Genomic DNA, 57671 nt, shown 5'->3' on the forward strand with positions numbered 1-57671 from the left:
AAAAGTTGATGCCATCAAAGCGGTTGCCGGTGAACATACCTATCCGGATAAAGGTTCTTTGTATGTGGCAACCACTCATACCCAGGCACGCTATGCGTTACCTAGTGTAATCAAAGGTTTTATCGAGCGTTACCCGCGCGTGTCGTTGCATATGCATCAGGGGTCGCCGACACAAATTGCCGAGGCGGTTTCCAAGGGCAGTGCAGATTTTGCCATTGCCACTGAAGCACTACATTTATATGACGACCTGATTATGTTGCCATGCTATCACTGGAACCGTGCGGTGGTGGTGAAACCCGATCATCCTTTAGCCGGTAAGACCCATGTTAGTATTGAAGAGCTGGCCGCCTATCCTATTGTGACTTACACCTTTGGCTTTACTGGCCGCTCAGAGTTGGATACCGCTTTCAACCGTGCCGGTCTGACGCCACGAATTGTCTTTACTGCGACCGATGCCGATGTGATTAAAACTTACGTGCGTTTAGGCTTGGGTGTTGGGGTGATTGCTAGCATGGCGGTTGATCCGATTCAAGACCCTGATCTGGTCACGGTAGATGCCCGTGATATCTTTACCTACAGCACCACCAAGATTGGTTTTCGCCGTAGCACCTTCCTGCGCAGTTACATGTACGATTTTATTCTGCGTTTCGCACCGCACCTGACTCGCGATGTGGTGGACAAGGCGGTCGCTTTGCGCTCCAATGAAGATATCGAGGAAATGTTTAAAGACATTAAACTGCCGACCAAGTAATTTATATATAGGAGCCATCTCTTTTTAGCGATGGCTTTCCCGTAACAGAACTAATAAGTATAAATTCAAAAGCTAACTGAAGGATAGCCTGATATTTTATTGATATATAGTCTTGGTCTTTTTAGATAAATACTGTCAAGAGGAATACATGAATACTATATCTTATCCTGTATCAAATATACATTTAGGTAATACAGTTAATGTTCTAAATAATCCAACGGTTAAGTCAGCTAGCACTGATATTATTGTTGGCACTGAGCCAGTGGATAAAAATGAAAAACACAGTGAAATTTACAATAGACTGGTTCTGGAAGGTTGGTTAGATTCGCCAGATAATATTGAGGAAAATACATTATACAATTTATTGGCATCGCTACGTGAACGTTCAATGGCTGAAATTGTACTCAACCCCAAAGGCGTGATATATCCAGGCTTGCCCTTTGATTATGATGATACATTACTATTTGAATCTAATGGGGATTCTGGCGTTAAAATGCATTATTCGGTCATCCACAAAGATGAAGATTGCAATTTTTTTAAATTGAATTGCCAGTTATTTTTAGATAAAAATTGTCAGTTGGATGAGGACGCATCACGAATTTATTTTGAGTTTTATGATCAATGCCCTCAAATTATAAAGCAAGAATTGGATCAGCGTAGTGTAATGCAATATATTTTTGATTGGTTGGCAGATTTATTTAACTGTAATCCTCACTCTATTGATAATAAAATGCAAGCCGTTGAGAATGACCATACACAGATAGAGTATAATATAAAAAATCACACCTATTTAACGCGCGGAAGTGAGCTTTTTCATTTTGATGATTTTTATATTGAAGACGATAATCCTGAAGAATATGAAGAAGCTAACCTCGATAAAATATATAAAAAAGGCGAAAGTGATGAGTATTTTGATGGTTTTATTGACGGAATGACGACTGTATACCCGCGAGATTAAGGCTCTCTAGCACAGTAAGCGCCATTGTTGCCAAAATGTTAATGTTTCTTTGTGTTATATTTAATTCAGACCACATTATCTCAAGGGAATAGCTTCCTTGGGGCAGATGCTGATTTAGCACACTTATAAGAAACAATGGAGGCGCTATGTCGTTGGATTTGCGAAAAACGAGTATGGCCAAATTGGTCGCCCTTAATCATGAATATCACTATTACAGCCTGCCGCAACTGGCGGCAGAGCTGGGGGATATCGACCGATTACCTAAATCGCTGAAAGTATTACTGGAAAACCTGCTGCGCCATTTCGATGGTGAACAGATCCAGGAGGATGATCTTAAAGCCATTGTTGCCTGGCAACAAACGGGTCACGCCGATAGAGAAATTGCTTATCGACCCGCCCGCGTACTGATGCAGGACTTTACCGGTGTACCGGCGGTTGTAGACCTCGCGGCCATGCGTGAAGCCGTCAAGCGATTGGGCGGCGATGTAGCACAAGTGAATCCATTGTCACCGGTAGATTTAGTGATTGACCACTCGGTCACGGTTGATGAGTTTGGCGATAAAACTGCGTTTGGCGAAAACGTCCGTTTAGAAATGGAACGTAACCACGAGCGCTACATCTTCCTACGCTGGGGGCAAAAAGCATTTAGCCGTTTCCGCGTGGTACCGCCGGGCACCGGTATTTGCCATCAGGTTAACCTGGAGTATCTGGGCCAAACGGTTTGGCACGAACAGCAGGGCGATAAACGTATCGCCTATCCGGATACACTGGTGGGTACCGATTCTCATACCACCATGATCAATGGCTTGGGGATCCTCGGCTGGGGGGTCGGCGGGATTGAGGCAGAGGCCGCGATGCTGGGTCAGCCTGTCTCGATGCTTATCCCCGATGTTGTCGGTTTCAAAATGACCGGCAAAATGCGCGAAGGGATCACTGCCACTGATTTGGTCCTTACCGTAACGCAAATGCTGCGAAAACACGGCGTGGTCGGTAAGTTTGTCGAGTTTTACGGTGATGGTCTGGCTGATTTACCTCTCGCAGATCGTGCCACTATTGCCAATATGTCGCCGGAGTTTGGTGCTACTTGTGGTTTCTTCCCGGTCGATGACGTGACGCTGGGTTATATGTGTTTAAGTGGCCGCAGTGATGAACAAATAGCCCTGGTTGAGACTTACAGCAAAGCGCAAGGGTTATGGCGCAACCCTGGTGATGAACCCATCTTTACCAGCCAGCTCTCACTGGATCTGAGCACGGTAGAGTCCAGTCTGGCGGGGCCGAAACGCCCCCAGGACAGAGTCGCATTACCTAAAGTGCCCTTAGCGTTTAAGGCTTTTGAAGCGCTGGAATTCAATCGCAAAAAAGATAAAGTTGACCACGTTTCTTTCACGCTTGAAGGTAAAACTCATGAATTGGAACCTGGCGCAGTGGTGATTGCGGCTATTACCTCATGTACCAATACCTCCAATCCCAGCGTTCTGATGGCCGCTGGCTTGTTAGCCAAGAAAGCGACAGAAAAGGGGCTGCAAACCAAGCCTTGGGTGAAAACCTCACTGGCTCCCGGTTCTAAAGTGGTGACGGAGTATCTCAATGCCGCTGGGTTAACCTCCTATCTGGATCATTTGGGTTTCAACCTGGTGGGCTACGGCTGCACTACGTGTATTGGTAACTCCGGCCCATTGCCCGACCCAATAGAAAAAGCCATAAAGGCAGGCGATTTGACTGTCGGTGCGGTGCTCTCCGGTAACCGTAACTTTGAAGGGCGCATTCATCCATTGGTGAAAACTAACTGGCTGGCATCGCCGCCATTGGTGGTCGCCTATGCGTTGGCAGGGAACATGAATGTCAATTTGGCGCAAGATGCGCTGGGTAACGATCCTGATGGTAACCCAGTCTATCTGAAGGATATTTGGCCTAGTGGGCTTGAAATCGCCAAAGCCGTTGAAGAAGTTAAAACGGATATGTTCCGCAAGGAATACGCCGCAGTCTTTGACGGAGATGAAGATTGGCAGGCTATTCAGGTTGATAGTACGCCGACCTACGATTGGCAGAATGATTCCACTTATATCCGTTTACCTCCTTTCTTTAGTGATATGAAGGCGTTACCTGACCCTGTTCACGATATCCACCATGCACGTATTCTGGCAATTTTAGCCGATTCGGTCACCACTGATCATATTTCACCCGCCGGTAATATCAAGCTGGATAGCCCGGCAGGCCGTTATTTGCGCGATCGTGGGGTAGAGATTAAAGAGTTCAACTCTTATGGTTCCCGTCGTGGTAACCATGAAGTGATGATGCGTGGGACATTTGCCAATATCCGTATCCGCAATGAAATGGTGCCCGGCATTGAAGGGGGTGTCACCCGCCATATTCCGTCACAGAATGAAATGGCTATCTATGATGCAGCCATGCGCTATCAACAGGAAAATGTGCCACTGGCGGTCATTGCCGGTAAGGAGTATGGCTCAGGTTCCAGCCGTGACTGGGCAGCGAAAGGGCCGCGATTACTGGGGGTTAGGGTGGTTATCGCTGAGTCATTTGAACGCATTCATCGCTCTAATTTAATCGGAATGGGTATTTTGCCACTTGAGTTCCCATCAGGGGTGGATCGTAAAACCTTGGGGCTGACAGGTGATGAAACCATTAACGTCAGTGGGTTACAAAGCCTGGCTCCAGGGCAGATAGTTGCGGTATCGATAACTTATGCTGACGGGCGGCAACAAACAGTAAAGACTCATTGCCGCATTGATACGGGTAATGAATTAGTTTATTTCGAAAATGGCGGCATTTTGCATTACGTGATCCGCAAAATGCTGTAGTTATTAGTGACGCTGTCACTATGATACTGGTGCGATAAAAGGGGGATTGAGACCCCCCCCTTTTACTGTTCTTGAACGCCGCCAGTTACTTAGTCAACAAATGGCCCATTTTGGTGGCTTTGGTGGCCATATATTGCGCATTTTTTGGATTCTGTCCGACAATTAATGGCACCCGTTCGACGATATTGATCCCCGCCTCGGAGAGGATCTTTACCTTCTCCGGGTTATTGGTCAGCAAGCGCACGGCTTTAACGCCCAATAATTTATAGATATCTGAGCACAGCGTGAAATCACGCTCATCGGCCGCAAAACCGAGTTGGTGGTTGGCTTCAACCGTGTCAGCGCCGAGATCCTGCAAAGCATAAGCACGAATCTTATTCAGTAAACCAATATTACGGCCTTCCTGACGGTGATAAATCAATACACCACGGCCTTCTTCAGCAATCTGCGCCAACGCGGCTTCTAACTGGAAACCACAGTCGCAACGCAGGCTAAATAATGCATCGCCTGTCAGGCACTCAGAATGAACACGGGAAAGTACGGGCTTATCTCCGCTGATGTCGCCAAATATTAACGCCAGATGGTCATGACCGGAGGCTAATTCTTCGAAACCGACCATCAAAAAATCACCCCAAGGAGTAGGTAATTTGGCTTCTGCTACACGTTTTAGCTGCATGTTACTGTTCATATTATAACGTCAGACCCTTAGGGATGTTGTCGCGTATACCCGCTCTAACCCGTTATATATCTTTCGGGTTAGGTAAAGGGCTAAATAAAAAGTTTCTCTGCGATCATTATTAGCTATATTGCCATAACTTTTGACTCACTGCTGTTCAACAAAACAGCGATAAGGAAAGAGAAAGTGTCTGGACTGAGTTGAGTAAGAGAATATAAAAAATTTGGCTATGTTATCAATGAGTAGCAGGGCTTATATTATATGGTTATAGCCTCTATGTCATTGGTACTATCACCAGAGAGCTATCTATGAGTCAATACGGCTGCGGAAATGATGAGCACGAAAGGACTCCAGATGTGGAATATAGCAAAACGAATTAGCGTCGGAACACTTATCTTACTATTGCCAACCATTATTATCTGGCTATCCGGCTGGTTGTGGCAACCCGGCGGCAGTGATCACCTGTTAAAAGGTCTGTTCTGGGTAACAGAAACGGTGACCGCCCCATGGGGGATACTGACCAGTGTGTTGCTCAGTGGCTGGTTTTTGTGGTGTTTACGCTTTCGAATCAAACCCGCTATTGGGTTGCTGGTGATACTAGGGGGGGTGATCATTGTGGGCCAGGGGGTGAAATCACTGATTAAAGGACAGGTGCAAGAGCCTCGGCCATTCGTGGTGTGGCTTGAAGCTGAGCATCACATCGATAATCGCTTTTTCTATTCGTTGCCGCGTGCTGAACGCAGCGAGTTAGTTAAACAGCAGTTACAGAGCCAATCTATTATTCCTCCCTGGTTGAGCAACCACTGGCAGTTTGAAACTGGCTTTGCTTTCCCTTCCGGTCATACGGTTTTTGCTGCCAGTTGGGCATTGCTGGGGGTGGGGTTGTTATGGCCGCGGCGGCATTACAACACGGTCATTTTACTGATGTTATGGGCGCAGGGTGTCATGATGAGCCGCTTGGTCTTAGGCATGCACTGGCCACGGGATCTGATTGCAGCCGCACTTATTAGTGGGTTATTAGTCGCAATTGTATGTGGTTTAGTGCAACGTTGGTTCGGTTCGTTAGCTATTCCGCTACAAGAACAGCGAGAGATCGAGAAGCGCGAGCATAAGGGAAATTAAACGGCTAGCAGTTATTCAGCGCCTGAGCGCTTAAAATAATATCGATTAGCTGCTGAATAGGTGCTTTATCTTGGTACAGGGTTTCTTTGCTGGGTAAGGAAGTGCTAATTTATCAAGTAAGGGTGCCATATTTTTGGCATAATTCATCAGGTTGATTTGGCCTTTAGGAAATAACGTGAAATATTTGCTGATTTTTTTGTTAGTGCTGGTGATTTTCGTGATTTCAGTCACATTAGGGGCAAATAACGATCAGGTTGTTACCTTTAACTATTTATTGGCTCAGGGCGAATATCGAGTATCTACGCTATTGGCAATGCTTTTTGCGGCAGGTCTAGTGCTCGGATGGGTTATTTGTGGGCTTTTTTATCTGCGGGTCCGAATATTACTGGGCCGTGCCGAGCGGAAAGTTAAACGCCTTGAATCACAGCAAGAACAGCCTGTTGAACCCGGTGCGACTGTGTCCACACCCGCTGTTGGCAAGGAATAATTTTCTATGTTAGAAATGCTGTTTCTGCTGTTGCCCGTTGCTGCCGCCTATGGCTGGTATATGGGGCGTAGAAGCGCTCAGCAGGATAAGCAACAGGATGCTAACCGCCTTTCTCGTGAGTATGTGGCAGGGGTTAACTTCCTCCTTTCTAATCAGCAGGACAAAGCGGTTGATCTGTTTCTTGAAATGTTGAAAGAAGACAGCTCAACAGTAGAAGCTCATCTGACGTTAGGTAATCTGTTCCGCTCCCGTGGTGAAGTTGACCGCGCTATCCGTATCCATCAGGCTTTGATGGAAAGTGCCTCTCTCACATTTGAACAACGGCTACTGGCAATTCAGCAACTCGGTCGTGATTACATGGCGGCTGGTTTATATGACAGAGCAGAAGATATGTTCAACCAATTGGTTGAGGAGCAAGATTTCCGGCTTGGCGCATTGCAGCAGCTATTAGTTATCCATCAGGCCACCAGCGACTGGAATAACGCCATTGAAGTGGCGGAAAAACTGGTCAAAATGGGCAAAGACAATCAGCGGTTGGAAATCGCCCATTTTTATTGTGAACTGGCCCTGCAAGCGATGGGCAGCGATGACCTCGATAAGGCGATGGGGCTACTGAAGAAAGCGGCCTCTGCCGACAAACACTGCGCCCGGGTATCCATAATGCAAGGTCGGGTGCATCTCGCCAGAGGTGAGTACGCGAAAGGGGTTGAGGCTCTGGAGCGCGTGTTAGAGCAAGATAAAGAAGTGGTCAGTGAAGCGCTTCCGATGCTGAGTGATTGCTATCAACATCTACAACAACCAGAGGGTTGGACCCGCTTCCTTAAACGCTGCGTTGAAGATAATACCGGTGCAACGGCTGAATTAATGCTGGCGGAAATTCTTGAACAGCAAGAAGGCCGTGACGTGGCACAAACCTATATCAACCGCCAGTTACAACGCCACCCTACCATGCGTGTTTTCTATCGATTGATGGATTATCACCTGGCAGATGCCGAAGAAGGGCGAGCGAAAGAGAGCTTGCTGTTGCTACGGGACATGGTTGGGGAACAGATTCGGACCAAACCCCGTTATCGCTGCCATAAGTGCGGTTTTACTGCCCACTCACTTTACTGGCACTGTCCATCTTGCCGTGCCTGGGCATCGGTGAAGCCTATCCGAGGGCTGGATGGGCAATAGGCGAGAATATTATGATGCAGTTTCAATAAGGCCATCGAGTGACGTGGATCACCCGATGGGCAGAAACTGTATGGGGGTATTGTGCTGAAGCCTATGGGTGATTTATTTTTTCTTCTGTGGCGTTTTCAAACCGTCTTTTAATAGTTGGCGCAGTTTCTTCAACTCTTTTTGGCTTAACGGCTGCTCTGAAATCTCTTCTACGCCTTGGTTATCAATCTCACCGTGATGCAATTTAGCGTCTTTACGGTTGTTTTTACTGTTTTTAACCTCAATCTCAAAACTCTTTTCTAATCTTTCGCAGACCTCGGTACTGAGAGAAAACTGTTTCTCTAAGGCGGCTGCTTTGATTTTCTCTTTTAATTCCAGAGGGATTTTAATGGTTAAGGTAGATATTTCGCTCATCAGATAACCTTCAATTTAGGGGAAAATACCAAGCTAAGCGAGGGAGGGGGAACTGTCTAGGGGATAACCGAATTGTCACAAAAAATTCACATTGCAACAAGCTAAAAAAGCGCCAACGCACTCTTCAGACTGCTGATAACCCCCGATGACGCGATGTCAGGCGGTGAGGGTAGGCCGAAGAGTAAAGCGTCCGCGTCTGGGATGGCGCGGCTCGAGCCCCAAGTATGGGGTTACGGCGTCTTTACTGTCTGCCTGTTCTCTCCGTGGTGAGCACTTTGTCAATAACCACAAGAGCGCCGAAGCGCTCTTTCAGTGGTACGACACAGACTTAACCCGAGGGAGGGAAAGACTTAACGATAAATAACCGCAGTGCCGTGTATTTTGTTATTGCCGGTTGCAGAGGTGATCAGGAAGGACTTAGCACCGGCAGCTTCAGCTTTTTGCGCCAGTACATTTTCTAAATCGGCCAGTGTACCGGCATTGTTGGCGGAAATTACACCAATTTCATTCAATCCTACTGATTCATTTTGTTGGATTTGTGTGGCTGCCATGCTAGCGAAAGAATTAATGCCGGTGCGATGTATTTGATGTTTTTCATGTGAAACTCCAATTTATAGTTTATTATTTGAATATTAAAATATTTTTATTATTCAGTAGACAATTAATGTCTTGCGATGGAGTGAATGATATACCATTGGCATTGAATTAAAATCACAAACAACTGACAGTATCAATCAAATTTTTTGATTGATAATTTACATTTCTTGAAACTGCTTTACTTAATGGCGGTTATGAGGAATGTCGCTACTTGACGCAAATTGACGTCTCCACCCCAAAACATCCGCGAGTATAACCATCGATGTGGCCCGATAGCTGTAATTTCAGTGATGCACCCTGTAGAATATGGGCGTTATCATTATTTATTAACTGAAAAATAATTACTGACTGAAAAAGGCTTAAAAATGACGTCTGCAACGAAAACTAATAGCAGTGGCCCAATATCTTCCCCGATTGTTGTCGCCCTCGATTATGACAATAAAGACGCTGCGTTAGCCTTTGCCGATCGTGTTAATCCGTGTGATTGCCGGTTAAAAGTGGGCAAAGAGATGTTTACTTTATATGGTCCACAGTTGGTTCATGACTTACATCAGCGCGGTTTTGACGTCTTTCTCGATCTGAAGTTTCACGATATTCCTAATACCACCGCCCATGCGGTCGCGGCGGCGGCAGAGCTTGGCGTGTGGATGGTCAATGTCCATGCCAGTGGTGGCGCGCGCATGATGACTGCGGCCAAAGAAGCCTTATTACCCTATGGTCCGCAAGCACCACTGCTGATTGCTGTTACTGTGTTAACCAGCATGGATGGTGAAGATTTACGCGATATTGGCATTAATATCAGTCCGGCCGAACAAGCGGAACGGTTAGCCAAATTGAGCTGGGATTGTGGTTTGGACGGCGTGGTGTGTTCTGCCCATGAAGCGGTACGCCTGAAGCAGGTTTGTGGTGCTGATTTTAAACTGGTTACTCCCGGTATTCGCCCACAAGGCAGCGATGCTGGTGATCAGCGCCGTATTATGACACCGGAACTGGCGGTCGCGGCGGGGGTGGATTATATGGTGATTGGGCGACCGATCACCCAATCGCCGGACCCTGAAAAGACATTGCGTGAAATTCTGGTATCACTGAGTAAGGTGGCATAATGAGTAATGATAATAGCCGCCTGGTTTATTCAACTGATACTGGCCGGATCAGTGAGCCAGAGATAAAACCTGAGCGCCCTAAAGGTGATGGTATTGTTCGCATCCAGCGCCAAACCAGTGGCCGAAAAGGCAAGGGTGTAAGCCTGATTAGCGGAATTGATGGCAGCGATGAAGTGTTAGAGAAGCTGTCTGCTGAGTTAAAGAAAAAATGCGGTTGCGGTGGCTCGGTAAAAGATGGCGTCATTGAGATCCAAGGGGATAAACGCGATCTGTTGAAGCAGCTTTTAGAAGCCAAAGGAATGAAAGTTAAATTGGCGGGGGGCTGAGGATAATCTTCAGTTTCAAGAAGAAAAGACATTATCCGACGTTATTGGCGCTGTAGCCAGGCGGCAAACGAATAAATCCCGATGAGCTGACTCATGTCAGTGATTCGGGTGCATGAGAGCCGCCAACAACGCTACAGTTTCAAGAACGAAGGATAAAAGTTACTTGCCAACTTGGTGCCCAATAACCCCACCTACCGCCGCACCACCTAATGTTCCTAGCGTGCTGCCGGTTAATACCGCGCCGCCTACAGCACCGGCACCGGCACCAATTGCGGTGTTACGGTCACGTTTGGACATATTGGAACAAGCGGACAGGGATAAGGCCAGAGTTAGTGCTAAGACAGCAGTGGCAAATCGTTTATTGATTATCATCATAATTATCTCCTGACGTTGGCTTAGTACGGATAGGTCAGGCGATGTATCTTTGCATTTATATCACCAGATCTTTCGGTACAAAATTAAACTTACACCACTAAGTATAGGCTTTTTATTAATTTTAGCCGCAGTCTCATTTGGTTAGGGTTTAGCATAAAGAATGTCGTTAGGCTTTAAATTCGGGATTAATACTAAAAACTCGGTTTGTCACCAATAGTAACCAGTATAAATATCCGAGAATCATTTAATAGGTAAATAGTCTTAATTTGGCTACGGGGGGCGTGAATTAGGGTTTATCTGAGGCTAAAGACACAATTAACCCCTTGTCTGTACTTAATAAAGTCTTACTTTCTGACCGGTGTCGCTCTCAGACTGCATTTTCTAGCTGATCCACACGCAGTTTATAGCTATTTATCCCATACCGGTTCTGACCTGTGGCGCTGAAAATGAAAGAAACTCAGTCATTCAGGATACGACGATGCTCAACGAACTGAAGCAGCAAGTTCTGGCCGCTAACTTGGCTCTGCCACGCCACAATCTGGTCACTTTTACCTGGGGTAATGTTAGTGCCGTTGACCGAGCGAGTGGTTTGCTGGTCATTAAGCCTTCCGGTGTGGAATATGACGTCATGACACTGGATGACATGGTGGTGGTGGAACTGGACACTGGCAACGTGGTGGAGGGCAGTAAGAAACCCTCGTCGGACACTGATACTCACCGGGTGCTTTACCTTAACTTCCCACAGGTTGGCGGCATAGTTCATACCCATTCACGTCATGCAACCATTTGGGCGCAGGCCGGGCAGGATTTACCGGCCTGGGGTACCACTCATGCTGATTATTTTTATGGCACTATTCCCTGTACCCGTCTGATGACACCGGAAGAGATTGCGGGCCGTTATGAATGGGATACGGGCAATGTTATCGTCGAAACGTTTCAGGAACGGGGGATTAAACCAGAGGATGTACCGGCTGTTTTAGTCAATTCGCACGGGCCATTTGCCTGGGGAACCCATGCCGATAATGCGGTTCACCATGCCGTAGTGTTGGAGGAGTTAGCTTATATGGGCATTTTTTCACGTCAGTTGAATCCGCAATTAGGCGATATGCAACCTCAATTGCTGGATAAACACTATTTACGCAAACATGGCAAAAATGCCTATTACGGGCAGTAATCTCTGTTTTGCTCAAAAGCACTGAAAAATCCGGAAGCCAACCTGTGCTCAGCCTTGTACGGATTTTTGCTGCCAAGCACCGAATCAGCAGTGATATGGCGCATTTTCACGCGCTTACTCGTTGAGGATATCGACCTGAATGCCTTGTGCCGTTAATTGCTGTTGATAGCTTGCGGATAGGCGGTTATCCGTAATAACCCGGCTGATGGCAGAGAGGGGGGTCAGTGAATTCTGATGCACCTGACCAAATTTTGATGCATCGACCAGAATGATATTTTCAGCGCCTTTGGCCAAAACACTGTTGATGACATCTGCTCGTAGCATATCGCGCCCGGTAAAACCGGTATTTTCCTGATAGCCGTCTACCCCGATGAATGCTTTACTGAAATGCACATGGCGCAGACAAAGTTGCGTCAATGGGCCAACCATACTGTCGCTTTTCTTCTGATAAATTCCCCCCAACAGAATGACTTCACAGACCGAATCCTTCAATTGCCGGGCAATATAGCCGCTCACTGTCACCAGTGTAATTCCAGGACGCTGTGCTAAATGCTGCGCCAGCAGGGCATTGCTACTACCACTTTCGATAAACACCGTCTCATCTTCATTAACCAGCGCCGCAGCGTGACGGGCCAGTTTTTGTTTCATGGCAAAGTGAGTCATCATACGGACATCGACATCATCGCTCTCCAAGGCAACGGCTGAACCGTGCACCCGCTTGAGCAAGCCGCGTTTCTCCAGTTGATTGAGATCGTGACGAATTGTCACCTCAGAGACACGGGTTGCCTGCGACAATTCACTGACGCTGACTCGTTGCCGGTCATTGACCAACTGTATAATTGTTTGCTGCCTAGGGTTCATAGCGCTCCAGAAAAGTGGGGGACTGAAAATTGGATCGGCTAATATAAAACAAAATAATTCTTTGTTTGAATATTATATTACTTTCGAATGAAAGATGATTGAGAAGGATCACGTTATTGATTGATGATTAGTTTATGATTACGACTAATGATTCCTCGCTAATCCATTCGCTTAACTGGCCTATTTGTTTAACCAGTCTGGCTGCTTAAATAATCCAAACCGGAGGTTGTTATGGAGCTTTATCTCGACACAGCAGATGTTGCCGCAGTAAAACGCTTGGCGCGAGTGCTGCCATTACAGGGCGTAACCACTAATCCCAGCATTCTGGCAAAAGCCGGTAAATCCATTTGGGAGGTTTTACCGGCGCTGCGTGATGCATTGGGAGGCACCGGTAAGCTTTTTGCACAAGTACTGGCCAGTGATAGCGAGCTAATGGTGTCTGAGGCGGTATTGTTATCGCAACGCGTCCCCGGCTTAGTGATCAAAATCCCGGCAACCGCTGAAGGATTGGCGGCTATCAAAAAATTAAAAGCCATGTCAATCCCAACATTAGGTACCGCAGTATATGGTGCCGGGCAAGGCTTGCTGTCTGCATTGGCCGGGGCAGAATATGTTGCACCCTACGTTAACCGGTTGGATGCACAAGGTAGCGATGGCATTGCGATGGTGCGTGAATTACAGCAGTTGCTGAGCTTACATGCTCCCGGCGCTAAAGTGTTGGCAGCCAGTTTCCGCACACCACGGCAGGTATTAGATTGCCTGTTGGCCGGTTGTCAATCGGTGACTATCCCGGTGGATGTGGCAGAACAGTTTATCAGTACGCCAGCGGTAAAAGCGGCAGTAGAACAGTTTGAACAAGATTGGCAGGGCGCATTTGGCTCAGTAATTCTGAGCTAGCGTGACGTGATGTTTTTTTTCTAATAATAGAAAAACGCCCTGTAAGTGATTAACAGGGCGTTACAGTGTCACTTGGTGCTGTATGTTGTTATCTTAGCAAGGGCATTTTCCCAACTTGCCCGCTTTGCTGGGGAAGCGGGCATCCAAACAGTAACGGTGAAAATCCCGTTCGCTCATCGGCGGTGTGTCAGGATGATGGCAGCGCATATGATTAACATAATTACCGTAATCCTGTACCCCTACCATCAGGCGGAAACTTTGCGCGACACGATGTGCAATCAGACGTACCCATGCCCGAAGGTTGGCCGGGCGAGTTGTCACCTGAACTAAAGGTATGCAACGTGTAATCTGACGCGGCGCACTTTGTCGCGGTCGGTTGGGTGAGCGGGTTGTTTTCCGCTTGCGTAATGGTATGCCTGCATTAGCCACGAACAATCTCCTGACGGAATACAATTTCAGTCTCATGCGTGGTCGGCTTACTGGATTTCAGTGCGCGCCGCACCACAAAGAAGGATGAAACCAGCATGGTCACTGCCACCAGCATAAAGAATGCACATAAGGCTGCGTTGATCTGGTTGTTGAACACAATAGTTTCCATGTCCTTAATGCTCTTGGCGGGTGTGATGAGCACACCTTGCTCACCCCCGGCGGCGAATTTCTTCGCCTGAGCGAGGAAGCCAATACTGGGCTTTTCATGGAAAATCTTCTGCCAGCCTGCAGTCATTGAGGTAATAAATAACAAAATGGTTGGTAGGATGGTTACCCAAGCATAGCGTTGCTTCTTCATTTTAAACAGGACCACTGTCCCTAAAATCAGTGCCATTGATGCCAGCATTTGGTTGCCGATACCGAACAGTGGCCACAAGGTATTGATCCCGCCTAATGGGTCAACCACGCCTTGATAAACAAAGAAACCCCAACAGGCGACTGCTACCGTGGTGCCGGACAAATTACCAAACCATGAGCGGTTATTGGCCAGACTCGGTACCACCACCCCGACCAAATCTTGCACCATAAAGCGGCAGGCACGGGTCCCGGCATCCACCGCTGTCAGAATAAACATCGCTTCAAATAGAATGGCGAAGTGGTACCAGAAAGCCATCATGTTACGGCTGTTAAATACGTCACTGATAATATGTGCCATTCCGACGGCAAAGGTCGGTGCACCACCGGCTCGAGACAAAATAGAGTTCTCGCCAACGTCTTTGGCGATCATCGTCAGGGTTTCCGGGGTCACCACAAATCCCCAACTGTTGATCGCCAGAGCGGCACTTTCGACGGTGGTGCCAATTAATGCCGCCGGTGAGTTCATAGCAAAATAAACCCCCGGATCGATAACGGAGGCGCAGATCAGCGCCATAATGGCGACGAATGACTCCATCAACATCGCACCGTAACCAATAACGCGGGTGTGACTTTCACGTTCAATCAGTTTTGGGGTCGTGCCACTGGCAACCAAGGCATGGAAGCCAGAAATGGCACCACAAGCAATGGTGATAAACAGGAATGGAAACAGGCTGCCGGAGAATACCGGGCCACTGCCATCAATAAAGCGTGAAACGGCGGGCATTTTCATTTCAGGCATGGCGAATACAATACCCACCGCCAAACCGATAATGACTCCGATCTTCAAGAAGGTGGACAAATAATCCCGTGGAGCCAGTAACAGCCACACCGGCAGTACCGAGGCAACAAAGCCATAGATGATCAACACCCAGGTCAGGGTAGTGCCCTTTAAGGTGAAGAATGGCCCCCAGTAAGGGTGAGCGGCGATATTCCCGCCGTAAATGATTGCGGCCATCATCAGTACGAAACCAATTAATGATACTTCTGCAATTTTACCTGGGCGGATAAAGCGCATATACACGCCCATGAACAGCGCTATCGGGATAGTTGCCGCAATGGTAAACAGGCCCCATGGGCTGTCGGCCAAGGCTTTAACAACCACTAACGCCAGTGCAGACAAGATGATAATCATCACCCCCAATGCGCCCAACATGGTGATTACGCCGGCAAAAGCACCTAATTCTTGTTTTGCCATTTCCCCCAGAGAGCGGCCATCACGGCGGGTTGAGATAAACAGGATCAAAAAGTCCTGCACCGCACCGGCCATCATAACCCCAACCAAAATCCAGATAGTCCCTGGCAAGAAACCCATTTGTGCTGCCAGAATTGGTCCGACTAATGGCCCGGCACCGGCGATGGCCGCGAAGTGGTGGCCAAACAGTACCCATTTATTGGTGGGGACATAATCCAGTCCATCATTGCGCCGCTCAGCCGGTGTTAGACGCCGATCGTCCAACTCAAACACCTTCTCAGCAATAAAGCGGCTGTAAAAGCGGTAAGCGATGCTGTAACAAGCTACCGATGCAATCACCAACCAGATGGCATTGACATGCTCACCCCGGCTGAGTGCCAACATGGCAAAAGCGAATGCACCAATTAACGTCACGGTCAGCCAAATGACGACGGTCTTGGCGTTCTTCATGGGTAACGACTCCTTCGTTGTACAGAGGATATTCCGGTTATCGACCGCCATTGGGTGAAGAAGGCGCGTAACGGTTCTTTAACATAAGGGCTTTAATGTGAAAGAAAAGTAGCGAAAGTGAAAACTGTGATGAGTAAAATGCTTTTCAAGTAACAACTGGCATGACTTGCTTACACATTGTGACGCTGAAGTGTGTCGACGGGTGGCCAGTAGATGAGAGCATTTAACGGAATGGCATCTTATTAATGATAGGGTCATGAGTTAATTATTTATAAAATTCATGATTTATAAACGGATAGAAAAAGCCGTGGGATGTTTTGCATCGCCACGGCGAGTCATACAATTAATGCTGTTCAGACTGCTGACAAACCCCGATGACTCGATGTTAGGCGGTGAGGATAGGCAGAAGAGTTAAGCTGTTAACCGGCTTAAACGACAGGGCGGGCGACCACATTACGGGTTTCCATGCGAACTTCAGCAATGCGCACCTCGATTTTGTCACTCTGACTGTAAACCGTTTCACCTTTGATCTGCACGGTACCGGTTTCCTGGCTGCAGACCATTTCATCACGTACCGCATGAATAAACGGCGCTGGGATAAAGGCCACTGCGCCGTTATCCAGTAAGCGCACCCGCAGACCACCACGGGTGACATCAATAATTTCTGCCGCGAAGCGGGTATCAGTGCCAGCCTGAGGCTGTAGATAACGGGCGTACAGCCAGTCACCGACACCGCGTTCAGCCATCCTATTTAGACGGCGGCGTTCAGCCAATTGCACGGTGATCTCATCTTGTGGTTTTTCCGCTGGCTGGCCGGTAATAATGGCTTTGAGCAGGCGGTGATTGACCATATCGCCGTATTTACGAATAGGCGAGGTCCAGGTGGCGTAAGCCTCAAGCCCCAAACCGAAGTGCGGGCCAGGGACGGTGCTGATTTCCGCAAATGTTTGGAAACGGCGGATACGGCTGTCAAGGAACTGGGTTGGTAACGCATCGAGATGGCGGCGCAACTCACAAAAGCCTGGTAAGGTCAGCAGGGCTTGTGGGTCAGCCTTGACACCATTGGCTTGCAACACCGTCGCGGCCTGTTCAACCAGCGCGGGGTCAAAACCGGTATGCACGTTATATATACCAAAGCCCAGATTATCACGCAGCGCAATGGCGGCGCAGACGTTGGCGGCAATCATGCACTCTTCAACAATACGATTAGCAATGCGGCGGTGCTCGACGATGATATCCAGCACTTCGCCTTTATCACCCAGCAGGAAGCGATAGTCTGGCCGGTCTTTAAACACCAGAGCATGCTCTTGACGCCAGTTGCTACGGGCTTCACAAACGCGTTTGAGTAAGGTGATTTGCTGCGCGATATTGGCGTTTTGTGGCTGCCAGTCACCGTTACCTTCCAGCCAGTCAGAAACCTCGTCATAAACCAGTTTGGCTTTCGACTCAACCCAGGCAGCAGAGAAGCGAATATCGTCACCCAATGCACCATCAGCGGCGATAGTGACACGGCATATCAGCACCGGACGGCGTTCATTGGGCCGTAATGAGCAGAGATTATCGGACAAATCCCTCGGTAGCATCGGAATGTTAAAGCCCGGCAGATAGTTGGTAAAAGCGCGCTTGCGGGCGATTAAATCCAATTCACTGTTTTCATCGACATAAGCCGTGGGATCGGCAATGGCAATGGTCAGCAACAGGGAACCGTCACCTTTGTCTGCCACATACAGCGCATCATCCATATCTTCGGTGCTATTGCTGTCGATAGTGACAAAATTGAGCGCGGTCAGATCTTCACGCTGAAGGTCGGTATCATGCAAGGAAGATTCGACCATAACCGGGGCTTCACGCTCCAGATTATGGCGCGCCAATGTGACCCACCAAGGCACGAAATGATCTTCGCCATTGGTAATAAATGCAGTCAGATCAGCATTAAAAGTACGGTCGCCTTTTAATGGGTGGTGGCGCATCTCAGCCACTGCCCAGTCACCGCTCTGGAAGTTGTGCTCAAGTTCCCGAACTGGACGACATTGAATCGCATCACGGAGCAACGGGTGGTCAGGTACGATAGACAAACGATCGTCTTTTCTCTGCACGCGGCCCACAAAGCGGGATAAAAACGGTTCAACCAGTGTTTCTGGCTCCACAATTTCACGATCTTTATCCGTGTGTAAGGTGGCAATAATCCGGTCGCCATGCATGACTTTCTTCATCTGTGGCGGCGGAATAAAGTAACTTTTCTGCCCATCTACCTCAAGAAAGCCAAAGCCTTTCTCAGTACCTTTAACCACGCCTTCGACGCGCGGAGTCTGAGTGTGAAGTTGCTGTTTTAGCTGCGCCAGCAGCGGGTTATCTTGAAACATATCGTCCAGTGAATGGTGTAGTTAATGGGGGGTATCCGGCTGACAGTTTTACGCGAATCAGCCCCATCGGGCAAGCGGCATATCATCTTGAAGGGCAATTCCCTGTCAAAATTATAGGCTTATTCATTGCCCATGATTTTAGCGTTATCAACTAAATAGCGGCGACGGAAAGCCCACCCAGGCCCACAATTAATGCTCTGGATAGACCTTCTCTTTATATTCACACAAATCTTCAATAATGCATGAACCACAGCGCGGCTTACGGGCAATACAGGTATAGCGGCCATGAAGAATCAACCAGTGGTGGCAATCGAGCTTAAATTCAGCCGGTACCACCTTGAGCAACGTAGCCTCAACTTGAGAGACATTGCTGCCGGGGGCAAAACCGGTACGATTACACACACGGAATATATGTGTATCTACCGCGATAGTTGGCCAACCAAAGGCAGTATTCAGCACCACATTGGCCGTTTTACGGCCTACACCGGGCAATGCCTCTAGTGCCGCGCGATCCTCTGGAACTTCGCCATTATGCTTTTCCAGCAAAATACGGCAGGTTTTAATCACATTTTCGGCTTTGGTATTAAACAGACCAATAGTTTTGATGTATGACTTCAGTTCATCAACCCCCAAGTCCAGTATGGCTTGCGGAGTATTCGCCACCGGGTAAAGTTTAGCGGTGGCTTTGTTGACACTGACATCGGTTGCCTGTGCCGAAAGCAGTACTGAAATCAGCAATTCAAAAGGCGTGGTATATACCAATTCGGTGGTTGGGTGTGGGTCGTTATCCCGCAGTCGGGTTAAAATTGCGACGCGTTTTTCTTTATTCATCAGGCTTTATCTGCCGCGATATTTTGAGATTGTGGTGCCGTAACCAGTGCACTGGCTTTACGCGCTTTCATTTTTTCGTCAATGACATATTTACCGGCCAGCAACAAGCCTAAACCAATAAAGGCACCCGGTGGCAGCATCGCTAACAGGAAGGGGCTGTCCAGATGCAATACATCGATACGCAGCACCTTGGCCCAGTTACCCAGCAACATATCTGCGCCATCGAATAAGGTCCCGTTACCGAGAATTTCACGCAGTGAACCCAGCACAAATAAGGCGCAGGTTGCCCCCAACCCCATGGCTAAGCCATCCAGTGCCGATAATCCCACCGGATTTTTTGCGGCATAAGCTTCCGCCCGGCCAATCACAATGCAGTTGGTCACAATCAATGGGATGAATATCCCTAGAGACTGATATAAACCAAAGGCATAAGCGTTAATCAGCATTTGCACGGTACTGACCACTGAAGCAATGATCATGACGTAAATAGGGATGCGAATTTCATTCGGCACCCAGCGACGTAGCGCTGATACGGCGGTGTTGGTACAAACCAACACTAATGTCGTGGCTAGACCCAAGCCTAACGCATTGGTTGCGGTCGACGAAACCGCCAGCAGCGGGCAGAGGCCCAGCAGTTGCACCAGCGCCGAGTTATTCTTCCATAACCCCTGTGCTAACAGATTTTTTGCTTCACTCATTGATTCTCTCCACAAACCGGCAAGCTAGCGAGCTTCTCTGGCAGGGTTTCTAAATACAGTGTCGTATTTTTCACCGCCCGCACCACCGCTCTTGGTGTAATGGTTGCACCGGTAAACTGATCAAAGTTCCCGCCGTCTTTTTTCACCGCCCAGCGTTTATCTTGCTCGCCATCGACATGTTGACCACTGAAATGGCTTATCCAATCAGAAATACGGATATCAATTTTATCACCGAGACCGGGGGTTTCGTGGTGTTCAATCACCCGACTGCCAAGGACGTTACCGTGGAAGTCGGCACCAACTAACAGTTGGATGGCACCAGAGTAACCATCGGGCGCGGTGGCTTCAATCGCGACAGCAACAGGTTTATTCCCCAAACGCGCTAAATACAAACGGTGAGGGGCCATATTGCCTAATGCAGCATCCGTGACAACGTAACATTCGCCTTGCATATCGTTGTCATAGCTTTCAGCCGGAACGACCTGATCCAGTAATGCTTTTTGTTGCAAGGCGGCCTGATGGGCAATGGTTGTCTCGGTCAGTGAGTTAACCACCGCCGTCAACCCGGTAGCACCTGCGGCAAATAATGCCAAAGTGATGCCGTGACGCTTCATGGTTTTTAGCATAACGGCTCCTTAGTGATTCATCGGGTCGTGTTTACCGGACTGATGGTGACCATAAACCCGTGGCTGGGTATAGTGATCAATCAGAGGAACAGTAATATTGGCTAACAGCACGGCAAAGGCCACACCATCAGGATAACCGCCGTAAACCCGGATTAACCACACTAGAATACCAATCAATGCGCCGAAAATTAGGCGGCCACGGGGGGTCGTCGAGGCACTCACCGGATCGGTGGCAATAAAGAAAGCACCCAGCATTGTGGCACCGGAAAACAGATGCAACATCGGCGAAGCAAAGCTTTGTGGAGCAATCATCCAACTGATAGCTGCACAACCGGCCAAAGCCAGCAGGAAACTGACCGGAATATGCCAGTGAATAGCCTTACGCCACAGCAGTACTAAACCGCCAGCCAGGAAACCGATATTTATCCATTGCCATCCCACTCCTGCCAGGGTTCCACCAAAGAGAGGTTGTTGCAGAATTTGCTCGGCGGGTTGTGAACGGAGAGCCGTTTTGAAGGTATCAAGTGGGGTGGCCTGGCTGACCCCATCATAACCCATTTGAAGCTGATGAATATCGGCACCGCTGTGGGTATAGCCGGTGAAAATGGCTAAAAGGCTGTCATAAAACCCGACCGGCGTACCTTGTAACGGCAGCGGTGGCAACCAACTGGTCATTTGCACCGGGAATGAAATCAGCAAGACGACATAGCCCACCATGGCTGGGTTAAACGGGTTTTGCCCTAAACCGCCATAGAGTTGCTTGGCAATGACGATAGCAAATAGGGTACCTAATACAATCATCCACCAGGGAGCCAATGGCGGCAGGCTGATCCCCAAGAGTAAGCCGGTAAGCAGGGCGGAGTTATCTTGCAACCGTATCAGGATAGGTTGTTTACGTAACTGTAAAACGGCCCCCTCGGCCAGTAGGGCGGTCGCCATTGCCAGTACCACCTGAATCAGGTTGCCATAACCAAAGTAGTAGGTTTGCGCGATGATGCCCGGAATACAGGCCAGAATCACCAACAACATGATGCTGCGGGTACTGCGTTGATTATGAGTAAAAGGGGAACTGGCTATCTGCAACCCGTTGTTCCGGGTCGGTGTTACAGGCCTGAATTTCATGAAATTGCAACCATATGTCGAATGCTTTACAGGGTTATCAAACGCAGGCATCGCGCAGACAAGCTAATACTTGCAGACGTCGATACACTCAGCCGTCAAGGGAGTCATATTTGTGCCGCATTCTACCCTATTCAGACAAAGTGTAATACGCCTTAATTATAGGGTTATTATTCACGATACGGTGAAATATTAAGTCAACATCAGTCTCTAAATAGAGAGGGCGGATTTAAAAATTAACTTGCTATTTATATCATGATAGTAACAAACATATAACGAGAAGTGCCCTTTGATCGATGAGGGTAATTAGACTTTAGTATTAAAGTGGGGGTTTGGACACGTTGTTTTAATAGGGTTTTTAGGGGGTAATTATTAATTAACTAGTTGTAAATTAACGAGTTGTTAACCGATAAAATTAGATCTGAGAAAAGCGTTGGCATAATGATAGATTAATGTAGTATGCATTGTAATTATATATTGAAAGAACAATAGCATGATAAATGAAGATATCTTATTTATAGAAGAATTAATTGAATGGATTGAAATTAATTTAGAAAAAAGACCGACACTGGACGATGTGGCGAAGATTTCCGGATATTCAAAATGGCATCTGCAACGGAAGTTTAAGAGCATTGTTGGTTTACAACTCGCATCTTATATACGCGGCCGGGTCCTGACCCGAGCAGCGGTTGCATTGCGCATTTCGCGGCGGCCTATAATAGCCATTTCTGATGAGTTAGGTTTCGACTCACAGCAGACCTTTACCCGTACATTTAAGAAGCGTTTTGGTACCACACCCAATAGTTTTCGCCAAATGGCGCGCTGGGATGTGCAAGGAATGATCCCCCGTTTTGCTTTCTGCGAGAATTACACACCAGAAATCAAGCGGATATCCTTACCAGAGAAAGAATTGGTTGGCTTTACGCGGCGGTTAGATTTTGATGAACATAACCATTGCAGTGGTCAGCATTCATCCTGCATCGCGATGAAAGATGAAATTCTTCTCGATTTCTTTAAGGAAGTTAATTTCTCTTGCCAACGGGTGTACTCGCTGTTTTCTGCCAAAGAGTGTCAACAGGGGCAAAGCAGTGTGTACTATTCGACTGCTATTGATAAAGAGAAACGGCATGAGATCCAGGGCCAGCGTGAGGTAGACCATATCTCTGTTCCGGCGGGAGAGTTTTTATCTATATCCCATAAGGGAAGTGCCAAAGAGTGCGTGAAATTCTCAATTTATCTGTTTAATGAAGTGTTGCCTAAACTGCGTGAAAAATTTGGCGGCGGTGTTGAAATGGAAGTTATCGAGATCGACAGTTGCCATGCTGAATCGAAAATGCGTGATATTTCTGCTGTTTACAGTTATTTGATGTCAGTGGCTCACTAACGTTTAGCCATCTCAATCCGGGTTAACCGTTTGAGCGGCTTTTTTGGCTTTCACTCTGGCAATGGCGGCTGCCACAGCGGCTTGGCGCGGATCAACGGAGTCTATTGATTCATCGGTGGTTAGGATTATCGCTTTCTCTGCTTGCCGTGCTCTGACTTGTGCTTTACGCGCCTCACGAGCGGCAATAACTGCACTATTGTCTGGCGTTTGTCCTGCGGTCACCGTGATAACGGCAGCGCTATTACTCGCATCGCTACTGTCAGCATCACGACTGCCCGCCCTACGGGCTAAACGGCTAACGGCCGCTTCGACCGTTTGCTGGTCAGCATCGGTCAGCTTAACCGCAGCTTGCTTATGGCGTAGTTCACGCGCTTGTTTCTCGCGCTCAAGGCGAGCCTGTTTGGCCTCAAAACGCGCTTTAGCTTCAGCGGCGCGGGCGCTGTCCTGATCGAGGGCGCGTATTTCGGCTTTTTCCTGGCGGTAATACTGCACCAGCGGGATATTACTTGGGCAAACATAAGCGCAGGCCCCGCATTCAATACAATCAAATAAGTTATGATTGCGCGCCTTTTCATGTTCTTCGCCACGGCTAAACCAATAAAGTTGCTGAGGCAGTAAACCGGCCGGACAAGCATCGACGCATAAACCACAGCGGATGCAGGATTGCTCTGGTTCTGATAACCCCATTTCAGCTTCTGCTGGCGCTAAAATACAGTTACTGATTTTAACGATGGGTACATCTAAACTGGGCAGAGTAAAGCCCATTAGCGGGCCACCCATAATCACTATCGGCTGGCTTTGCGGCTGAAACCCAGCCAGTTTCAACAAATGCAATACTGGCGTGCCGATCCTGGCCCAGAAATTGCCAGGATTTGATAATGCGTCGCCAGTTAATGTCACAACCCGCTCGATTAATGGCTCATCGTCGATAACCGCCCGCTTGATGGCAACCACCGTACCGACGTTTTGCATCAATACCCCAATGGAGGAAGAGTGCTTACCGAATGGCACTTCTCTGCCAGTCAGAATTTTGGTGAGTTGTTTGGCACCACCGGAGGGATACTTGGTTGGTACCACCCGTAGCTGGATTTCATCATGGCCGCGCAGTGCTTGCTGCAAAGCTGCAATGGCTTCCGGCTTATTATCCTCAATGCCAATCAACACCTGCTGAGGTTGCAGCAAGTGCCTTAAAATATGAATGCCGGTAACGACTTCGTCGGCATGCTCTTGCATTAACCGGTCATCGGCCGTGATATAAGGTTCACATTCAGCGGCGTTGATAATCAGTGTGGTAATGCCCTGCAAACCGCCTTGTAATTTAGTGGCGGTCGGGAAACCCGCGCCCCCTAAACCGGCGATCCCCGCCTGATGAATGCGATCCAACAGGGCGATATTGTCCTGCTGTAAGTAGTCGGCCCACGGCTGTTGCTCACGCCACCGGTCTTCACCATCTGGGGTGATATAGACACACTGTTCGGCCAGGCCAGAAGGGTGGGCTGTGGTATGAGGTGCAATCGCTGTGATCGTCCCGGACGTTGGTGCATGTATCGGCACGGTGCGACCATGGCCAATGGTCAATAGTTGCCCCTTTAATACCTGCTCTCCGACTTTGACGCACAGTTCACCTTCCGGCCCGAGATGCTGTTGCAATGGCACTATCATTTGGCTCGGTAAAGAAGCGATACGCATCGGCACGGTACTTGATTGCAACTTCATTTCCGGCGGATGAATGCCACCGTCGAAATCCCAAATATTGTCGTGTTGACGGCGGGTAAACAGCTTAAACATGTTGCTCCACATCTATCATTTTCACCGGGATCATCTGCGAGACAGCTAACTGGGTGGGAAGGTTTTTGACCGGAATGGTGCTGAGGTCCCACTTCCAGTTAGCGGTGGTGGTCGCCACCGGGATCATTTCAATGCAGTCTGTCGGGCAAGGAGATACGCAAAGATCACAGCCGGTACAGAGATCGGGCAATACGGTATGCATTGCGCGGGTGGCGCCAACGATGGCATCGACCGGGCAGGCCTGAATACACTTAGTGCAACCAATGCAGTTTGCTTCATCAATAAAAGCCACTTTACGCTGTGGATGGGCAACAGCTTCATCACCCTCTAACGGCTGTGGTTCGACTGCCAACAACTCAGCCAACTTGAGCATCACTTGTTCACCACCGGGTGCACACTTGTTGATGTTCTCACCGCCAGAAGAGACCGCCTCTGCATAGGGACGACAGCCGGGATAGCCACACTGACCGCACTGGCTCTGTGGCAAGATGGCATCCACTTGCTCAACCACGGGATCGGTCTCGACCTGAAAACGACGGGCAGCAAAACCCAGCACAACACCAGAGACCAGCGCCAATGTACTTAATGCACCTATGGCAATCCATAACGACATCATTAGAACTTCACCAATCCGGTAAAGCCCATAAAGGCCAGTGACATCAACCCGGCGGTAATCAGGGCGATGGAGGAGCCACGAAAGGGCGCAGGCACGTCGGCCACGGCCAGCCGTTCACGGATAGCCGCGAATAGCACCATTACCAATGAGAAACCGGCAGCGGCACTGAAGCCATAGACCGCCGATTGCATGAAATTATGAGATTGATTGACATTAAGCAAAGCCACACCTAACACCGCACAGTTAGTGGTGATCAGTGGTAGAAATATCCCCAGCAAGCGATAAAGCGCCGGACTGGTTTTGCGTACTACCAATTCAGTAAATTGCACCACGACGGCAATAACTAAAATAAATGCGAGCGTCCGCAGATACACTAACCCCAGTGGCAGTAAGATAAAGCTGTTTACCATCCAGGCACAAACAGAGGCCAGTGTCAGTACAAAGGTCGTTGCCAGCCCCATACCAATAGCGGTCTCCAGTTTTTTGGAGACCCCCATAAACGGGCACAGGCCAAGAAATTTGACCAGCACAAAGTTGTTTACCAAAACAGTACCGACAAACAGGAGCAAGTATTCAGTCATTGCGGAACCTAAAAAAATAAAAGCCGCCTATTATCCAAAATTGGCGGCCTGACGACAACAGATGAAGTGCAAGGTTATTGCTATTTTCCCACTATTTTAGGGGGAAAAGGTGCGCAATTCCCTTAAAGCTCAGTAAAAGTTTGTTTCACTCGCTGAGAACGCTTGATGTAAGGCACAAACACAGCGGCGGCTAGCAGAGGCCATCCCAGCGTCCGTAACGCGATATCATCGCTGATCGGTGAGAAAGCAAAGGCTTTTAACGCCAGTAACACGGTTAACAGCAACCAGAGAATAAACCATTTCGGGAAGCGGCATGAGCGGCTACAAAATAGCCAGATAACCCATAAGGTATAAAGCCACATTACGACTGTGGTGACTACGGAGAAATACCATTGCAGGGTAAATGCCTGTGAATTGGTCAGCAGATATTCTCTGGATTCTGGGTTGAAGATTGCCATGGCATAGAGGATAAGCATCAGGCTGGCGCTGAGTAGCGTCACAATCAGATAAGCCAGTGGAGCCAAAAGCCAGCCCCCAATACGTTGATATTCCTGCGGTTGAGACATAGTAGACCTTTTCATCAATTAATAAAAAGTGATAACCCACTAACGGTTAACACTTCTCTGTATGGTTCTAGCTTAACCCGCAAATGTGTCCTTCGTCATCTATATCAATATGATAATACCCCGGCAGGGTGCCAAGACCCGGCAGGGTCATAATGTTACCGGCACTGATACGGACAAACCCAGCCCCTGCCGACACGGCGCAGGCAGTCACGGGCAAAACAAAATCATGTGGCACATTCTTCAGACAGGCATCTGCACTGATAGACAGGGGGGTTTTGGCAATACACAACGGCAAATGACCAAAGCCTGCTGCGGTTATCTGGTCGAGTTGCTGGCGTGCCTGAGGGGTAAATGTCACTTCACGGGCACCATAGCGCTGAGCCATAACATCCAGCTTTTGCGCCAGTGAGGCACTGTCAGGGTAAGGTAATAGAGGTTTATCAGCATGATCACAGGCATTAATAACCTGTTGGGCCAGGGTAGCCGCTCCGGCCCCTCCTTCAACGAAGGCGTCACTGATTTCACAGGCCAATGCACCCGCAGAAGGCATTGTCGGTGTCATGTTGAAAAAATATCCTGTTATCAGTCACGGTCATTGGCAATAAATCCCCGCAAAATTATCACATAAAACGGCAAATAATTGACGATACAAATCAATAAATGTGAAGTGACCCATTGCAGGTCGGACGATGGTTTTTAATGTCTTTCGTTTAACACTGAACTATTAGTCTATAAATTAAACATTATATTTTTTTAAATATTCATTTGATGCCATTTTTAGCATCACAAAGAAGTTTTGAGATATTAAATATTATAAAACCTTATTTTATAATATTGGTGTATAAAAGGCATTATACAATGCACCCCGTTATATTCTTTGAGTTTATAGAAAGTGATCTATTGCTTTCAGTGAAAGAATAAGTCTAATAATAGGTAATGCAATTTATGGAAAACCACGTTCATTCCTCTTTGACATGTGCTGCCCGATTGCTGCGTTTAGCGGGGCTTAATTCACCAACTGTTGCAGCGTTTGGTCAAGAAACTGCCATCGATCGTTCGACAATGGCAACATTAACCGCGTTACAGCGGTATCTGTCTCAGTTTTCACGTGCGATACCGGCGTGTTTCAAAGTGAAAAAACAGCCATTAACCAAGATTAAACCGGGGCAATTGCCACTTGCATTTCGTGATATGCAAGGCAAATTTATCTTATTGGCGCGACTTAATGAAAAACAAGCATTGTTACAGTACGCGGATAGTAACCAGCCAAAAATCATAAGTTATCAGGAGCTTGCTTCATTATGGGGTGGGGTTGTATTTTATTGCAGTCATTCACGCTTTGATATCCGCTGGTTTATTCCGGTTTTACTGCGTCATCGAAAATCATTGGGGCAGGTGCTGGTATTATCATTGTTGTTACAGTTTTTGGCATTAATATCACCTCTTTTCTTTCAGGTTATTATGGATAAAGTTTTAGTTCATAATGCCCTGACGACACTTAATCTATTAATTATAGTCCTGCTGGTGGTAGGCGTATATGAAGTTGCATTGAAATCTATGCGTGAATATATCTTCGCCCATACCACCACGCGAGTGGATATTTTATTAGGGGGTAAGCTGTTTGAGCATTTAATAAAGTTACCGATAAGCTATTTTAAACAACGTCATGTGGGGAATATTGTCGCCAGGGTGCGGGAGCTGGATAATATCCGCGAGTTCATTACAGGTTCGGCCCTGACTTTATGTGTCGATGTTGTTTTTACCCTCGTTTTATTTATTGTTATGTGGTGTATTTCACCGCTGCTGACATTAATCATCCTGGGGACACTGCCGTTTTATCTACTATTAGCTGTACTGACCACCCGACCATTGCAAAAGAAAGTGGCTCTCTTATGCGGTTGCGCGGCACAAAACGGTGCATTTCTGACTGAAACTGTTGCCGGGGTTGAAACAGTAAAAAGTCTGGCATTAGAGCCACAAATGCAACAACGCTGGGAGACGCAAACTCGCGATTATGCTCAGGCCAATTTTCAGGTGCAGAACCTGCAAAACTTCAGTAGCCAGACTGCGCAGTTGTTGCAAAAACTGGCGGGGGCACTGGTTATCGTGATTGGGGCATATCAAGTCATGTCGGTACACCTCAGTATCGGGCAACTGATCGCCTTTAACATGTTGGCAGTGCAAGCATTAATGCCGATGAGCAAATTAGTTGATTTGTGGCAACAGAGCATCCGGGCGCAGGTCGGGTTGACGTTGATATCCGATATTCTGAGTTTACCCGTCGAGCAGGCAATAGGCACCACCACAACGATCCACCCGGTTAAGGGTGATATCACTCTGCAAAATGTGGTTTTCCGTTATCGCCCGGATCTTGATCCCGTACTACAGCATTTCTCATTATCTCTGCGTGCTGGAGAGCATATTGGGCTGGTGGGGCCATCAGGTTCGGGCAAAAGTACCGTAGCCCGATTATTACAACGCCTCTATATCGCCGAACAGGGAGTAATTAATATTGATGGTCGCCCAATAAGCAGCTTCTCACCTGAATATTTACGGCGTCAGGTGGGGGTCGTGATGCAGGAAAGCTATCTATTTAACCGCACGGTGCGTGAAAATATTGCCCATTCTCGGCCAACCGCGTCACTCGGTGAGGTGGTAGATGCCGCCTGTCTGGCTGGTGCGCACTCTTTTATTCTGGCGCTGCCGCTAGGTTATGACACGGTGTTGTCTGAAGGTGGTGCATCTCTTTCCGGTGGGCAGCGTCAACGTATTGCCATCGCCCGTACACTCTTGGCTAACCCCCGCATTCTGATTTTTGATGAGGCGACCAGTGCGTTAGACGATGAATCACAAGCTGAAGTACAAAAAAATATGGCTCGTATCATTGCTAATCGTACGGTTATCACCATTGCTCATCGGCTCTCGACCGTACGCCATTGCCATCGCATCGGTGTAATAACACAAGGTCGGGTGGCTGAATTGGCCAACCATAACGAATTACTGGCGCTCAATGGCGTTTATGCCCGGCTTTGGCAGCAACAGGCTGATTTTAGTTATGAGGAATTAAAATGAGGTTAATGAAATACCTGCGGAAGTTATCGCTGCGTAACCGCCTAAAAAGTGGCTGGCGTCGTGGCACTCGCGCCGGGCGTAGCCGCGATGAGTATGATTTTCTACCGGCTTACCTGGATATCGTCGAGCGGCCGGTTGCCCCTTTGGCTCGCCGTACCGCATGGTTTCTGGCGCTGACATTACTACTGGTATTGATATGGTCGGTGGTGGGAAGGCTTGATATTCATGCTTCTGCCAATGGCAAAGTGATTGTCTCGGAACATTCGAAAGTGATCCAACCGTTAGAACCTGGTGTGGTAGCCGCCATCAATGTTCGCGATGGTGACAGTGTCGACGCCGGTCAGGTGTTAATTGAGTTAAATCCCATCGGGATCGATGCTGAAGTTGGCAATATCAACCAACAATTGATGCATCGTTTGCTCGACGCTGCGCGGATGGTTGCACTGCTGACCGAGGACCTGCCTGCGATTTTCATCCCTCCCCAAGGCAGCCCGGAAGAGGGGATCATGGCCGCGAAGGCTCTTTTGGCGAAAGAATATGACGAGGTTAATGCCGAGTTATCACGTCAGGATAGTGAGCTGGCAGTGAATCAAGCCCATATTCAGGCCGGAATGGCCAACATTGCCCATCAGAAAAAATTGATGAAAAACATTCATCAACGGCTACAGGCGCTGCGGACGTTAGCTAAATCTAAGGCGATTGCCGAAGTTGATCTATTGGTGCAAGAGCGGGAATGGCTAAATGCGGCCGCAGAAGCCAGCCGTTTACAGAATGAGCAGGCTATTTTACAGGCTAAAACGCTCAACCTGAAGCAAATTCGATTGCACTATCTGGCTGAAAAGCAACGGAGTTATCAGGAAAAATTAAACAAAGCTCATGAAGTTATTAGCCAATTGCAGCAAGAGCAGATCAAGTTGATGGAAAAACAGCGTCAGCAAACACTACGTGCACCGGTGGCTGGCGTTATACAACAATTAGCGGTGCATACTCTGGGCGGCGTTGTCACCACCGCTCAACCGCTCATGGTCTTGGTTCCGCAACATCATCAGTTGGAACTGGATATTATGATCCTGAATAAAGATGTCGGGTTTGTCCTGCCAGGTCAAGCAGTGGAAGTGAAAGTCGACAGTTTCCCTTATACCCGATTTGGTACCCTGTCCGGCGAAGTTAAACATATTTCTCGTGATGCCATGGAGGATCAACAACAAGGTTTAGTGTTTCCGGCCCGTATCCGGCTGAGCAGTGACACGCTGATTGTCGAGGGGAAGCCGGTGCGTCTATCGGCGGGTATGGCTGTCAGTGTAGAAATTAAGACGGGTCGCCGACGGGTTATCGATTATTTACTCAGCCCATTACAACAATACCAATCAGAAGCCATGAGGGAGCGTTGATATGACCAATTCAACCTCAACTCCGGTTATTCAGTCGTTAGCCGCATTAGCCCGTGCCGCTGCGTGTTTTGATTTGGCCATTGAGGCACCACAATTAGCACATCAGCTCGGATTAGCGGCCGAAAAAATAGATAATATCGCGCTATGTCGTTGCGCTGGTTGGATTGGGTTGCGCGCCAGAACAATCAGTCAACCCTTTGAGCGTTTGGGAAATCTGACGCTACCGGTTCTATTCAGTGATGGTGTTCAGTGGTATGTGTTACTGGAACTGAATGAACAAAGGGCCACGGTTTATTTTGCTGCCAATGGGCAACAGCAACAAATAAGCCAGTCGGCCCTCGCCAGTTTGTGGTGTGGTGAGGCTATCTTATTAGCGAAAGTCGAATCGCAGAAACAGAAAAAAGCCTCTTTTGGCTTTAGCTGGTTTATTCCGGTTATTACTAAATATCGTCATCAATTGCGTAACATCATTTTAGTGTCATTGCTGCTACAAGGTATTTTGCTGGTGACACCCATGCTGTTTGAAACCGTGATCGACAAAGTATTGGTCAGCCGTGGCGTCGGCAGTTTAATGGTGCTGGGGACCGCCATGATTACTCTGGCGATTGCCGAACCCTGTTACACCTCCTTACGTGCCTGGTTGTTCTCACATTTATCCAGCCGAGTGGGGGCCGAACTTAATACCCGCCTTTATCGCCATTTGTTGGGATTACCCCTGGGGTATTTTGGCTCGCAACCCACTGGGCAAACTATTGCCAAAATGCAGGAAATGGAGCAAATCCGCAGCTTTCTGACCGGATCGGCATTAACCATGCTGTTAGATCTTGTTTTTGTCGGCACCTTTATCATTGTCATGTTTTGCTACAGTCAGCTACTGACATGGATAGTCTTGTTCTCGCTGGTTTGCTATCTGTTGTTTTGGTGGGCGGTCGGGGGCGTATTACGTCAGCGGGTTGAGCGCCAATATGAGGCCAGCGCACATAACACCTCGTTTCTAACTGAAGCCATCAGTGGGTTGGAAACCATCAAAACGTCAGCCACCGAAAACCAGTTTAATCGTGGCTGGCGGCAATCCCTGGCCGGTTATGTTCGGGCGACATTTGCCTGCGCACGGATGGCAAATATTGCCGAACAAGGCATTACGCTGATCAGTAAGGTCACCTCGGCGGTGGTGCTGTGGTGTGGGGTGAAGTTGGTATTAGACGGGGCGCTTAGTCCAGGGCAATTCATCGCTTTTACCCTGTTTTCCGGTTATGTAACTCAACCTATCTTACGTCTGGCGCAGATATGGCAAGATTTTCAACATTCGCAAGTTGCCCTGAAACGTATTGGGACTATTTTGGATTGCCCGACAGAACCGGGCAGTGCCGGGCTATCATCAAATAATGAACGGACAGGGGGATTAACCTTTAAACAGGTGCGCTTTCGCTACCGGCCAGATACCGCAGAAGTATTACAAAATCTCAATCTGGATATTGCCGCTGGCGAGTTTATTGGTATTACCGGGCCTTCAGGGTGTGGCAAATCCACATTGACCAAATTATTACAGCGACTCTATATCCCGCAACATGGGCAGATCCTGGTGGGTGGGCAGGATCTGGCTATTACCGATGCCACTACTTTACGGCGTCAAATGAGTGTGGTGTTACAAGATAGCGTGTTGTTTTCAGGAACCCTGCGGGACAACATCTGCCAGTGTCGGCCTGATGCAGATGATTTTCACGTTGAGCATATTGCCCGGCAGGCGGGTGCACATGATTTTATTATGGCGCTACCTCAGGGGTATCAAACTCAGGTTGGGGAAAGAGGCAGTTTGCTGTCTGGTGGGCAGCGGCAGCGGGTTGCTTTGGCAAGGGCGCTAATGGCTGATCCTAAGATCTTGATCCTTGATGAAGCAACCAGTGCATTGGATTATGAGTCAGAGGCGGCCATCATGCGGCAGTTGCCAGAAATCATCCGTAATCGCACTGTCATTTGCATTGCACATCGTTTGAATACATTGCGTCAATGCCATCGCATTTTGGTATTAAAAGATGGGCAAGTGCTGGAGCAAGGCAGCCACGATGACCTGGTGGCACAAGCCGGTGCCTATGCGCGGTTGTGGCGGTTACAAACAGAGTAATTAAAGGGCAAATCACGTTGTTAAATAAAGCGGGTGATCACTCCCCAGCTTGTGGTATTCAGTCATTGCGGGATCTCGCTTAAGCAACGGCCAAAGAGCATTTAGCCCCTTGGCCGTTTATTTTTAAATCAATCGCTCATATGGATAAAGTATTGTTATGAATAACTCAGCGATTCAGGTGGTAATAAACCTCATTCCAGCGGATCTCATTTTTAAATGCCGGAAGCGTGGTGTCATTATCGATCAGCAAGAATTCAATTCCGTGCATTTCGGCATACAAGCGCAATTCGTCGACACCAACGGCTTGTGAGAATACGGTATGGTGTGCACCACCGGCGATAATCCAGGCTTCAGCGGCGGTTGCCAGTGAGGGCTGAGCCTGCCAGATTGCGCGTGCAACCGGCAGTTTTGGTAACGGATGCGGCTGCTCAACCGTATCGACCACATTGACCAACAGACGGAAACGGTTTCCCATATCAATCAGGCTGGCATTTAGCGCCGGGCCTGCTGGGGTAGAGAAGATCAACCGCGCCGGGTCAGCTTTGCCGCCGATCCCCAGATGTTGTACATCCAACAACGGTTTCTCTTCTTTGGCGATAGACGGACACACTTCCAGCATATGGGAGCCAACCACCAAATCATTCCCCGGCTGGAAGTTATAGGTGTAATCCTCCATAAAGGAGGTGCCGCCTTTCAGGCCGGTTGCCATGACTTTCAAAATACGCAGCAATGCGGCGGTTTTCCAGTCGCCTTCGCCACCAAAACCGTAACCTTGCTGCATCAGGCGCTGTACTGCCAGCCCCGGTAACTGCTTCAGTCCATACAGATTTTCAAAGTTAGTGGTAAAGGCTTTAAAGCCGCCTTGTTCGAGAAAACGCTTCATTCCTAGCTCAATTCGCGCCGCATCCAGCAAGTTTTCGCGTTTATTACCATTTAGTTTCACCGCATCAGTGAAGCGATAGCTGGCTTCATACTCTTCAACTAAAGTATCAATATCGCCTTTGCTTACCGCATCCACAACGGTGACCAAATCCCCGATACCGTAAGCGTTAACTGAGTAACCAAATTGGATTTGTGCCGCGACTTTATCCCCTTCAGTGACCGCCACTTCGCGCATATTATCGCCAAAACGCGCTACCTTGAGTTGTTGGCTTTCCTGTTTGGCGGCGGCGACCCGCATCCATTGCGCAATACGTTGATGTGCGGTTTTATCTTGCCAGTGGCCGGTGATCACGCTGTGCTGCTGGCGCATACGCGCGCCGATGAAACCAAATTCACGGCCACCGTGGGCCGTTTGGTTCAGGTTCATAAAGTCCATATCCATGGTTTCCCACGGGATCTGAGCATTAAACTGTGTATGGAATTGTAATAACGGTTTATTCAGAATGCTCAGACCACCAATCCACATTTTGGCCGGAGAGAAGGTGTGCAGCCAGGTCATTACACCGATACAGGCGGTATCATAGTTAGCCTCGCGGCACAGCGCGGTGATCTCATCCGGCGTAGTGACCAAGGGCTTCAGCACCAATTTTATTGGCAAGCCTGCTTCGCTATTCAGGCTGTTGACCACCTGATGGGCATTATCCATAACTTGTTGTAGTGTTTTAGGGCCGTACAGATTCTGGCTACCGATGACAAACCACACTTCTGATTGCTTGAATACGTCCATCTGATACTCCAGTTGATAAAGTGGCATATACCCTTCGTACTTGAAGCCGCAGGGGGTTAACTGCATTCATTCATAAATTAGGCTGACCATCAACGTCAACGTATTGTTTCGGCTACGGGCATATAGTGGGGTTCTGCTGAGAGACACCATTGTTGATAGCGCAGATAAAGCTGCTGATAGCGTGCGACTTGTGTGGCATCTGGCGTCAGGGTGCGCTCAATCTTGCAGGCCATCTGACGTTGTGCGGCAGGCACATCATGGTATATTCCGGCAGCCACTGCGGCAAAAATTGCCGCACCCAGAGCACAACATTGATCCGATGCCACTATTTGTAGCGGGCGATCCATGACATCAGCACAAACCTGCATGATGACCGGTGACTTACGTGCAATGCCCCCCAATGCCAGCACGTTCTCAACCGGGATATCCTGTTGTTCAAAGCATTCCATTATGGCACGAGCACCAAATGCAGTCGCCGCGATAAACCCGCCAAACAGTGTTGGTGCATCAGTCCCCAGATTTAAGTCGGTAATCACGCCTTTTAAGCGCTGGTTGGCATTCGGCGTGCGGCGGCCATTAAACCAATCCAGTACCACTGGCAGATTTTCAAGTGATGGACTCTTGGCCCATGCGCTCGTCAATGAGGTGAGCAGGGTAGCTTCAATTTGTTTGAGTTGTGGCTGTAATTCAGGTTGTGCCAGCGCGGCCTGATGAAGTGGCCAGCTTAACAAACGGCTGAACCAGGCATACATATCACCAAATGCAGACTGACCCGCTTCCATCCCAATCCAGCCGGGAACCACACTGCCTTCAACCTGACCACAAATACCGGCAATGGCCCGGTCGCCGACCAATTTTTCATCAGCAATTAAAATATCGCAGGTAGAAGTGCCGATGACTTTAACCAAGGTATAAGGCTGAGCACCTGCGCCTACAGCACCCATATGGCAGTCAAATGCGCCACCGGATAGAACCACCGTTGCTGGCAACCCTAAACGCTGCGCCCATTCAGCGGTAATTAAGCCTACCGGGCGTTCGGCAGTATAGGTATCGGTGAACATAGGGTAATTAAGGTCGTTAACCAGACAGGTATCCAGTGCCGCCAAAAATTCCCGTGGCGGTAACCCCCCCCATGAAGGATGCCATAAGCTTTTGTGCCCTGCGCTGCAACGGCCTCGTCGGATATCCTGCGGCGCAGTAGTGCCTGATAACAGCGCCGGAACCCAATCACAGAGTTCAATCCACGATACTGCTGCTTCACGGACCGCCGCATCAGCGCGGGTGACATGCAGGATTTTTGCCCAGAACCACTCGGAAGAGTAGACCCCGCCGATATAACGCGAATAGTCAGTAAATTCACCACTGCGACATAACCGGTTGATCTCTTCTGCTTCTTCAATAGCGGTATGGTCTTTCCACAGCACAAACATCGCGTTGGGGTTATCGGCAAAGTCAGGGCGTAACGCCAATACCTGACCTTGCTCATCAATTGGTGCAGGTGTGGAACCGGTGGAATCAACCCCGATACCGACAATTCGTTGGCGCTGTTCTGCTGACAGGCGGCTGACCATTTGGCGGATGGCCTGTTCCATGGCTTCTATATAGTCGAGGGGATGATGGCGAAACTGGTTTTGTGCCGCCTGACAATAAAGGCCCTGCTGCCAGCGAGGGTAGTAGACAACTTCAGTATCGATCTCGGTGCCATGCTGACAATCTACCGCCAATACCCGGACGGAATCGCTGCCAAAATCTAACCCGAGCGAGATAGCCTCGTTGATCAATACAGGGCGGTCTGCCGATATAACGTCGCCGGTCATAGTGGTTACTCCTAACTTTTGCAGAAAATCAGATATTCATTGTCAATAACCATAGGAGTGAGTGACAGCAAGAGATGAGGAGCCAATAGCTGGAAGTATGTACTTTTCTGCTTCCTATAGTGTTTTTGTGATGTCAGTCAAAAGTTAGTGCGAGGTTAAATTTGCTGAATATATGGATAAACAAACTGTTATTCCCGGATGTGATAGCGCTCTACATTCTGAAGCATAATTAACGCTAATACTGTCACCATCTGACTGGGTGTGGTTAGGTTAAGCGGCTTTAAATCAAGAATGTCACTGTACTGAAGCTGAAAAATAGCATTGATAACGTTTCCACTAAAAGTCGATTGGTTTGAGTGAATGACGATTAAATAAACGAAAAATATCTCTTCCTACAACAGCAATCCGGAGAACACTATGCATAAATTAACTAAGGCGCTGGCCGTGGTTGGGTTAGCGGCAGTTATGTCACATTCAGCTATTGCTGAAAGCATGAAACTAGGGTTTCTGGTCAAACAGCCTGAAGAACCCTGGTTCCAGACCGAATGGAAGTTTGCCGATAAGGCTGGGAAAGATTTAGGTTTTGAAGTGATAAAAATTGCGGTGCCTGATGGCGAGAAAACCCTGAATGCGATTGATAGCCTGGCGGCCAGTGGTGCCAAAGGCTTCGTTATTTGTACACCAGACCCGAAACTGGGGCCTGCCATTGAAGCTAAGGCCCGCAGTTATAACTTGAAAGTGATTGCTGTTGATGATCAGTTCGTGAATGCCAAAGGCAAACCGATGGAAAGTGTCCCATTGGTGATGATGGCGGCCACTAAAATTGGTGAACGTCAAGGGCAGGAACTGTGGAAAGAAATGAGCAAACGCGGCTGGCAACCAGCAGAAACTGCGGTAATGGCCATTACTTCGGATGAACTGGATACGGCACGCCGTCGTACCAGTGGGTCAATGGACGCGCTGAAAGCGGCGGGCTTCCCAGAACAACAAATCTATAAAGTGCCGACTAAATCCAATGATATCCCTGGGGCATTTGATGCGGCTAACTCCATGTTGGTTCAGCATCCTGAGGTGAAAAATTGGCTGATTGTGGGCATGAATGACAACACCGTGCTGGGTGGCGTGCGGGCAACTGAAGGTCAGGGCTTTAAGGCCGCGAATGTCATTGGCATTGGTATCAACGGCGTTGATGCGGTAAGCGAATTGTCCAAAGGGAAGGCAACGGGCTTCTATGGATCTCTGTTACCCAGCCCGGATATCCATGGCTATAAGAGTATTCAGATGCTGCATGATTGGGTGACTAATGATGTCGAACCACCGAAATTTACTGAAGTGACTGATGTGGTGCTGATAACCCGGGATAACTTCAAAACCGAGTTAGAGAAGAAAGGCTTGATGTAATTCTGGTGCGCTGAGGGGCAGGTTGAGACTTGCCCCAATTAACCACGCAGGCAGGTGGGGCAGTGCAATCCAAACTTTATAAGGAAGCCATTATGTCAGCACTCCATGCTGCGTTACAGGCCGAGTTGGCAGCCGAACAGTCACCTTATCTGGCTTTTTGTGGCATCGGGAAAAGTTTCCCCGGTGTTCAGGCGCTGGATGATATCAGTTTTACCTGTCAGGCCGGTCAGATCCATGCCCTGATGGGGGAGAATGGTGCGGGGAAATCCACCCTGCTGAAAATTCTTAGTGGTAACTATTCGCCCACTCAGGGTGAAATTCACATTAAAGGTAAAGCGGTTAGTTTTGCCAATACCACCGAGGCGCTTGATGCAGGTGTGGCGATAATCTACCAGGAACTGCATTTGGTGCCGGAAATGACCGTGGCAGAAAATATTTATCTGGGCCAATTGCCGACCCGGATGGGCATGGTTGACCGTAAATTGCTGCGTTACGAGTCCAGTTTGCAGCTAGCGCATCTGGGGCTGGACATCTCCCCCGATACTCCGCTGAAGTATCTCTCCATCGGGCAATGGCAGATGGTAGAAATAGCCAAAGCGCTGGCCCGCAATGCCAAAATCATTGCTTTTGATGAGCCAACCAGCTCGCTCTCCGCCAGAGAGATAGAACAACTGTTCCGGGTGATCCGTGAGTTACGCGCAGAAGGGCGCGTAATTTTGTATGTTTCGCACCGGATGGAAGAAATTTTTGCTTTGAGTGATGCCATCACGGTGTTCAAAGATGGTCGCTATGTGCGCACATTTAATAATATGGATCAGGTAAATAACGACTCGCTGGTGCAAGCCATGGTCGGGCGTAATCTGGGCGATATCTATGGTTATCAGCCACGTGAAATAGGCGCTGAACGCCTGACCCTGCAAGAGGTAAAGGCAATCGGTGTGAAATCGCCGATAAGCCTTACCGTCCATCAAGGGGAAATTGTTGGCTTGTTTGGTTTGGTGGGGGCCGGGCGCAGTGAGTTACTGAAAGGGGTATTTGGCGGCACCCGGTTGACCCGTGGGCAGGTACTACTGGATGGCAAGCCATTGACTATCCGTTCACCGATTGATGCCATTACTGCCGGGATCATGTTGTGCCCCGAAGATCGCAAAACTGATGGCATCATTGCGGTGCATTCGGTGCAGGACAATATCAATATCAGCGCCCGTCGCAAAACACTGGCTGCCGGCTGCCTGATTAACCCCCGTTGGGAGCGCGAGAATGCGGCACTGCGCATTCAGTCGCTGAATATCAAAACGCCGGGTCCCCAACAACTGATTATGAATCTGTCGGGAGGTAACCAGCAAAAAGTTATTTTGGGCCGCTGGTTATCCGAAGATATGAAAGTGATCCTGCTGGATGAACCGACCCGTGGCATCGACGTTGGGGCCAAGCATGAAATCTATAACGTGATTTATCAACTGGCGAAACAAGGCATTGCTGTGCTGTTTGCCTCCAGTGATTTGCCCGAAGTTCTCGGACTGGCGGACAGGATCGTGGTGATGCGTGAAGGGGCTATCTCCGGTGAGTTACTACACCAAGATGCCACTGAAGAGCAAGCGTTAAGTCTGGCGATGCTACGCACCCCGAATATTGCTATTGATGCCGCGTCTGCGGTGGCCTGATTGTGAAGGAGATTGTAATGAACTCATCCATGTCCAGTGTTACGTTGAGTGCGGGGAACAACAACCCTGCATCAACCGAGTTAAAAGGTGGTAGCCACAATGGCCAGTCGCAGCCACCACAAGATGCACCCGCCAAAGGGGGGCAGGTGTTGTCCCGGATCTGGGATAGCTACGGCATGCTGGTGGTGTTCGCGGTGGTGTTTATCGGCTGTGTAATCTTTGTGCCTAACTTTGGTTCTTTTATCAATATGAAAGGGTTGGGGCTGGCTATCTCGATGTCGGGGATGGTGGCGTGCGGCATGCTGTTTTGCCTGGCATCCGGCGATTTTGACTTATCGGTGGCCTCGGTCATTGCCTGTGCTGGGGTCACCACGGCGGTGGTGATTAATATGACCGAAAGCCTGTGGCTGGGTGTCGGCGCAGGTTTGTTGCTGGGCGCAATGTGCGGGCTGATTAATGGCTTTGTTATTGCCCGGTTGAAAATCAATGCGTTGATCACCACGCTGGCGACCATGCAGATTGTCCGTGGCCTGGCATATATCATCTCTGATGGCAAAGCGGTGGGGATCGAAGATGAACGTTTCTTTGCTCTGGGTTATACCAACTGGTTGGGGTTGCCCGCACCTATCTGGATAACCATTGCCTGTCTGGCGCTATTCGGCTTCTTGCTAAACAAAACCACTTTTGGCCGCAATACGCTGGCGATTGGCGGTAACGAAGAAGCAGCCCGTCTGGCTGGGGTGCCGGTAGTGCGTACCAAGATAATCATCTTTGTGTTATCGGGCTTGGTGTCGGCTGCGGCGGGGATAATTCTGGCCTCACGGATGACCAGTGGGCAACCCATGACCTCGATTGGTTATGAGCTGATTGTTATCTCGGCCTGTGTGTTGGGTGGGGTATCACTGAAAGGCGGGATCGGTAAGATTTCTTATGTTATCGCCGGTATTTTGATTTTGGGTACAGTGGAAAATGCCATGAACCTGTTGAACATTTCGCCATTCTCACAATACGTGGTGCGTGGTTTGATCCTGCTGGCTGCGGTTATCTTCGACCGTTACAAACAACTGGCTAAACGGACGGTATAAGCATCACCGTGACAGAAAAGTCCATAAAAAACCACTCTGGCTCACAGTTCTGTTATCACTATCAGGCAGGGTGAAATCTGTCCGATAAACTGAAATATACCCTTCTACATGAATTACTTTGGGTATAAGTATGACTTATTGGTTCAAAAAACTCAGAGCATGAGGAGACTACATGTATCATCGAATGGTTCAGGAACCGCAACCCAATCCCTTGCTGCCAGGTTATACCTTTAATGCCTATCTGGTGGCAGGATTAACTCCGATTCTGGCTGACGGACCACTCGATTTCTGTATCGACAGGCCGGGGGGAATGAAAGGCTATATCCTGAATTTGACCATTAAGGGGCAGGGCAAGATTTTTGACGGTGAAAATACCTTTTACAGCAACCCCGGTGACTTACTGCTTTTCCCCCCTAAGGCATCACACTATTACGGGCGCTCACCTAACAGCGACTGTTGGTATCACCGTTGGGTCTACTTCCGGCCACGGGCTTACTGGGCAGACTGGCTGGAGTGGCATAGCAAAACCCATGAGGTCGGGCGTTTATCTTTGCCTAACAACAACTTAATTTTGGAATTTGATCGTCTGTTTGCCAATATCGAACAGACACAAAAATCCGGGCGGCGCTTTGGCGAAGAGTTGGGCATGAATCTACTTGAGCGCTTGCTGCTGCGGGCGATGGAAGAAGATCCCCTTAGCCCGCAACGTATTATGGACCCACGTGTTATTGAAGCCTGTCAGTTTATTACGGGTAATCTGGCCGGAGAACTGCGCATCGACGAGGTTGCCCGCCATGTTTGCCTCTCTCCGTCACGGTTGGCGCATTTGTTCCGTGAACAAGTGGGTATCAATATATTGCGTTGGCGTGAAGATCAGCGGGTTATTCGGGCTAAGTTATTGCTGCAAACCACGCAAGAACCGATCGCCACCATTGGCCGCGTGGTGGGCTATGATGACCAACTCTATTTCTCCCGCGTTTTTCGTAAGCGTGTCGGGGTCAGCCCCAGTGATTTCAGACGTCGCAGTATTGAAACCAACTATCCGCAACGTAGTCTCCGTCAGCCAGAATGGCGCGATAATACAGCGGTAATTGTGCGGGGTTAGGCTCGCCGCTGATGTTAAGCCAAAATTACCTCTTGTCGTGGGAATCATCATGGTGTCAAATCGGTTAATCGAGTGATATCAAATAAAAGAATGCACCAGGCAAGAGGAAATACAATGACTGAAATAATAAAAGTAGGTTTGCTGGGCTACGGTTATGCCAGTAAAACTTTCCATGCGCCGCTGATTATGGGCACTCCGGGGCTGGAACTGGCAGGTGTTTCCAGCCGTGATGCCAGTAAAGTGCATGCTGACTGGCCATCAATGACGGTGGTTTCTGACCCTCAAGCATTATTTGATGATCCTGCCATTAAACTCATTGTCATTCCCACCCCTAATGACACACATTTCCCGTTAGCCCAGAAAGCACTGGCCGCCGGTAAACATGTGGTGGTTGATAAACCCTTTACCGTGACACTGTCACAAGCGAAGGAATTGAAACAACAGGCCGATGACGCAGGTTTACTGCTGTCGGTATTCCATAATCGCCGCTGGGACAGTGATTTTCTGACGCTAAAAACATTACTGGCGGAAGGTGCGTTGGGTAAAGTGGTCTATTTTGAATCTCATTTTGATCGCTATCGTCCGGAAATCCGCCAACGCTGGCGTGAGCAACCCGGTGCTGGCAGTGGCATCTGGTACGATTTAGGACCACATTTGTTGGATCAAGCACTGCAACTGTTTGGTTTGCCAGCGACGCTAAATGTTGATCTGGGTCTGTTGCGTCCAGGCTCTCAGTCAGTTGATTATTTCCATGCAGTTCTCAGCTATCCGGGGCAACGTGTCGTGTTACACAGCACGGTACTGGCGGCGGCAGAAACCGCACGGTATATTGTTCACGGTACGCAGGGCAGTTACATCAAATTTGGTCTGGACCCACAAGAAGATCGGCTCAAAGCAGGTGAGCGCCTGCCGCAGACTGACTGGGGATACGATATGCGTGATGGTGTTGTGACACTGTCACATGATGGCCTGCTGGTCGAGAAACCGTTACTGACATTACCGGGTAATTATCCTGCCTATTATGCCGCTATCCGTGATGCTATTTTGGGTACGGCCAGCAACCCGGTACCGGCATCTGACGCGATTAAAGTGATGGAACTGATTGAGTTGGGTATTGCCTCTGATCAACAGAAAAGAGCGCTGCCGGTTTTGTCGGCAAACTGAATTTCGTCTCCGTCTGAACGCAATGATAGCGTCGAGAGCTTTTTTGTTTGAAGGGAGATGCCCAAAGTGGTTGGAGTGGCCGGTAGGCAGCAGACTAACACCTCTGCCACTTCAAATACAAAGGGCATGAGGAATAATTTGGCATGTCATGGTTACCACGTTTACCGATTGATAAGTTTTTATTAGTACTGATCCTGGTGGTTATTATTGCGTCGGTTTTCCCGTGTGAAGGGGAGGTTAAGCGGTGGTTTGAGCACCTGACCACTGCGGCTATCGCTTTATTGTTCTTTATGCACGGAGCCAAGTTATCCCGTGCCGCGATAGTGACCGGTATGGGGCATTGGAAACTGCATCTGGTGGTGTTCCTCAGTACTTTTGCCTTATTTCCGCTGCTGGGCTTGAGCATGAATGTGCTGGTGCCTGGCGTGTTAACACCAACGCTGTATTTGGGTTTCCTCTATCTCTGTGCATTGCCAGCAACGGTTCAGTCGGCCATCGCTTATACCTCCGTTGCCGGGGGGAATGTTGCGGCAGCAATATGCAGCGCATCAGCCTCCAGTATCCTCGGCGTATTTCTTTCACCACTTCTGGTGGGCATGTTAATGCACACGCAAGGCGGTGATACGGATACCTTGCACGCTATCGGTTCGATCGTCATGCAATTGATGGTGCCATTTATCGTCGGCCATCTATCACGGCCATTGATTGCCAAATGGGTGGAACGCCATAAAAAGTGGGTTAATATCACTGATCGGTCATCAATTTTATTGGTGGTGTATGTGGCTTTCAGCGCGGCGGTGGTTGAGGGCATTTGGCACCAAATTGACGGCTGGTCACTGCTGGCGATCCTGATCTGTTCGATGGTGTTACTGACGGTGGTACTGGTGGTCAACACCATGGCTGCCCGCTGGTTGGGCTTCAATACAGCCGATGAAATTACCATTGTGTTCTGTGGCTCAAAGAAAAGCCTGGCCAATGGGATACCGATGGCCAATGTGCTGTTTCCTGCCTCGGTGGTGGGGGCTATGGTATTGCCGCTGATGATATTCCATCAGGTTCAATTAATGGTGTGTGCGGTATTGGCGCAGCGATATGCCAAACGCGTAGCAAGAGAAAATACGGATAAAGCGCTGGCTTCGGCGGAGAAGCGAGAGACTCAGTAGCGTAACGCGATTATAAATAACAAAAGCGCCCGTATTTCTATGAAACTCGGGCGTTTTTTTATTTTATCGTTTACCGGTTAAGCGCAAACTTTATCGCGCAGCGCCTGTTTTTCTTGTTCGCTGATAAACGCCATGGTCAGGCCATTTTCCTGTGCCTGGCGGATTTCTTGTGGCGTCAGGCCGGCAGCCGGTGCGGCTACATGATATTCATTGGCAATTTCAATCCCCTGAACCGCCGGATCATCCGTGTTAATGGAGGCGATGACACCGTGGCGCAAGAATGCGGCCAGTGGGTGAATTGCCAGAGAAGAGACCGTGCTGGTTTGGATATTGGAGGTCAAACAGGATTCAATGCCGATATTGTGCTCAGCCAGATAATCCATCAGCCTGATATCTTCCACGGCTTTAACACCGTGACCAATACGTTCCGCCCCCAATTCACGAATAGCTTGCCAAATACTTTCCGGGCCAGCGGCTTCACCGGCATGGACAGTGATACGCAAACCAGCATCTCGTGCACGATTGAAATGGCTGCGGAATAAATCACCGGGGAAGCCCAGTTCATCACCCGCCAGATCCAGTGCCGTAATGCCATCTCGATGTGCCAACAAGCCATCAAGTTCCTGTAAACAGGCTTGTTCACCAAAGGTGCGGCTGAGGATACCGATCAGGCGAATATCAATATCAAAATCACGGCAACCGGACTGTATACCCTCGATAACCGCTTCAACCACCCCGGCGACGGGCAATTGGTGTTTAATTGCCATATAGAACGGAGAGAAGCGTAACTCGGCATAATGTAAACCGGCGTTGGCGGCATCTTCGACATTTTCATAGGCCACGCGACGGCAAGCATCCAGTGACCCTAAGACCGCCACGCCCCAATCGAGTTTTTGCAGGAAGCTGACTAAATCGGGTTCAGTTTTAGTAATTTGCACATGTGGGCGTAGGGTTGCCAGTTCATCAGCAGGTAATGGCAGATTAAATTGACGGCCCAAGTCTAAAATAGTTTGCGCCCGGATATTGCCATCAAGATGGCGATGAATGTCGGTCAGAGGAAGGCGGGGATCAATCATGCTGTGCACTCACTTTTATCTGCAATAGATTCTGGTAGGTAAAGTGCAGATCATTATAAAAACAAATGGATGAAAATATCCACTACGTTGCATAAAAAAGTGACATAAATCACATTGTAGCAGTGCAGTCAATACGACATATACCCATTTATCATAAGGTTTAAATAAATGTACAGCCCGCTTTAATAAGCCATTCTGGAATATATTGATTAAAACCTTCGGCTTCACAGTATTCTTTAAAGGCGCGGTGCGAATTTACATTTGCCTTTTCATATATCGATTGCAATTTATTTGATATTGTTCGATTGGAAATGTTCAGTCTTTTCGCTATTTCTTTAGCGTTAAGAGATTGTAATAAGAAAAATATGACTTCAAGTTCTTTTTTGGTGAAATTACTTATAGGCGGATTCATTACTAATACAGAAGGAATTTTGTTATTAAATAAGTCATATAAAGAAATGAAATTGAATTTCGTCACATGAAAAATAGTGCCGATACAAACTTTTTCATTGTCAAACAGAGGGAATTTTTCGCAAAGCGTATGCTCATTACCCCATAAACAGGTCTGAATCATAGCCACACGTTTCTTATCCGTCTCAACTTCCCGATCTTGCTTTTGTAAATCTGACGCAAATTCAGCCCAAGGAGCAGGGCACTCGTTGTCTAATCGACCTTCAATATTAAATCTAATGGGTAATTGGCTAAATTTTAGTGTTGCTTTATTGACATACATAAAGCGCGATTCGCAATCTTTCACGCCCCACGGCTCTTCATTATTCTCCATAAATGATAAGAGCGAGCCGAAAGGCTCTGCATCGAGTCCCTTAGAACCCATTATTTTTGGGGGGTTAATTTTATCTATCACTGTTAGCTCCTTTTAAAATTTTAAATTTTCTACAGATAGAGAATAGTTAAATCAATAGATGTCATAACGCCATAATATAAAATCAGGATTTTTTCTGTATGATGCAAATCATCCAATAAATAGTACTGGCAATAATTAATGAATTGAATGACGGAATACCAAGTTCAATATTCATACCACCGATAGTTCCCACCACACAAGCTGCGATAGCCTTCCAGCCAATTAATGGCGTTGATTCAGGCAACGACTGCGTCTGGCGACTGGTATCAAGCAATTTTCGGCTAGTACGTAATACATAGTAGTCGACCATCATGACACCTGATATTGGCGGAAAGATAACACCGAGTAGGGTGAGAAAATCTGTAAACTTATCTAAAATCCCGACTATTGATAAGAGGGTACCCACGATACCGAGTAAAACCGTCAGCCAAGTGCGACTCCACTTGTTACCCGTTATTCCTTCTACCACGTTGGTCAGGGCGAGCGATGAAGAATACAAGCAAACATCATTGATCTTGATGGTAGCGAGAATAACGGTGAGCAACCCGATCCACCCGGATGTTTGGATCATAATTGTTACTACATCGTCAGTATTGAGCGCATGTGCAATCAATATGGCGACACCATTGACAATAAATTCACCCACCAAGATGCACGCCATCGTCATCCAGAATACGTGCCTACTATTTTTACAATAGCGGCTAATGTCTGGTGTCATGAGTGCACCGACAATGTATCCTCCGGCAACCATCGTAGCACCAGCAGCAATTGTAATCGGCGTTCCAGTAGGGACGACGACGACCAGATCAGCAATTTTATGTCCTGCTAGCAGATTTAACGAAATCCAGCCAATCGCCAGAAAAAAGACAGGCACGGCTAGTTTTGCTGTCCAGCTCAACGCTCTAAATCCGAATGCAACCAGTATTGTCAATGCCATCCCGGAGAGCGCGGCAGCCCAACTAAAACTGATCCAATCCCCCAACATGTGATTCAAACTATTAGCAAAAACGGCATTCAATATGCCAAACCAACCAAGAAGGCTGATCGCAATTCCGCTGCCAATAATAACCGAACCGACACGACCAAAACCGCACCAACGAGCCAGCAAACTGATTGATAACCCCTCACGCGCGCCTGCAATACCTAGCCCGAGGCTAACAAATTGGAGTAGTAAACTACCTAAAAAGGTTGCCAGCATCGCCTGGCTAAATGTCATCGCATGCCCTAAGGTAGCGCCTAACATAAATTGTGCTAATGTTGTTATTGCACCTACTCTGACCAAAGTAACTGAGAGAAAACTTGATTTGGCAGATAAAGGTAAGCGACTCACGGAATAATCGTCGCCGAGGGAGGGGAGTCCATTCATTCCTTATGTTCCTTATACTTTTGAACTTTAAACTACTTTACATTGGTTTTATCAATGTGAATCAAATTGATTTTATTAATGTGAATATGCTGAAGGTTATTCCGTGATCCATTTACTTAGATATAAATCATGCCACAACACAAGATTAAGTCATAGACTAAAGATTAAAAAAAAAGATATATTATTATCCATAATGGTTGGTTGATTTTATATTGTAATATAACCCTATAAATAATTTAATATGATAACTATATGAGAAAAAATAGCCAACACCTGCACCTTCCTGACGAAATCCCACTGCAATTCATATTGTTATGGGAGAGTAGTGATGAAGCTTGGGGGTTTAAAGATCTTGATTCGCACTATTTGCACGTTAACACCCCATTTATTGAACTATTAAATTTGCCAACACAGTTTTGCACTAAAGGTTTGTCAGATTGCGAACTGCCTCATCCTTCTTTTGCACAGTTTTCATCCCAATTCAGAGAGCAAGAGCAACTGGCGGCGATAACTAAAAAACGAGTGTCTTCAATTGAGATGCATTGTTTTGGCCGCGAACAAAAATTTCAACCTTATATTTTTGATAAATTCCCACTTTTAAATCGTAAAAAAGAGTGCTTGGGTATTATTTTCCATGGAAAAAAAATGGATTTGCTCACAGGTGAACAATATGTTGACCAAGCGTTACCTTTTAAATTATTAGTTGAAAAACCAGATGACTTTTTTACTGATGAAGAATTTGATGTCGTATTTTATTTGCTGCAAAATGCAAGTAATAAAACTATCGCCCAGAGGCTGGCGCTCTCTGATCAAGAGGTCGAAGGTTATCGGGGGAATATTTACCATAAAGCACACAGTGATTCATTCTACGAATTTAAACAATTCTGCAAAATAAAGGGTTATAGCCATTATGTTCCTCAAAAATTCCTCGAACCTTTCTCCATAATTATGCCGAATTCAGAATGGGATCTTGGATGATGCAGAGCGATCAGTCGAACAATTACCGACAGGCGCTTAAGAGAGGTTGAATTTGAACAACCGGAGGCTTCATTGCACTTGTTTGCGCTTTATTCAACCCGTCGTTATTTGTCCGTAAAGACAAAGTTTTATACTTCAGAGATGAGAAGCCACTCAAGGTATTGAGTGGCGTAATGCAATGGGGGTATTTCCCGCTAACTGCCGCTGCTCCCCTGCAAAAACTGGATGCCGCTGATGAGCTTATCCATTCCGGCTGCCACTTTACTGTGTGAACAGCCTACATTGAGGCGCAGGAAGCCGCGGCCTTCTTCGCCATAGGTGAAACCGGGCATAATGGCGACTTTTTCTTGCTCGATCAGCACTTCTTGTAGCTGATTGTCATCAATATTCAGTGGCCGTAAATCTATCCATGCCAAATAGGTTGCCTGTGGTGGCTGCCAATTTAACGTCGGGAAAGCCTCATTCAGGCGCTGTGCGACATAAATCAGATTAGCGTGCAGATAACTGCGGAGTTCATCCAACCAGGGTTCGGCCTGCCGGTAAGCGGCGATATGTGCCACGATGGCCAGCACGGCCGGAGAGGATAGCCCATCACGGCCTTTCAACATTTTGGTGTAAATACCACGGGTTTTAGTATCACTGATAAAACCGTATGCGCCAGTCAACGCGGGGATATTGAATGTTTTGGAGCCGGAAGTGAGCAAGGCCCAAGGCGTCTGGCCTACCTGACTCCATGGCGTATGCAGCTGATCGCCCCATGTCATATCCATATGGATTTCATCACTGATGACTTTCACCTGATGGCGTTCACACAGTTCGGCCATTTGTGCCAATTCATCGGCTGTCCAGACTTTACCGGTCGGGTTATGTGGACTGCACAGTAACAATACTTTGGTCTGCGGCTTTGCCAGTAACGCTTCCAGATCTGCCATATCACATTGCCACTGGTTATCGACTTTATGCAGCGGGCAGCTCAGTAATTGGCGCTGATTGCCGAGGATCACTTTATAAAAGGCATCATAAGCCGGCGTATGGGTGACGACGAAATCACCGGGCACTGACCAGCAGCGGATCAGTTGGGCCACCATGTAAATGACCGACGGGCCGTAGACTGCCATCGAGGTATCAATATGGCAGTGAAAACGTTGCTGATACCAATGGCGGACCGCACCAAGAAAATCTTCATGTTGCCAGCGGCTGTATCCCAGGACACCATGTTCAATTCGCTGATTAAGTGCTTGCAAAATCACTGGCGCGGTGGGGAAATCCATATCAGAAATCGTAAAGGGCAGCAGATCAGCGGCACCAAAACGGTCAGCAATATAGTCCCATTGGGTACACCAAGTGCCGTGACGATCGACAGGTGTGGAGAAATCAAACATCAGCGTCTCGCTTATCAAAAAACGGGGTATCTGAGTACCCCGTAGCGGTTAATGACAAATCTATTTATAGCTTAGTCAAATGAAGGGGAAACATGCCGTTGAGGTTGCTCTTAGTTTCAAATACAAGTGCATAAGCCACCGGAGCGCCCTGAGGTGCGGTCACCCCTTCACTCACTGAGTCATCCCTGACATAGCTTAGCGGATACCGGGCTAAGACGTGGCAAATTGACCACTACCTATCAATGAATCTAATTCATCTTTCACTGATTGTACCTGTGGGCCAATAACCACTTGCAGGTTATGGTCGTTTAGTTGAATAACACCGATCGCCCGGTTAGCTTTCAATGCTTCTTTATCAACCAGACCCATGTCTTTAACGGACATCCGCAGGCGGGTAATACAGTTATCCAGTGAGACAATATTATCCGGGCCACCCAGCGCGGTCAGAATAGCAGGGGAGTTATAACCAGATTTACCGGTGACGGTGTTACTGGCGGCTTTTTCTGCATTGATGCTGGCAGCGGTTTCACTTTCACGACCCGGCGTTTTGATATTAAAGTGCTGGATAGCAAAGCGGAAGATAACGTAGTAGGCAACAAACCAGATCCCGGCAACGACGGGTACCCAATACCATTTGGTGGCGGTGCCGTGCAGAATACCAAACACCACGAAGTCAATCAGATTACCGTCAGTATTACCGATGGTCACGCCCAGCAATGCCATCACGGTAAAGCCCAGACCGGTCAGGATAGCATGGATCAAATACAAGAACGGGGCGACAAACAGGAACAAGAACTCAAGGGGTTCTGTGGTACCACCAATGACGCAAGCCACCACACCAGAAATCAACAACCCTTTAATTTTATGACGATTTTCAGGCTTGGCACAATGATACATCGCTAATGCGGCACCCGGTAAGCCCCCCAGGAACGCGGGCATTTTACCTTGCGACAGGAAGCGAGTTGCGCTTTCAGAGAAGCCGGTGGTGGTTGGGCAGGACAACTGCGCCTGGAAGATGGTCAAGGCACCGCTGACACTATGGCCACAGACATCCATGGTGCCGCCTGCTTCAGTAAAGCGAATCAGTGCCACCAGAATGTGATGCAGGCCGAACGGCAGTAATAGCCGCTCCCCACTGCCGAAAATCATCGGGCCGAACATGCCTGCCCCGTTAATCAGACGACCCAGGCCGTTAATACCGACGGCGAAAAATGGCCAGATCAATGGGATCAAGAGGCCCACCAGCCCAAGTACTACGGTAGTAATGATAGGAACAAAACGCGTGCCACCAAAGAAAGCTAATGCATCTGGTAGGCGAATGGTATTGAAGCGCTCATGGAGCAGGTAAACAATAACCCCGACAATTACTGCGCCAAGGATACCGGTGTCAATGGACTGAATACCTATAATATTCTGAATGTTATGCGCTTTCAGTACCAATGGGTCGGTGGTCGGTAGCACTCCGCTGGCGGTGAGATAAAAATTTGTTGCCAGATTGAGCACCGCAAAACCGACGAAACCAGCAAAAGCAGCCACACCTTTGTTTTCGCGTGCCATACCCAGTGGGATAGCAATGGCAAACATCACCGGTAAGAAGCTAAAGGCAAATGACCCCACTTTGCTCATCCAGGTAAATAATAGCTGGAAGGCAGGATGACCAATTACCGGCAATAGAGTGATGACATCTTTACTGCTGAGCGAACTGCCGATACCCAGCATGATCCCACAGAAGGAGAGCAAGGCGACCGGTAACATGAAGGTTTTCCCTAAACTCTGGAAAAACTCCCACAGCGTGATTTTTTGTTTTTTTGCCGCTGACATAGTGACTCCTATTCGTAAAACGCCTGATGTTAAAAAAGTCTGATGTTAACCATCTGATCTTAAAAACGCCTTTGGTTGGCTGTTGGTTTATGGATAATGGCGATTATTTCGCCCTCCTGTCTGGAGGTAAAATAAGATAAAACGTTTAACCCAGATAATATGAGCGATGAGTCACAATTATTGATCCTATTTTTGTATACCCTCGCATTTGAGGCCACAGGGTTGTTAACTGCGCCTATTCACCCGAATCACTTACTGATGTAAGCTCATCGGGATTAATGAGCCTCTTTGAGGCTCACCCTGCGGGCTAGCATAAATGCGGTTCAAATCGGTTTTTAACCGATTGGTCTCTTGCTGACTGCCTACTTGTAGCACCAAATTCTTTGGGTATGCTAGAATCATCATGAGATTAAACGTTTAACTTGGCTTATTTTGTGGCATGACCATTAAAAAAATCACAATTACCGATGTAGCTAAATTTGCGGGTGTCTCAGTAGCAACCGTCTCATTAGCTATCAGTGGCAAAGGGCGTATCTCTCCGGCAACCTCAGAGCGGGTCAATCAGGCTATCGAACAGTTAGGTTATGTTCGTAATCGTCAGGCGGCACAATTACGCAGCGGGGAATCCGGCGTGATTGGCTTGATTGTGCGCGATATCGGCGATCCTTTTTATGCAGCAATGACGGCCGGTTTGAGTGAGGCAATTGAGGCGGAAGGTAAACTGTTATTTCTGACGCAAAGTGGCCGGGAGGGTAAGGGGTTATTACGTTGTTTTGATACGCTTATCGCTCAAGGCGTTGATGGGCTGGTTCTGGGCGGGGGGGCCCGGCGTGAGATGGGGCTACAGGAAAAGGCCGCAACTCATGATATTCCCTTGATTTGTGCCGCGCGCTCAAATGTTTTAGACGGTGTTGACGTGGTGCGCCCGGATAATATGCAGGCGGCCAAAATGGCGACTGAGTTTTTGATTGGCCGAGGTCACCGGCAGATTGCCTATCTCGGCGGGCATTCACACTCATTAACCCGCGCTGAACGTCTGGGGGGCTTTTGTGCCACGCTGGTACAGTATGGGCTACCGTTCCGTTCGGAGTGGGTGGTGGAATGTGATAGTCAGCAACAGGCAGCCGCAGATGCGGCGGCAGAGTTGTTACGTTACCATCCCAATGTCAGTGCTATTGTTTGCCATCAGGCGTCGGTAGCGCTAGGGGCTTACTTTGGTATTTTACGTACCGGCCGGACGATTGGCAGCGCAGGCGTGGACACTTATCTGGATCAGCAAGTGGCACTCATTGGTTTTGGTGATGTACCGGAAGCCGAGTTGACCGAACCGCCCTTAACCTTTGTCACCAGTTCCGCCAGAGAGATAGGTTACAGTGCCGGGCAGCGGTTACTCCAGCGTATCGCCGGGGTTGATCTGCAATTACAAAACGTTATTTTACCGCCGGTATTGATCCGCCGTGGCTCGGCGTGATCGATGGTATCGGCAAGTGATGCCCAGCACCGCCTAAAATCGTCCATGGTTAGGAACCTCAATCGCGTTTTTGGGCTGCCCCTGACCATAATTCCATGAATGAAATACAGCCCTACACAATATTCTTAACCATATCCCGCAGTAAAGAGCTATCCCCCATCTCAATAAATCTATCCACACCCTGTGCTCGCATATAGATTACCGATTGCCGCCACATGACAGGTTGATTTATATGCTCAGAGAGATTTTGTATTATAGAAGATAGGGTATATGGACAGGCTGTTCTATTGGCGATAACCGGTATTTGGGGCGGTAAAAATGAAAAGCTTTGGATATATTCACTGAATTTTATGGCCGCGCTATTTAACATCGTACTATGAAAAGCACCACTCACTCTAAGGACAACATATTTAATGGCATAATTATCATAAAATACCTCTTCGGCCTGTTTAATACTCTCAATCGGCCCCGAAATCACCATTTGCAAGTCGGAATTGATATTGGCTATAGTGAGATCAAACAGATTATTTTCCTCAATAACCTGAATCACCTCTTCAGCATTAAGGCCCAGTACCGCGGCCATGCCTCCTCCCAGACTTTCCGACATCAGCAACGCTCGCTTTTTTACCAGAAGTAATCCTGTCGCAAAGTCGAATACACCGGCGGCTTGTAAAGCATTAAACTCTCCAAGTGAATGCCCCGCTAGAAATCGTGGTAACGCCCCACATTGGTCAATATACCGACGATAATACAAAGCATTAACTGTATATAACGCGGGCTGAACATAAAGAGTATTACTAAACCGATCAGCAGGAGAATTCAGAAAAAAATCACGAATGCTAAATTCGGCAATCTCTTCAGCATCCGCCAATAATTTTGGGTAGATATCGAATAGCGACGCCCCCATACCTGGACACTGTGCACCTTGTCCTGGAAATAAAATTGCATGATTTGATGTCACGTATCGCCCTCTTTACTGTGGTGTATGACACAAACAGACTGATTTTCCTACTTTAGTTCTAAACATGGCCCCTCCGTGGGCCAGAGTACATAAACTACTTAGCCTCTAAACTGCTCGTAACAAACATATCAATCAGTCCGTCTATAGATTTAATATTTTTTAACTCAGTGCGGGGGATTTTTATTTTTAACTCCCTCATAACACCTGAAACCACGGAAACTATGTCTAAGCTGCTTGCGCCATAGTCTGCCATTGATTTTTGCAAATCAATGTCATCTTCCTTGATACCATCGACAGAATTAATAATGTGTTTTTTCACAATGCTAGCAATATAATCTCTATCCATAACATCCTCTCTTATTTATTAATAAAAATTTATTCTTCTCTGTTCCAAATAAGCTCAAACAACCATGACTCGCCATTGAGAAATATACCATCCGTGGATTTAAGAATTAATTTATCATACTCAAAACTAAAGTATCGGCGAAATTCAGTGCCAATTTGATTGGGAACTTTGCTATTCTCAATAAAATGCGTGACGATGTTTTTATCGTGATTAACATCGTAATGGCCACAATATGTTTCAAATTTAGGAAAATCTGCCACGATCTGTTCTGACGGGATAGCACGAATATCCTCCGTGCTAAATTGAGTTCTTTTACCTGATGCAATAAACACCATCATATATTGTTCGGTATAGGTCAACATACCAAACGGTTCACTACCTATAGGATAAATATGTATACCTCCACTGTTACCAACACAGGACTCAAGTTTCCATCGGCCAAGAAATGAGTTACCTTTGGAAATAGACATGATTAATACCTTCTAGGTTAAAGTAACGTGAATAATACCGAGCGATATATGAGTTAACTCGGAGTAATATTCGTGATAGAGGAGACTCTCCCTCATTATTTCTCGACAAAATGAGTTTCAATCATTTCGATCCACTTGGTAAAGTTGTCAGTAAACATCCTGCCATTATCAACGGTGATGACCTGACCACGTACGGCATCCATTAATCCGCTGCAAAGAGCCACACTGACGTTACCTACCGCTTCGGGTGAAACAATAAAGTCCGGATCAAATTTGCGAATGAATGCTTGTGCTTTTTTGCCAAAAACCAATTCAAAAGCTTCCGTATCTACCACACCCGGCGAAATGCAGTTAATAATTATATTTTCCCGAGCACCAATATATTTAGTTAATGTTTCCAATACCGCTTTCGATGCCGCAACATAATCATAGCCTGTTATATGGCAACTACGATGTCCTTCGGAAGTAATTGCAACCACATAACCAGGATATTGACCAAAATGCTGCTTAATACAATCTATATAAGTGATCAATGGCCAGGAATTGTGTTCAATGCTATCTAGCAGCCCCCTAAATTTATAAGTATCTTTAAATTGGGGTGCAAATGCAGCATTGAGAATAAGAATGTCAATTTTTTTATTTTCTTGAGCAATGGTTTCGATTAGCTGTGTAGTTGTCTCCTCATCACTAATATCAGCCTGAAGGAACACCGGACGATTGATATATTGAGAAAAATAGCTTTCAAGTTCATCTAAATTATCTCCCCAAAAATAAGTGCCATATACTGTTGCCCCCGCCTTAACAAAACTTTCAACAGTAGCTCGGCCTATACCTTTTGTGCCACCAGTTACCAATACGGTCATTTCACTCAAGTTATTCAGCATATCTAACCCGTGTAATTATCTTGTATTTGTTGTTCAATATTGCTTTGATTAAATGCAATATGGTGCATAAATGCCTCGATAGTACTTGTTTCCTCTAGCATTTTACGTCTGTCGATTGACATGTATTTTTTTAATAATTCCAAACTATGGCGAGGTTTTTCGGCAATAGAGGTTGCCAGTTCAATGGCTTTTTCCATGACCGTGGCGCGGGGCAAAATATAATTGAAACAACATTTCCCTTTCAGCTCACTGCCTCTAAGATAGTTACCGGTGACCATCATCTCAAAACCGGTATAGTAACCAAACGCCGCCTTACTCATGGCGGTTGAACCCATCCCAGGGGTGAAACCCATGTTCATAAATGACATGCCATAGCGACTTTCTTCCGCCGCGACTAAAATATCCGCATATAAACCTAAGACTAATCCTCCCCCTGTAGCACTGCCTTCCATCGCCGCAATAACCGGGATCGGTATATTCAGAAAATGTTTGAGGTGATTGGCATACTCATGCTCAATATTAGTTTTGTAGTGTGTGATTAGGCTTTGTAAAAACGCCTCGGTTCCACCGGTACAAAATATATCAGGCAATCCGACTAAAATAAGTACTTTAATGGTTTTGTCTTTCTTTATCGTGTCGATAATACCATGCAACTGTAAACAGAATTCATCATCAATGGCATTATTGTTGACGGGATCGTTAATATGCATAAAAACGACGCCTTCATCACTTTTTCTTAAATAAAGTTTTTCCATATTAGTCATCCGCATATTCATCATTAAACAGCTTAATGTCTTCTAAGTAGTTACGTATCTTTCCTATGGTCTGAGCATCATTTAGTCTTTTCACCAAAAGATGGCTACCTAAATCCAACCTTTCTTCGAAAGAATATTGTTCAGCCAACAGTAATTTACTTTCTCTTATAGCGGATGTTGGAACGCGAGATAACTTCTTACTCATAACTTGAATATCTTGATCTAAGTTTTCCAGCGTATTTATCTTATCGATCAAACCCCATTCTAGGGCTTGTTTTGCCGAAATAACACTTGAGCTCCATACGAAGTATTTAAGATGATGAGGCCTAATACGTTCAAGTAAGCAAGACATGGCTATTGTTGGTGTAATTCCAAAGGTGACTTCTGGCAAACTAAAAGAAGCAGTATCGCTAGACAGAATAAAATCGACGACTGACAGTAAGGCAATCCCCCCAGCGATAACATTCCCTTCAACCTTAGCTAATACTGGCTTGTGGCTGTTCCTTACCATTTTTAGAATATGGCAGAATTGCGACACAAAGTTGGCGTCATAATCGGTAGAAATATACGTAAGATCCATACCCATACTAAAGTAGGTAGGCCCGCCCGTAAGCACAATAACGTTATAGCGCTCGTTATTTAGCGCAGAGATAAAGCGACTTTCGAAGTCGGCTAATGAATTGGGATTAAATTTGATAGGTACAGTGATATATTCATGCATAGCGATAACTCCGTAAGTGGTTATCAATACGCTCAAGAATAAGGAGCCCACTCCCGCTGTAATGTTGTGTATACCAGTCCTGTAAGTTATCCCTGTCTAAGCGATAGTCTTTACCTTGCATTTGTGCACTACGCGCAT

At 47.6% G+C, this 57671-nt stretch carries 51 protein-coding genes and 3 pseudogenes (2 of these 54 cut by a window edge); 23 read left to right on the forward strand and 31 right to left on the reverse strand.

From position 1 onward, the window contains the following. The 3 genes from cysB to acnA all read left to right on the forward strand — a co-directional run. On the forward strand, positions 1-751 hold the 3' portion of the coding sequence (gene cysB / locus AEP37_RS01530) for an HTH-type transcriptional regulator CysB (RefSeq protein ID WP_049608778.1). It extends 224 nt beyond the left edge of the window; 751 of the gene's 975 nt are visible here — the last part of the coding sequence; its start codon lies off the left edge, out of view; it ends in the stop codon at positions 749-751. 148 nt (positions 752-899) lie between these two features. Then, positions 900-1709, forward strand: coding sequence for a hypothetical protein (locus tag AEP37_RS01535; RefSeq protein WP_049608781.1), 810 nt, complete (start codon positions 900-902; stop codon positions 1707-1709). Between the two features lie 146 nt (positions 1710-1855). Continuing rightward, positions 1856-4528, forward strand: a complete 2673-nt coding sequence (acnA, locus tag AEP37_RS01540) for an aconitate hydratase AcnA (RefSeq protein WP_049608784.1) — start codon at positions 1856-1858, stop codon at positions 4526-4528. A gap of 85 nt (positions 4529-4613) precedes the next feature. Here acnA and ribA read toward each other — a convergent pair whose 3' ends face one another. Further along, the gene (gene ribA / locus AEP37_RS01545) at positions 4614-5204 is read right to left on the reverse strand and encodes a GTP cyclohydrolase II (RefSeq protein WP_049608980.1); all 591 of its coding nucleotides are present in this window, start codon (positions 5202-5204) and stop codon (positions 4614-4616) included. A gap of 354 nt (positions 5205-5558) precedes the next feature. On the opposite strand from ribA, the gene pgpB reads away from it, so the two are divergent. The 3 genes from pgpB (at position 5559) to lapB (ending at position 7989) form a co-directional block, all read left to right on the forward strand. Then, positions 5559-6326, forward strand: coding sequence for a phosphatidylglycerophosphatase B (gene pgpB / locus AEP37_RS01550; RefSeq protein WP_049608788.1), 768 nt, complete (start codon positions 5559-5561; stop codon positions 6324-6326). 175 nt (positions 6327-6501) lie between these two features. Then, entirely contained in the window at positions 6502-6813 is a 312-nt protein-coding gene (locus AEP37_RS01555; protein ID WP_049608791.1) for a LapA family protein, read from the forward strand. A 6-nt stretch (positions 6814-6819) separates the two neighbouring features. After that, entirely contained in the window at positions 6820-7989 is a 1170-nt protein-coding gene (gene lapB / locus AEP37_RS01560; protein ID WP_049608792.1) for a lipopolysaccharide assembly protein LapB, read from the forward strand. A 102-nt stretch (positions 7990-8091) separates the two neighbouring features. Here lapB and AEP37_RS01565 read toward each other — a convergent pair whose 3' ends face one another. Further along, the gene (locus AEP37_RS01565; protein ID WP_049608795.1) at positions 8092-8391 is read right to left on the reverse strand and encodes a hypothetical protein; all 300 of its coding nucleotides are present in this window, start codon (positions 8389-8391) and stop codon (positions 8092-8094) included. A 350-nt stretch (positions 8392-8741) separates the two neighbouring features. Next, positions 8742-8989, reverse strand: a pseudogene (gene bhsA, locus AEP37_RS01570) (multiple stress resistance protein BhsA). Positions 8990-9353: 364 nt separating this feature from the next. On the opposite strand from bhsA, the gene pyrF reads away from it, so the two are divergent. Together pyrF and yciH are read left to right on the forward strand one after the other, a co-directional pair. Beyond that, complete coding sequence (gene pyrF / locus AEP37_RS01575) at positions 9354-10091, forward strand: orotidine-5'-phosphate decarboxylase (RefSeq protein WP_049608800.1); 738 nt, start codon at positions 9354-9356, stop codon at positions 10089-10091. Further along, a complete protein-coding gene (gene yciH, locus AEP37_RS01580) occupies positions 10091-10417 on the forward strand; it encodes a stress response translation initiation inhibitor YciH (protein ID WP_049608803.1) in 327 nt (108 codons plus the stop codon). The genes pyrF and yciH overlap by 1 nt, the downstream gene beginning before the upstream one ends. A gap of 159 nt (positions 10418-10576) precedes the next feature. Here yciH and osmB read toward each other — a convergent pair whose 3' ends face one another. Beyond that, entirely contained in the window at positions 10577-10792 is a 216-nt protein-coding gene (gene osmB, locus AEP37_RS01585; protein ID WP_049608806.1) for an osmotically-inducible lipoprotein OsmB, read from the reverse strand. Positions 10793-11270: 478 nt separating this feature from the next. Between osmB and araD the strand changes: the two genes are divergently transcribed. Beyond that, positions 11271-11966 (forward strand): L-ribulose-5-phosphate 4-epimerase, encoded by a 696-nt coding sequence (araD, locus tag AEP37_RS01590; RefSeq protein ID WP_049608808.1) that lies wholly within the window; start codon positions 11271-11273, stop codon positions 11964-11966. Positions 11967-12080: 114 nt separating this feature from the next. Here araD and AEP37_RS01595 read toward each other — a convergent pair whose 3' ends face one another. Beyond that, positions 12081-12827, reverse strand: coding sequence for a DeoR/GlpR family DNA-binding transcription regulator (locus tag AEP37_RS01595; protein WP_049608811.1), 747 nt, complete (start codon positions 12825-12827; stop codon positions 12081-12083). Positions 12828-13058: 231 nt separating this feature from the next. Between AEP37_RS01595 and fsa the strand changes: the two genes are divergently transcribed. Further along, positions 13059-13724, forward strand: a complete 666-nt coding sequence (fsa, locus tag AEP37_RS01600; RefSeq protein WP_049608816.1) for a fructose-6-phosphate aldolase — start codon at positions 13059-13061, stop codon at positions 13722-13724. Between the two features lie 93 nt (positions 13725-13817). Here the strand turns inward: fsa and AEP37_RS01605 are convergent, their stop codons facing one another. The 7 genes from AEP37_RS01605 to rsxD form a co-directional block, all read right to left on the reverse strand. Beyond that, positions 13818-14153: a YbdD/YjiX family protein gene (locus tag AEP37_RS01605; RefSeq protein WP_049608819.1), complete on the reverse strand. Its 336-nt coding sequence runs from the start codon at positions 14151-14153 to the stop codon at positions 13818-13820. After that, positions 14146-16212, reverse strand: coding sequence for a carbon starvation CstA family protein (locus tag AEP37_RS01610; RefSeq protein WP_049608823.1), 2067 nt, complete (start codon positions 16210-16212; stop codon positions 14146-14148). Before AEP37_RS01610 ends, AEP37_RS01605 begins: the two co-directional genes overlap by 8 nt. 428 nt (positions 16213-16640) lie before the next feature. Continuing rightward, a complete protein-coding gene (locus AEP37_RS01615) occupies positions 16641-18575 on the reverse strand; it encodes an exoribonuclease II (protein ID WP_049608826.1) in 1935 nt (644 codons plus the stop codon). A gap of 189 nt (positions 18576-18764) precedes the next feature. Beyond that, a complete protein-coding gene (gene nth, locus AEP37_RS01620; RefSeq protein ID WP_049608829.1) occupies positions 18765-19406 on the reverse strand; it encodes an endonuclease III in 642 nt (213 codons plus the stop codon). Then, the gene (locus AEP37_RS01625; RefSeq protein WP_049608832.1) at positions 19406-20104 is read right to left on the reverse strand and encodes an electron transport complex subunit E; all 699 of its coding nucleotides are present in this window, start codon (positions 20102-20104) and stop codon (positions 19406-19408) included. The genes nth and AEP37_RS01625 overlap by 1 nt, the downstream gene beginning before the upstream one ends. Continuing rightward, on the reverse strand, positions 20101-20730 hold the full coding sequence (gene rsxG, locus AEP37_RS01630) for an electron transport complex subunit RsxG (RefSeq protein ID WP_049608835.1): 630 nt from the start codon (positions 20728-20730) through the stop codon (positions 20101-20103). Before rsxG ends, AEP37_RS01625 begins: the two co-directional genes overlap by 4 nt. Before the next feature lie 9 nt (positions 20731-20739). Beyond that, positions 20740-21852 carry an electron transport complex subunit RsxD gene (rsxD, locus tag AEP37_RS01635; RefSeq protein ID WP_049608838.1) on the reverse strand — a complete coding sequence of 371 codons (1113 nt, stop codon included), beginning with the start codon at positions 21850-21852 and terminating at the stop codon, positions 20740-20742. A 490-nt stretch (positions 21853-22342) separates the two neighbouring features. On the opposite strand from rsxD, the gene AEP37_RS01640 reads away from it, so the two are divergent. Further along, positions 22343-23233, forward strand: coding sequence for a helix-turn-helix domain-containing protein (locus AEP37_RS01640; RefSeq protein ID WP_049608841.1), 891 nt, complete (start codon positions 22343-22345; stop codon positions 23231-23233). A 12-nt stretch (positions 23234-23245) separates the two neighbouring features. Here the strand turns inward: AEP37_RS01640 and rsxC are convergent, their stop codons facing one another. The 5 genes and pseudogenes from rsxC to AEP37_RS01665 all read right to left on the reverse strand — a co-directional run. Beyond that, positions 23246-25021: an electron transport complex subunit RsxC gene (gene rsxC / locus AEP37_RS01645; RefSeq protein ID WP_049608844.1), complete on the reverse strand. Its 1776-nt coding sequence runs from the start codon at positions 25019-25021 to the stop codon at positions 23246-23248. After that, positions 25014-25637, reverse strand: a complete 624-nt coding sequence (rsxB, locus tag AEP37_RS01650) for an electron transport complex subunit RsxB (RefSeq protein ID WP_049608847.1) — start codon at positions 25635-25637, stop codon at positions 25014-25016. Before rsxB ends, rsxC begins: the two co-directional genes overlap by 8 nt. Continuing rightward, positions 25637-26218, reverse strand: a complete 582-nt coding sequence (gene rsxA / locus AEP37_RS01655; RefSeq protein ID WP_013649928.1) for an electron transport complex subunit RsxA — start codon at positions 26216-26218, stop codon at positions 25637-25639. Before rsxA ends, rsxB begins: the two co-directional genes overlap by 1 nt. Before the next feature lie 122 nt (positions 26219-26340). Beyond that, on the reverse strand, positions 26341-26784 hold the full coding sequence (locus AEP37_RS01660; protein ID WP_049608850.1) for a DUF2569 domain-containing protein: 444 nt from the start codon (positions 26782-26784) through the stop codon (positions 26341-26343). 67 nt (positions 26785-26851) lie between these two features. After that, positions 26852-27328, reverse strand: a pseudogene (locus tag AEP37_RS01665) (formate--tetrahydrofolate ligase); the annotation flags it as partial. Positions 27329-27729: 401 nt separating this feature from the next. Here AEP37_RS01665 and AEP37_RS01670 point away from each other — a divergent pair. The 3 genes from AEP37_RS01670 to AEP37_RS01680 are packed head-to-tail and all read left to right on the forward strand — an operon-like array spanning position 27730 to position 33369. Next, entirely contained in the window at positions 27730-29856 is a 2127-nt protein-coding gene (locus AEP37_RS01670; RefSeq protein WP_049608983.1) for a peptidase domain-containing ABC transporter, read from the forward strand. Next, positions 29853-31247, forward strand: a complete 1395-nt coding sequence (locus AEP37_RS01675; RefSeq protein WP_049608858.1) for an HlyD family type I secretion periplasmic adaptor subunit — start codon at positions 29853-29855, stop codon at positions 31245-31247. Before AEP37_RS01670 ends, AEP37_RS01675 begins: the two co-directional genes overlap by 4 nt. Before the next feature lies 1 nt (position 31248). Continuing rightward, positions 31249-33369 (forward strand): type I secretion system permease/ATPase, encoded by a 2121-nt coding sequence (locus AEP37_RS01680; RefSeq protein WP_049608862.1) that lies wholly within the window; start codon positions 31249-31251, stop codon positions 33367-33369. 166 nt (positions 33370-33535) lie between these two features. Here the strand turns inward: AEP37_RS01680 and araA are convergent, their stop codons facing one another. Together araA and AEP37_RS01690 are read right to left on the reverse strand one after the other, a co-directional pair. After that, a complete protein-coding gene (gene araA, locus AEP37_RS01685) occupies positions 33536-35038 on the reverse strand; it encodes an L-arabinose isomerase (RefSeq protein ID WP_049608867.1) in 1503 nt (500 codons plus the stop codon). 95 nt (positions 35039-35133) lie between these two features. Further along, a complete protein-coding gene (locus tag AEP37_RS01690; RefSeq protein WP_049608870.1) occupies positions 35134-36855 on the reverse strand; it encodes a ribulokinase in 1722 nt (573 codons plus the stop codon). Positions 36856-37272: 417 nt separating this feature from the next. Here AEP37_RS01690 and AEP37_RS01695 point away from each other — a divergent pair, with 417 nt between their 5' ends. The 6 genes from AEP37_RS01695 (at position 37273) to AEP37_RS01720 (ending at position 44437) form a co-directional block, all read left to right on the forward strand. Next, positions 37273-38256 carry an arabinose ABC transporter substrate-binding protein gene (locus AEP37_RS01695; RefSeq protein WP_049608873.1) on the forward strand — a complete coding sequence of 328 codons (984 nt, stop codon included), beginning with the start codon at positions 37273-37275 and terminating at the stop codon, positions 38254-38256. A gap of 92 nt (positions 38257-38348) precedes the next feature. Further along, complete coding sequence (gene araG, locus AEP37_RS01700) at positions 38349-39920, forward strand: L-arabinose ABC transporter ATP-binding protein AraG (protein ID WP_049608876.1); 1572 nt, start codon at positions 38349-38351, stop codon at positions 39918-39920. 29 nt (positions 39921-39949) lie between these two features. Beyond that, complete coding sequence (gene araH / locus AEP37_RS01705) at positions 39950-41005, forward strand: L-arabinose ABC transporter permease AraH (protein ID WP_049608985.1); 1056 nt, start codon at positions 39950-39952, stop codon at positions 41003-41005. Positions 41006-41177: 172 nt separating this feature from the next. Then, a complete protein-coding gene (araC, locus tag AEP37_RS01710) occupies positions 41178-42110 on the forward strand; it encodes an arabinose operon transcriptional regulator AraC (protein ID WP_049608878.1) in 933 nt (310 codons plus the stop codon). 114 nt (positions 42111-42224) lie between these two features. Continuing rightward, positions 42225-43274: an oxidoreductase gene (locus AEP37_RS01715; RefSeq protein ID WP_049608881.1), complete on the forward strand. Its 1050-nt coding sequence runs from the start codon at positions 42225-42227 to the stop codon at positions 43272-43274. A 143-nt stretch (positions 43275-43417) separates the two neighbouring features. Further along, on the forward strand, positions 43418-44437 hold the full coding sequence (locus tag AEP37_RS01720; RefSeq protein ID WP_049608884.1) for a bile acid:sodium symporter family protein: 1020 nt from the start codon (positions 43418-43420) through the stop codon (positions 44435-44437). 77 nt (positions 44438-44514) lie between these two features. Here the strand turns inward: AEP37_RS01720 and add are convergent, their stop codons facing one another. The 3 genes from add to AEP37_RS01735 all read right to left on the reverse strand — a co-directional run bounded on the left by add (position 44515) and on the right by AEP37_RS01735 (position 47744). After that, entirely contained in the window at positions 44515-45513 is a 999-nt protein-coding gene (gene add, locus AEP37_RS01725; RefSeq protein ID WP_049608886.1) for an adenosine deaminase, read from the reverse strand. 160 nt (positions 45514-45673) lie between these two features. After that, positions 45674-46348: a LuxR C-terminal-related transcriptional regulator gene (locus AEP37_RS01730; RefSeq protein ID WP_408068315.1), complete on the reverse strand. Its 675-nt coding sequence runs from the start codon at positions 46346-46348 to the stop codon at positions 45674-45676. A gap of 112 nt (positions 46349-46460) precedes the next feature. Further along, a complete protein-coding gene (locus tag AEP37_RS01735) occupies positions 46461-47744 on the reverse strand; it encodes a cytosine permease (protein ID WP_049608889.1) in 1284 nt (427 codons plus the stop codon). A 252-nt stretch (positions 47745-47996) separates the two neighbouring features. Here AEP37_RS01735 and AEP37_RS01740 point away from each other — a divergent pair, with 252 nt between their 5' ends. After that, entirely contained in the window at positions 47997-48722 is a 726-nt protein-coding gene (locus AEP37_RS01740; RefSeq protein ID WP_049608892.1) for a helix-turn-helix transcriptional regulator, read from the forward strand. Positions 48723-48743: 21 nt separating this feature from the next. Continuing rightward, positions 48744-48887 (forward strand): annotated as a pseudogene (locus AEP37_RS27120) (hypothetical protein); the annotation flags it as partial. A gap of 29 nt (positions 48888-48916) precedes the next feature. Here AEP37_RS27120 and AEP37_RS01745 read toward each other — a convergent pair. After that, positions 48917-50104 carry a MalY/PatB family protein gene (locus AEP37_RS01745; protein WP_049608894.1) on the reverse strand — a complete coding sequence of 396 codons (1188 nt, stop codon included), beginning with the start codon at positions 50102-50104 and terminating at the stop codon, positions 48917-48919. A gap of 210 nt (positions 50105-50314) precedes the next feature. Beyond that, positions 50315-51925: a maltose/glucose-specific PTS transporter subunit IIBC gene (gene malX, locus AEP37_RS01750; RefSeq protein WP_049608897.1), complete on the reverse strand. Its 1611-nt coding sequence runs from the start codon at positions 51923-51925 to the stop codon at positions 50315-50317. Between the two features lie 439 nt (positions 51926-52364). Between malX and malI the strand changes: the two genes are divergently transcribed. Next, complete coding sequence (gene malI / locus AEP37_RS01755; protein WP_049608900.1) at positions 52365-53396, forward strand: Mal regulon transcriptional regulator MalI; 1032 nt, start codon at positions 52365-52367, stop codon at positions 53394-53396. A gap of 112 nt (positions 53397-53508) precedes the next feature. Here the strand turns inward: malI and fabD are convergent, their stop codons facing one another. The 7 genes from fabD to AEP37_RS01790 all read right to left on the reverse strand — a co-directional run. Continuing rightward, positions 53509-54357, reverse strand: a complete 849-nt coding sequence (gene fabD, locus AEP37_RS01760) for an ACP S-malonyltransferase (RefSeq protein ID WP_049608903.1) — start codon at positions 54355-54357, stop codon at positions 53509-53511. A gap of 94 nt (positions 54358-54451) precedes the next feature. Continuing rightward, the gene (locus AEP37_RS01765; RefSeq protein ID WP_049608907.1) at positions 54452-54703 is read right to left on the reverse strand and encodes an acyl carrier protein; all 252 of its coding nucleotides are present in this window, start codon (positions 54701-54703) and stop codon (positions 54452-54454) included. Positions 54704-54732: 29 nt separating this feature from the next. Next, a complete protein-coding gene (locus AEP37_RS01770; RefSeq protein ID WP_072086221.1) occupies positions 54733-55173 on the reverse strand; it encodes a lipocalin-like domain-containing protein in 441 nt (146 codons plus the stop codon). A gap of 95 nt (positions 55174-55268) precedes the next feature. Further along, the gene (locus AEP37_RS01775; RefSeq protein ID WP_049608910.1) at positions 55269-56057 is read right to left on the reverse strand and encodes an SDR family oxidoreductase; all 789 of its coding nucleotides are present in this window, start codon (positions 56055-56057) and stop codon (positions 55269-55271) included. Positions 56058-56059: 2 nt separating this feature from the next. Next, entirely contained in the window at positions 56060-56812 is a 753-nt protein-coding gene (locus tag AEP37_RS01780; protein WP_049608912.1) for a polyketide synthase, read from the reverse strand. A gap of 1 nt (position 56813) precedes the next feature. After that, positions 56814-57533: an enoyl-CoA hydratase/isomerase family protein gene (locus tag AEP37_RS01785; RefSeq protein ID WP_049608915.1), complete on the reverse strand. Its 720-nt coding sequence runs from the start codon at positions 57531-57533 to the stop codon at positions 56814-56816. Then, a protein-coding gene (locus AEP37_RS01790; protein ID WP_049608918.1) for a hydroxymethylglutaryl-CoA synthase family protein crosses the window boundary here: on the reverse strand, positions 57526-57671 show its end. It continues 1093 nt past the right edge of the window; the window shows 146 of its 1239 coding nt (coding positions 1094-1239); the start codon falls outside the window, past its right edge; the stop codon is at positions 57526-57528. The genes AEP37_RS01785 and AEP37_RS01790 overlap by 8 nt, the downstream gene beginning before the upstream one ends.

It is taken from the genome of Yersinia pekkanenii (assembly GCF_001152565.1).
Taxonomy (GTDB): domain Bacteria; phylum Pseudomonadota; class Gammaproteobacteria; order Enterobacterales; family Enterobacteriaceae; genus Yersinia; species Yersinia pekkanenii.

Excerpts from the sequence above, each read along its gene's own strand:
- AEP37_RS01535 (WP_049608781.1), top strand. The coding sequence starts at position 900 with ATGAATACTATATCTTATCCTGTATCAAATATACATTTAGGTAATACA.
- acnA (WP_049608784.1), top strand. The coding sequence starts at position 1,856 with ATGTCGTTGGATTTGCGAAAAACGAGTATGGCCAAATTGGTCGCCCTT.
- ribA (WP_049608980.1), bottom strand. The coding sequence starts at position 5,204 with ATGCAGCTAAAACGTGTAGCAGAAGCCAAATTACCTACTCCTTGGGGT.
- pgpB (WP_049608788.1), top strand. The coding sequence starts at position 5,559 with ATGTGGAATATAGCAAAACGAATTAGCGTCGGAACACTTATCTTACTA.
- lapB (WP_049608792.1), top strand. The coding sequence starts at position 6,820 with ATGTTAGAAATGCTGTTTCTGCTGTTGCCCGTTGCTGCCGCCTATGGC.
- AEP37_RS01565 (WP_049608795.1), bottom strand. The coding sequence starts at position 8,391 with ATGAGCGAAATATCTACCTTAACCATTAAAATCCCTCTGGAATTAAAA.
- pyrF (WP_049608800.1), top strand. The coding sequence starts at position 9,354 with ATGACGTCTGCAACGAAAACTAATAGCAGTGGCCCAATATCTTCCCCG.
- yciH (WP_049608803.1), top strand. The coding sequence starts at position 10,091 with ATGAGTAATGATAATAGCCGCCTGGTTTATTCAACTGATACTGGCCGG.
- osmB (WP_049608806.1), bottom strand. The coding sequence starts at position 10,792 with ATGATGATAATCAATAAACGATTTGCCACTGCTGTCTTAGCACTAACT.
- araD (WP_049608808.1), top strand. The coding sequence starts at position 11,271 with ATGCTCAACGAACTGAAGCAGCAAGTTCTGGCCGCTAACTTGGCTCTG.
- AEP37_RS01595 (WP_049608811.1), bottom strand. The coding sequence starts at position 12,827 with ATGAACCCTAGGCAGCAAACAATTATACAGTTGGTCAATGACCGGCAA.
- fsa (WP_049608816.1), top strand. The coding sequence starts at position 13,059 with ATGGAGCTTTATCTCGACACAGCAGATGTTGCCGCAGTAAAACGCTTG.
- AEP37_RS01610 (WP_049608823.1), bottom strand. The coding sequence starts at position 16,212 with ATGAAGAACGCCAAGACCGTCGTCATTTGGCTGACCGTGACGTTAATT.
- AEP37_RS01615 (WP_049608826.1), bottom strand. The coding sequence starts at position 18,575 with ATGTTTCAAGATAACCCGCTGCTGGCGCAGCTAAAACAGCAACTTCAC.
- nth (WP_049608829.1), bottom strand. The coding sequence starts at position 19,406 with ATGAATAAAGAAAAACGCGTCGCAATTTTAACCCGACTGCGGGATAAC.
- AEP37_RS01625 (WP_049608832.1), bottom strand. The coding sequence starts at position 20,104 with ATGAGTGAAGCAAAAAATCTGTTAGCACAGGGGTTATGGAAGAATAAC.
- rsxG (WP_049608835.1), bottom strand. The coding sequence starts at position 20,730 with ATGCTAAAAACCATGAAGCGTCACGGCATCACTTTGGCATTATTTGCC.
- rsxD (WP_049608838.1), bottom strand. The coding sequence starts at position 21,852 with ATGAAATTCAGGCCTGTAACACCGACCCGGAACAACGGGTTGCAGATA.
- AEP37_RS01640 (WP_049608841.1), top strand. The coding sequence starts at position 22,343 with ATGATAAATGAAGATATCTTATTTATAGAAGAATTAATTGAATGGATT.
- rsxC (WP_049608844.1), bottom strand. The coding sequence starts at position 25,021 with ATGTTTAAGCTGTTTACCCGCCGTCAACACGACAATATTTGGGATTTC.
- rsxB (WP_049608847.1), bottom strand. The coding sequence starts at position 25,637 with ATGATGTCGTTATGGATTGCCATAGGTGCATTAAGTACATTGGCGCTG.
- rsxA (WP_013649928.1), bottom strand. The coding sequence starts at position 26,218 with ATGACTGAATACTTGCTCCTGTTTGTCGGTACTGTTTTGGTAAACAAC.
- AEP37_RS01660 (WP_049608850.1), bottom strand. The coding sequence starts at position 26,784 with ATGTCTCAACCGCAGGAATATCAACGTATTGGGGGCTGGCTTTTGGCT.
- AEP37_RS01670 (WP_049608983.1), top strand. The coding sequence starts at position 27,730 with ATGGAAAACCACGTTCATTCCTCTTTGACATGTGCTGCCCGATTGCTG.
- AEP37_RS01675 (WP_049608858.1), top strand. The coding sequence starts at position 29,853 with ATGAGGTTAATGAAATACCTGCGGAAGTTATCGCTGCGTAACCGCCTA.
- AEP37_RS01680 (WP_049608862.1), top strand. The coding sequence starts at position 31,249 with ATGACCAATTCAACCTCAACTCCGGTTATTCAGTCGTTAGCCGCATTA.
- araA (WP_049608867.1), bottom strand. The coding sequence starts at position 35,038 with ATGGACGTATTCAAGCAATCAGAAGTGTGGTTTGTCATCGGTAGCCAG.
- AEP37_RS01690 (WP_049608870.1), bottom strand. The coding sequence starts at position 36,855 with ATGACCGGCGACGTTATATCGGCAGACCGCCCTGTATTGATCAACGAG.
- AEP37_RS01695 (WP_049608873.1), top strand. The coding sequence starts at position 37,273 with ATGCATAAATTAACTAAGGCGCTGGCCGTGGTTGGGTTAGCGGCAGTT.
- araG (WP_049608876.1), top strand. The coding sequence starts at position 38,349 with ATGTCAGCACTCCATGCTGCGTTACAGGCCGAGTTGGCAGCCGAACAG.
- araH (WP_049608985.1), top strand. The coding sequence starts at position 39,950 with ATGTCCAGTGTTACGTTGAGTGCGGGGAACAACAACCCTGCATCAACC.
- araC (WP_049608878.1), top strand. The coding sequence starts at position 41,178 with ATGTATCATCGAATGGTTCAGGAACCGCAACCCAATCCCTTGCTGCCA.
- AEP37_RS01715 (WP_049608881.1), top strand. The coding sequence starts at position 42,225 with ATGACTGAAATAATAAAAGTAGGTTTGCTGGGCTACGGTTATGCCAGT.
- AEP37_RS01720 (WP_049608884.1), top strand. The coding sequence starts at position 43,418 with ATGTCATGGTTACCACGTTTACCGATTGATAAGTTTTTATTAGTACTG.
- add (WP_049608886.1), bottom strand. The coding sequence starts at position 45,513 with ATGATTGATCCCCGCCTTCCTCTGACCGACATTCATCGCCATCTTGAT.
- AEP37_RS01730 (WP_408068315.1), bottom strand. The coding sequence starts at position 46,348 with ATGGGTTCTAAGGGACTCGATGCAGAGCCTTTCGGCTCGCTCTTATCA.
- AEP37_RS01735 (WP_049608889.1), bottom strand. The coding sequence starts at position 47,744 with ATGAATGGACTCCCCTCCCTCGGCGACGATTATTCCGTGAGTCGCTTA.
- AEP37_RS01740 (WP_049608892.1), top strand. The coding sequence starts at position 47,997 with ATGAGAAAAAATAGCCAACACCTGCACCTTCCTGACGAAATCCCACTG.
- AEP37_RS01745 (WP_049608894.1), bottom strand. The coding sequence starts at position 50,104 with ATGTTTGATTTCTCCACACCTGTCGATCGTCACGGCACTTGGTGTACC.
- malX (WP_049608897.1), bottom strand. The coding sequence starts at position 51,925 with ATGTCAGCGGCAAAAAAACAAAAAATCACGCTGTGGGAGTTTTTCCAG.
- malI (WP_049608900.1), top strand. The coding sequence starts at position 52,365 with ATGACCATTAAAAAAATCACAATTACCGATGTAGCTAAATTTGCGGGT.
- AEP37_RS01765 (WP_049608907.1), bottom strand. The coding sequence starts at position 54,703 with ATGGATAGAGATTATATTGCTAGCATTGTGAAAAAACACATTATTAAT.
- AEP37_RS01770 (WP_072086221.1), bottom strand. The coding sequence starts at position 55,173 with ATGTCTATTTCCAAAGGTAACTCATTTCTTGGCCGATGGAAACTTGAG.
- AEP37_RS01775 (WP_049608910.1), bottom strand. The coding sequence starts at position 56,057 with ATGCTGAATAACTTGAGTGAAATGACCGTATTGGTAACTGGTGGCACA.
- AEP37_RS01780 (WP_049608912.1), bottom strand. The coding sequence starts at position 56,812 with ATGGAAAAACTTTATTTAAGAAAAAGTGATGAAGGCGTCGTTTTTATG.
- AEP37_RS01785 (WP_049608915.1), bottom strand. The coding sequence starts at position 57,533 with ATGCATGAATATATCACTGTACCTATCAAATTTAATCCCAATTCATTA.